At 71.3% G+C, this 56,692-nt stretch carries 48 protein-coding genes and 5 tRNA genes (2 of these 53 only partly in view); 25 read left to right on the forward strand and 28 right to left on the reverse strand.

Annotated features, from left to right (window positions below; translation table 11 throughout):
• Positions 1-626, forward strand: partial view of a universal stress protein gene (locus ACLQ2T_RS12495; RefSeq protein ID WP_425766168.1) — the 3' portion only. It extends 247 nt beyond the left edge of the window; the window shows 626 of its 873 coding nt (coding positions 248-873); its start codon lies off the left edge, out of view; it ends in the stop codon at positions 624-626.
• A 26-nt stretch (positions 627-652) separates the two neighbouring features.
• Here ACLQ2T_RS12495 and ACLQ2T_RS12500 read toward each other — a convergent pair whose 3' ends face one another.
• Complete coding sequence (locus ACLQ2T_RS12500; protein WP_425766169.1) at positions 653-2,581, reverse strand: heavy metal translocating P-type ATPase; 1,929 nt, start codon at positions 2,579-2,581, stop codon at positions 653-655.
• A gap of 261 nt (positions 2,582-2,842) precedes the next feature.
• Between ACLQ2T_RS12500 and ACLQ2T_RS12505 the strand changes: the two genes are divergently transcribed.
• Together ACLQ2T_RS12505 and ACLQ2T_RS12510 are read left to right on the forward strand one after the other, a co-directional pair.
• On the forward strand, positions 2,843-3,838 hold the full coding sequence (locus ACLQ2T_RS12505; protein ID WP_425766170.1) for an Acg family FMN-binding oxidoreductase: 996 nt from the start codon (positions 2,843-2,845) through the stop codon (positions 3,836-3,838).
• Between the two features lie 39 nt (positions 3,839-3,877).
• Positions 3,878-5,608 (forward strand): GAF domain-containing protein, encoded by a 1,731-nt coding sequence (locus ACLQ2T_RS12510; protein ID WP_425766171.1) that lies wholly within the window; start codon positions 3,878-3,880, stop codon positions 5,606-5,608.
• 103 nt (positions 5,609-5,711) lie between these two features.
• Here ACLQ2T_RS12510 and ACLQ2T_RS12515 read toward each other — a convergent pair whose 3' ends face one another.
• Positions 5,712-6,350, reverse strand: a complete 639-nt coding sequence (locus tag ACLQ2T_RS12515) for a response regulator (RefSeq protein WP_425766173.1) — start codon at positions 6,348-6,350, stop codon at positions 5,712-5,714.
• 318 nt (positions 6,351-6,668) lie between these two features.
• Between ACLQ2T_RS12515 and ACLQ2T_RS12520 the strand changes: the two genes are divergently transcribed.
• On the forward strand, positions 6,669-7,646 hold the full coding sequence (locus ACLQ2T_RS12520) for an Acg family FMN-binding oxidoreductase (RefSeq protein ID WP_425766175.1): 978 nt from the start codon (positions 6,669-6,671) through the stop codon (positions 7,644-7,646).
• Here the strand turns inward: ACLQ2T_RS12520 and ACLQ2T_RS12525 are convergent.
• The 4 genes from ACLQ2T_RS12525 to ACLQ2T_RS12540 form a co-directional block, all read right to left on the reverse strand.
• A complete protein-coding gene (locus ACLQ2T_RS12525) occupies positions 7,643-8,656 on the reverse strand; it encodes an NAD-dependent epimerase/dehydratase family protein (protein ID WP_425766177.1) in 1,014 nt (337 codons plus the stop codon). The genes ACLQ2T_RS12520 and ACLQ2T_RS12525 overlap by 4 nt on opposite strands.
• A 251-nt stretch (positions 8,657-8,907) precedes the next feature.
• Positions 8,908-9,924 carry a LacI family DNA-binding transcriptional regulator gene (locus tag ACLQ2T_RS12530; protein WP_425766178.1) on the reverse strand — a complete coding sequence of 339 codons (1,017 nt, stop codon included), beginning with the start codon at positions 9,922-9,924 and terminating at the stop codon, positions 8,908-8,910.
• Positions 9,925-10,107: 183 nt separating this feature from the next.
• A complete protein-coding gene (locus tag ACLQ2T_RS12535; protein ID WP_425766179.1) occupies positions 10,108-11,127 on the reverse strand; it encodes a LacI family DNA-binding transcriptional regulator in 1,020 nt (339 codons plus the stop codon).
• A 62-nt stretch (positions 11,128-11,189) separates the two neighbouring features.
• Entirely contained in the window at positions 11,190-12,482 is a 1,293-nt protein-coding gene (locus tag ACLQ2T_RS12540) for an extracellular solute-binding protein (protein WP_425766181.1), read from the reverse strand.
• A gap of 252 nt (positions 12,483-12,734) precedes the next feature.
• Between ACLQ2T_RS12540 and ACLQ2T_RS12545 the strand changes: the two genes are divergently transcribed.
• Both ACLQ2T_RS12545 and ACLQ2T_RS12550 read left to right on the forward strand, forming a co-directional pair.
• Positions 12,735-12,986 (forward strand): hypothetical protein, encoded by a 252-nt coding sequence (locus tag ACLQ2T_RS12545; protein ID WP_425766183.1) that lies wholly within the window; start codon positions 12,735-12,737, stop codon positions 12,984-12,986.
• A 79-nt stretch (positions 12,987-13,065) separates the two neighbouring features.
• Positions 13,066-13,662 (forward strand): polysaccharide deacetylase family protein, encoded by a 597-nt coding sequence (locus ACLQ2T_RS12550; RefSeq protein ID WP_425766184.1) that lies wholly within the window; start codon positions 13,066-13,068, stop codon positions 13,660-13,662.
• 96 nt (positions 13,663-13,758) lie between these two features.
• Here ACLQ2T_RS12550 and ACLQ2T_RS12555 read toward each other — a convergent pair.
• Positions 13,759-13,833 (reverse strand) — tRNA-Val (locus ACLQ2T_RS12555).
• A gap of 38 nt (positions 13,834-13,871) precedes the next feature.
• Positions 13,872-13,944 (reverse strand) — tRNA-Gly (locus ACLQ2T_RS12560).
• A 149-nt stretch (positions 13,945-14,093) separates the two neighbouring features.
• Between ACLQ2T_RS12560 and ACLQ2T_RS12565 the strand changes: the two genes are divergently transcribed.
• Positions 14,094-14,336, forward strand: a complete 243-nt coding sequence (locus ACLQ2T_RS12565) for a DUF6458 family protein (protein ID WP_425766186.1) — start codon at positions 14,094-14,096, stop codon at positions 14,334-14,336.
• A gap of 98 nt (positions 14,337-14,434) precedes the next feature.
• Here ACLQ2T_RS12565 and ACLQ2T_RS12570 read toward each other — a convergent pair whose 3' ends face one another.
• The 5 genes from ACLQ2T_RS12570 to ACLQ2T_RS12590 form a co-directional block, all read right to left on the reverse strand.
• Positions 14,435-15,649 carry an FAD-dependent monooxygenase gene (locus ACLQ2T_RS12570; protein ID WP_425766187.1) on the reverse strand — a complete coding sequence of 405 codons (1,215 nt, stop codon included), beginning with the start codon at positions 15,647-15,649 and terminating at the stop codon, positions 14,435-14,437.
• On the reverse strand, positions 15,646-16,242 hold the full coding sequence (locus ACLQ2T_RS12575; protein ID WP_425766188.1) for a PadR family transcriptional regulator: 597 nt from the start codon (positions 16,240-16,242) through the stop codon (positions 15,646-15,648). Before ACLQ2T_RS12575 ends, ACLQ2T_RS12570 begins: the two co-directional genes overlap by 4 nt.
• 149 nt (positions 16,243-16,391) lie before the next feature.
• Positions 16,392-16,466 (reverse strand) — tRNA-Val (locus ACLQ2T_RS12580).
• Positions 16,467-16,479: 13 nt separating this feature from the next.
• A tRNA-Cys gene (locus ACLQ2T_RS12585) sits at positions 16,480-16,550 on the reverse strand.
• Positions 16,551-16,584: 34 nt separating this feature from the next.
• A tRNA-Gly gene (locus tag ACLQ2T_RS12590) sits at positions 16,585-16,657 on the reverse strand.
• Between the two features lie 267 nt (positions 16,658-16,924).
• Between ACLQ2T_RS12590 and ACLQ2T_RS12595 the strand changes: the two genes are divergently transcribed.
• The gene (locus ACLQ2T_RS12595) at positions 16,925-17,527 is read left to right on the forward strand and encodes a TetR/AcrR family transcriptional regulator (protein WP_425766190.1); all 603 of its coding nucleotides are present in this window, start codon (positions 16,925-16,927) and stop codon (positions 17,525-17,527) included.
• Positions 17,528-17,581: 54 nt separating this feature from the next.
• The gene (locus ACLQ2T_RS12600) at positions 17,582-18,157 is read left to right on the forward strand and encodes a TIGR03086 family metal-binding protein (protein WP_425766192.1); all 576 of its coding nucleotides are present in this window, start codon (positions 17,582-17,584) and stop codon (positions 18,155-18,157) included.
• 16 nt (positions 18,158-18,173) lie between these two features.
• Here ACLQ2T_RS12600 and ACLQ2T_RS12605 read toward each other — a convergent pair whose 3' ends face one another.
• Positions 18,174-19,100, reverse strand: a complete 927-nt coding sequence (locus tag ACLQ2T_RS12605; RefSeq protein ID WP_425766193.1) for a hypothetical protein — start codon at positions 19,098-19,100, stop codon at positions 18,174-18,176.
• A 176-nt stretch (positions 19,101-19,276) separates the two neighbouring features.
• Here ACLQ2T_RS12605 and ACLQ2T_RS12610 point away from each other — a divergent pair, with 176 nt between their 5' ends.
• Positions 19,277-19,945, forward strand: a complete 669-nt coding sequence (locus ACLQ2T_RS12610; RefSeq protein WP_425766195.1) for a class I SAM-dependent methyltransferase — start codon at positions 19,277-19,279, stop codon at positions 19,943-19,945.
• A 1-nt stretch (position 19,946) separates the two neighbouring features.
• Positions 19,947-21,131, forward strand: a complete 1,185-nt coding sequence (locus ACLQ2T_RS12615; protein WP_425766196.1) for a cytochrome P450 — start codon at positions 19,947-19,949, stop codon at positions 21,129-21,131.
• A gap of 12 nt (positions 21,132-21,143) precedes the next feature.
• Here the strand turns inward: ACLQ2T_RS12615 and bioD are convergent, their stop codons facing one another.
• Together bioD and ACLQ2T_RS12625 are read right to left on the reverse strand one after the other, a co-directional pair.
• A complete protein-coding gene (gene bioD, locus ACLQ2T_RS12620; RefSeq protein WP_425766197.1) occupies positions 21,144-21,881 on the reverse strand; it encodes a dethiobiotin synthase in 738 nt (245 codons plus the stop codon).
• Positions 21,869-23,005 carry an 8-amino-7-oxononanoate synthase gene (locus ACLQ2T_RS12625; RefSeq protein WP_425766285.1) on the reverse strand — a complete coding sequence of 379 codons (1,137 nt, stop codon included), beginning with the start codon at positions 23,003-23,005 and terminating at the stop codon, positions 21,869-21,871. Before ACLQ2T_RS12625 ends, bioD begins: the two co-directional genes overlap by 13 nt.
• A gap of 158 nt (positions 23,006-23,163) precedes the next feature.
• On the opposite strand from ACLQ2T_RS12625, the gene bioB reads away from it, so the two are divergent.
• Genes bioB through ACLQ2T_RS12640 form a run of 3 tightly spaced genes read left to right on the forward strand, consistent with a single transcriptional unit; the run spans position 23,164 to position 24,871 of the window.
• On the forward strand, positions 23,164-24,159 hold the full coding sequence (gene bioB / locus ACLQ2T_RS12630) for a biotin synthase BioB (RefSeq protein WP_425766198.1): 996 nt from the start codon (positions 23,164-23,166) through the stop codon (positions 24,157-24,159).
• A 5-nt stretch (positions 24,160-24,164) separates the two neighbouring features.
• Complete coding sequence (locus ACLQ2T_RS12635; protein WP_425766199.1) at positions 24,165-24,359, forward strand: hypothetical protein; 195 nt, start codon at positions 24,165-24,167, stop codon at positions 24,357-24,359.
• 2 nt (positions 24,360-24,361) lie between these two features.
• Positions 24,362-24,871 (forward strand): GNAT family N-acetyltransferase, encoded by a 510-nt coding sequence (locus ACLQ2T_RS12640; RefSeq protein WP_425766201.1) that lies wholly within the window; start codon positions 24,362-24,364, stop codon positions 24,869-24,871.
• A gap of 259 nt (positions 24,872-25,130) precedes the next feature.
• On the opposite strand, the gene ACLQ2T_RS12645 is transcribed toward ACLQ2T_RS12640, so the two are convergent.
• The 3 genes from ACLQ2T_RS12645 to ACLQ2T_RS12655 all read right to left on the reverse strand — a co-directional run bounded on the left by ACLQ2T_RS12645 (position 25,131) and on the right by ACLQ2T_RS12655 (position 30,436).
• Entirely contained in the window at positions 25,131-28,049 is a 2,919-nt protein-coding gene (locus ACLQ2T_RS12645; protein WP_425766202.1) for a glycoside hydrolase family 9 protein, read from the reverse strand.
• 518 nt (positions 28,050-28,567) lie between these two features.
• Positions 28,568-29,623, reverse strand: a complete 1,056-nt coding sequence (locus ACLQ2T_RS12650) for a GNAT family N-acetyltransferase (protein WP_425766204.1) — start codon at positions 29,621-29,623, stop codon at positions 28,568-28,570.
• 111 nt (positions 29,624-29,734) lie between these two features.
• Positions 29,735-30,436 (reverse strand): amino acid-binding protein, encoded by a 702-nt coding sequence (locus ACLQ2T_RS12655; protein ID WP_425766206.1) that lies wholly within the window; start codon positions 30,434-30,436, stop codon positions 29,735-29,737.
• Positions 30,437-30,588: 152 nt separating this feature from the next.
• On the opposite strand from ACLQ2T_RS12655, the gene ACLQ2T_RS12660 reads away from it, so the two are divergent.
• Positions 30,589-31,659, forward strand: coding sequence for a phosphotransferase family protein (locus tag ACLQ2T_RS12660; protein ID WP_425766208.1), 1,071 nt, complete (start codon positions 30,589-30,591; stop codon positions 31,657-31,659).
• A complete protein-coding gene (locus tag ACLQ2T_RS12665) occupies positions 31,659-32,888 on the forward strand; it encodes an acyl-CoA dehydrogenase family protein (protein WP_425766209.1) in 1,230 nt (409 codons plus the stop codon). Before ACLQ2T_RS12660 ends, ACLQ2T_RS12665 begins: the two co-directional genes overlap by 1 nt.
• On the opposite strand, the gene ACLQ2T_RS12670 is transcribed toward ACLQ2T_RS12665, so the two are convergent.
• From ACLQ2T_RS12670 to ACLQ2T_RS12700, 7 genes are all read right to left on the reverse strand, one after another.
• Positions 32,853-35,324 (reverse strand): hypothetical protein, encoded by a 2,472-nt coding sequence (locus tag ACLQ2T_RS12670; protein ID WP_425766210.1) that lies wholly within the window; start codon positions 35,322-35,324, stop codon positions 32,853-32,855. The two genes, ACLQ2T_RS12665 and ACLQ2T_RS12670, sit on opposite strands and share 36 nt — an antisense overlap.
• A gap of 73 nt (positions 35,325-35,397) precedes the next feature.
• The gene (locus ACLQ2T_RS12675; protein WP_425766211.1) at positions 35,398-36,444 is read right to left on the reverse strand and encodes a LacI family DNA-binding transcriptional regulator; all 1,047 of its coding nucleotides are present in this window, start codon (positions 36,442-36,444) and stop codon (positions 35,398-35,400) included.
• Between the two features lie 82 nt (positions 36,445-36,526).
• Complete coding sequence (locus ACLQ2T_RS12680) at positions 36,527-37,960, reverse strand: GH1 family beta-glucosidase (RefSeq protein ID WP_425766212.1); 1,434 nt, start codon at positions 37,958-37,960, stop codon at positions 36,527-36,529.
• Positions 37,957-38,739, reverse strand: a complete 783-nt coding sequence (locus ACLQ2T_RS12685) for a carbohydrate ABC transporter permease (RefSeq protein WP_363741971.1) — start codon at positions 38,737-38,739, stop codon at positions 37,957-37,959. The genes ACLQ2T_RS12680 and ACLQ2T_RS12685 overlap by 4 nt, the downstream gene beginning before the upstream one ends.
• A gap of 67 nt (positions 38,740-38,806) precedes the next feature.
• Positions 38,807-39,775: a carbohydrate ABC transporter permease gene (locus tag ACLQ2T_RS12690; RefSeq protein ID WP_425766213.1), complete on the reverse strand. Its 969-nt coding sequence runs from the start codon at positions 39,773-39,775 to the stop codon at positions 38,807-38,809.
• Between the two features lie 114 nt (positions 39,776-39,889).
• Positions 39,890-41,182, reverse strand: a complete 1,293-nt coding sequence (locus ACLQ2T_RS12695) for an ABC transporter substrate-binding protein (RefSeq protein WP_425766214.1) — start codon at positions 41,180-41,182, stop codon at positions 39,890-39,892.
• A 270-nt stretch (positions 41,183-41,452) separates the two neighbouring features.
• The gene (locus tag ACLQ2T_RS12700; RefSeq protein WP_425766216.1) at positions 41,453-42,016 is read right to left on the reverse strand and encodes a plasmid pRiA4b ORF-3 family protein; all 564 of its coding nucleotides are present in this window, start codon (positions 42,014-42,016) and stop codon (positions 41,453-41,455) included.
• 150 nt (positions 42,017-42,166) lie between these two features.
• On the opposite strand from ACLQ2T_RS12700, the gene ACLQ2T_RS12705 reads away from it, so the two are divergent.
• The 9 genes from ACLQ2T_RS12705 (at position 42,167) to ACLQ2T_RS12745 (ending at position 52,818) form a co-directional block, all read left to right on the forward strand.
• Complete coding sequence (locus ACLQ2T_RS12705; RefSeq protein WP_425766217.1) at positions 42,167-42,910, forward strand: pyrimidine reductase family protein; 744 nt, start codon at positions 42,167-42,169, stop codon at positions 42,908-42,910.
• Positions 42,911-43,077: 167 nt separating this feature from the next.
• Positions 43,078-44,829 carry an ATP-binding protein gene (locus tag ACLQ2T_RS12710; protein ID WP_425766218.1) on the forward strand — a complete coding sequence of 584 codons (1,752 nt, stop codon included), beginning with the start codon at positions 43,078-43,080 and terminating at the stop codon, positions 44,827-44,829.
• Between the two features lie 129 nt (positions 44,830-44,958).
• Positions 44,959-46,107 (forward strand): exonuclease SbcCD subunit D, encoded by a 1,149-nt coding sequence (locus ACLQ2T_RS12715; protein WP_425766219.1) that lies wholly within the window; start codon positions 44,959-44,961, stop codon positions 46,105-46,107.
• Entirely contained in the window at positions 46,107-48,581 is a 2,475-nt protein-coding gene (locus ACLQ2T_RS12720) for an AAA family ATPase (RefSeq protein WP_425766220.1), read from the forward strand. Before ACLQ2T_RS12715 ends, ACLQ2T_RS12720 begins: the two co-directional genes overlap by 1 nt.
• A 7-nt stretch (positions 48,582-48,588) precedes the next feature.
• Positions 48,589-49,542, forward strand: a complete 954-nt coding sequence (locus ACLQ2T_RS12725; protein ID WP_425766221.1) for a hypothetical protein — start codon at positions 48,589-48,591, stop codon at positions 49,540-49,542.
• Positions 49,542-50,399 (forward strand): spermidine synthase, encoded by an 858-nt coding sequence (locus ACLQ2T_RS12730; protein ID WP_425766222.1) that lies wholly within the window; start codon positions 49,542-49,544, stop codon positions 50,397-50,399. The genes ACLQ2T_RS12725 and ACLQ2T_RS12730 overlap by 1 nt, the downstream gene beginning before the upstream one ends.
• An 83-nt stretch (positions 50,400-50,482) precedes the next feature.
• Positions 50,483-51,175 (forward strand): sigma-70 family RNA polymerase sigma factor, encoded by a 693-nt coding sequence (locus tag ACLQ2T_RS12735; RefSeq protein ID WP_425766223.1) that lies wholly within the window; start codon positions 50,483-50,485, stop codon positions 51,173-51,175.
• The gene (locus tag ACLQ2T_RS12740) at positions 51,172-51,948 is read left to right on the forward strand and encodes a zf-HC2 domain-containing protein (protein WP_425766224.1); all 777 of its coding nucleotides are present in this window, start codon (positions 51,172-51,174) and stop codon (positions 51,946-51,948) included. Before ACLQ2T_RS12735 ends, ACLQ2T_RS12740 begins: the two co-directional genes overlap by 4 nt.
• A gap of 183 nt (positions 51,949-52,131) precedes the next feature.
• Positions 52,132-52,818 (forward strand): COG4315 family predicted lipoprotein, encoded by a 687-nt coding sequence (locus ACLQ2T_RS12745; RefSeq protein ID WP_425766225.1) that lies wholly within the window; start codon positions 52,132-52,134, stop codon positions 52,816-52,818.
• A 54-nt stretch (positions 52,819-52,872) separates the two neighbouring features.
• Here the strand turns inward: ACLQ2T_RS12745 and ACLQ2T_RS12750 are convergent, their stop codons facing one another.
• Together ACLQ2T_RS12750 and ACLQ2T_RS12755 are read right to left on the reverse strand one after the other, a co-directional pair.
• Positions 52,873-54,639 (reverse strand): stealth family protein, encoded by a 1,767-nt coding sequence (locus ACLQ2T_RS12750; RefSeq protein ID WP_425766226.1) that lies wholly within the window; start codon positions 54,637-54,639, stop codon positions 52,873-52,875.
• 58 nt (positions 54,640-54,697) lie between these two features.
• Positions 54,698-56,692, reverse strand: partial view of a glycosyltransferase family 4 protein gene (locus ACLQ2T_RS12755; protein ID WP_425766227.1) — the 3' portion only. The gene runs 204 nt beyond the window's last position; 1,995 of the gene's 2,199 nt are visible here — the last part of the coding sequence; the start codon falls outside the window, past its right edge; it ends in the stop codon at positions 54,698-54,700.

Genomic DNA, 56,692 nt, shown 5'->3' on the forward strand with positions numbered 1-56,692 from the left:
CCGACCTGAACATCAGCGGTGAGGTGCTCGACGGGCCACCCGCCCTGGTGCTGGAGGAATGCTCCACCAGGGCCGGCCTGATCGTGCTGGGCAGCCGGGGGCACGGCGGCTTCGCCGGCCTGCTGGCCGGCTCCACCGCCGTCAGTGTCACCGCCCATGCCCACTGCCCGGTGGTGGTGCTCCGTCGGGAGACCGCCGGTGCCGGCCGGGAGGGACATGTGGCGGTAGGGGTGGACGGCTCGGAGCAGTCCCTGCTGGCCCTCGGGTTCGCCGTCGAACAGGCGGCCCTGCGCCAGGTGCCGCTGCATGTGGTGCGGGCCTGGCAGCCCGGACGGGAGCAGTGGCACCTGAGCGGCGAGGCCCGCGAGGCGGCGCTGGCCGCGCAGCGCACCGATCTGGACGAGCCCCTGGCCCGCTGGCAGGCGGCCTTCCCGAACGTCGAGGTGACCGTCGAGGCGGTGGCCGCCGCACCCGCCGGGCTGCTGATCGAGGCCAGCCGCAACGCGCAGCTCATGGTGGTCGGCAGCCGGGGCCGGGGTGGGCTACGCGGCATGTTGCTCGGCTCGGTCAGCCAGCAGCTCATCCAACACGCCCACTGCCCGGTCGCGGTGGTCCGGGAACGCTGAGGGTCCCTCCGCCTCCCCGCCGGTGCTCAGGCCGACGGGGAGGCGGTGGCGCGTAGGCCCCCGTGCAGGGCCCGCAGGGCGTTGAGGATCACCAGCACGTCGATGCCCTCCTGAAGGAAGGCACCGGCCACCGGGGGCAGGTAGCCGAGCGCCGCGACCGCCATCGCGCACACCGCCAGGCCCATGCCGACGGTGGCGCTCTGCACGGCGATCCGGCGGGCGTACCGGGCGATCTCCACCGCGTCGGCCAGGGGATCCAGCCGGTCGACCGTGAGCACGGCGTCGGCCACGTCCGCGGAGGCGGTGGCCCCGGTCGCCCCCATGGCCACCCCGACGTGCGCCTGCGCCAACGCCGGTGCGTCGTTGACCCCGTCGCCGACCATCACGGTCACCGCCCGTTCGGCCTCGGCCTGCACCCGGGCGACCTTCTCCTGGGGGGTGCAGTGGGCCACCACGTCGTCGACCCCCACCTCCTCGGCCACCCGCCGGGCGGCGTCCGGCCGGTCGCCGGTGACCATCACGATCCGGGTGAGGCCGGTCGCGCGCAGCCGGTCCACCACCCGGCGGGCGTCCGGGCGTACCGGGTCGGCCAGCAGGATCGCGCCGATCGGCCCGGTCTCGTCGGTGACCCAGACCACGGATTGGCCCGGTTCCGTAAGCCGGGTCCGGGCCCAGGGTGGCGGTTCCCCGGCCAGTTGCCCGACCCGGATGCGCCGCCCGTCCACCCGGCCGTGCACCCCCCTCCCCGCCTCCTCGGTCACCTCGGTCGGCATGGTCAGCCGCAGTCCCCCTTCGCGGGCCTGGTCCACCAGGGCCGCGGCCAGTACATGGGGGGACAACTGCTCCACCGAGGCGGCCAGTCGCAACACCTCGTCGGGGTCCCCGCCGGGGGCCACCAGGGTTTCGGCCACCCGGGGACGGCCGACCGTCAGGGTGCCGGTCTTGTCCACCAGCAGGGTCCGCGCCCGGCCCAGCAACTCCAGGGAACCGCCGTCGCGGACCAGCACACCCCGGCGGGCCACCCGCGACAGGCCGGAGACGATGGCGATCGGGGTGGCCAGCAGCAGCGGGCAGGGGGTCGCCACCACCAGCACGGCGACCGCGCGGACGACATCACCGGACACCACCCAGCCCAGACCGGCCAGCAGGAGGGTGAAGGGTACGAAGGCCGCGGCGTACCGGTCGGCCAGGCGTACGGTCGGTGCCTTGCGGGCGGTGGCCTCCTCGGCCAGCCGGACGATGCCGGCGTAGGTGCTGCGGGCGGCGCTCTCGGTGGCCCGCAGCCCGAACGCGGCGCCGGCGTTGACGACCCCACTGGCCACCGCCGCCCCTACCCCCTTCTCGACGAGCCGGGACTCCCCGGTGACGACGGACTCGTCGAGGGTCGCGGGTTCCTCCGTGACCCCGTCGACGGCGACCACGTCCCCGGGGCCGACCAGCAGCCGGTCCCCCACCGCCACCCGATCCACCGGCACCACCTCGACACCCCCCTCGGGGGTGCGCCGTCGGGCGGTGCGGGGGGCCCGTTCCAGCAGGGCCCGCAGGTCCCGGGTGGCCCGCCGTTGGGCGTACGCCTCCAGGGTCCGCCCGGTGGCCAGCATCACCGCGATCACCGCACCGGCCAGGTACTCCCCGACCCCCAGGGCACCGCCCAACGCCAGGACCGCGATCACGTCCACCCCGAACCGGCGCCGCCACAGGTCACGCAGTACGGACACGGCGGCGGGCAGCAGGGCGACCAGGGTGACTCCCGCCCACACCAGGTCGGCGGCCCCGGTACGCCCGGCCAACCGCAACCCCACCCCGACCAGCACCAGCGCGGTCAGTCCGGTCAGCGGTGCCCACAACCCCCACCGCAGGTTGTGCCGACCGGAGCGACCGGGTCCGGCCGGGTGCTCCGGCAGGCATTCCCCTGGACCGTGCTCCGGCTCGCTGGCCTGCGACTGCACTCCCACCAGCGGATCGTCCCAACCTGCGGCCCCCGATGTCGGCCACTTCCGCCCAGCGGGCCACCGAAGTCGGCTGCCGCCACCGCCGCTCTCCCCAGGTGGGCCGCCGAGGTCGGCCGTGGCCGGGCAGAATCGGGGCCGGAGGGCTCCTGCCGGTGGGCCGATCCGGCCGTGCGGACTACCGAGGTGTGGCCCAGGATGAACGAGACCCGCCCCACAGCCGTACCCGGGTGCGGCACGATGGGGGCATACGGAAAGGTCGTGACGATGAGCCAACAGACCCCGGCAACCCGCCCGTTGACCACCGCCCTGGTGGAGGCCGCCGCGATGGCCGGCCACGCGCCGTCGGTGCACAACACCCAGCCCTGGCGTTGGCGGGTACTGCCGGAGGCGTTGGAGCTGCGGGTGGTCCGCGAGCGCCAGCCGACCGCCACCGACCCCACCGGCCAGTTGGTCACCCTCAGCTGCGGTGCCGCGCTGCACCACGCGCGGCTGGCGTTGGCCGCCGAGGGCTGGACGGCCCAGGTGTACCGGCTGCCCGATCCGGAGGAGCCGGACCTGTTGGCCCGGCTGACCACGCCGCAGCCCTCCGGGGCCGACCCGGAGGCGATGCGCATGGTGCAGTGCATGCAGGTGCGGCACACCGACCGGCGGCCGGTCAGCGAGGAGCCGGTGAGCGAGCAGGCCCTGTCCGCGATCGCGTCGGCAGCCGCCGCCGAGGGGGTCCACCTGGAGATCCTCGACCGGGACCAGGTGCTGCAACTGGCCGCTGCGGCCTCGCACGCCGCCGCGGTCGAGTCGGAGGATTCCGCGCTGCGGGAGGAACTGGACTACTGGACCAGCCGGGCCGGTGGCAGCGGACTCCCGCCGGAGGTGCTGCTGGAACAGCCCGCCCAGACCACCGTGCCGGGTCGGGACTTCGGCCGCCCCGGCGCCCTGCCCGGCGGTCCGGGTCACGACCGGGCGGCCTCCTACGGGGTGCTGTACGGCGACGAGGACGACTCCCTCAGCTGGCTGCGCGCCGGGGAGGCGCTCTCCGCGGCCTGGCTGCACGCCACCCGGCTGGGGGTGTCCGTGGTGCCGTTGAGCGGGGTGGTGGAGGTCGGTGGCACCCGGCAGATCCTGCGGCAGGTGCTGGCCGGGTTCGGGCACCCGTACCTCGTACTGCGGCTGGGGGTGTCCGACCCGGAACACGCCGGCCCCCCGCACACCCCACGGCTGCCCCGGGAACAGGTGGTGGACACCTCGGCGCTGGAGGGATGATCAAAGCGGGCGTTCTGTCCCGGCGGTACTGCGGATAGCATGAGCCGGGTGACTCTAGGTGCCCCGAACCCCCGCCACGAGCCCCCCTCCCTGGGGCTAAGTCCGCTGTCCCGGGTCCACCTCGACGAGCTGCTCCAGGAGATGCTGGACCGGGTCGGCGAGGTCGTGACCAGCCGGGAGCGGCTGCGCGCCCTGCTGGACGCGGTGGTCGGCATCGGCACCGACCTGGATCTGCACAGCACCCTGCTACGGATCGCGCAGTCGGCCTGTGAACTGGCCGGCGCCCGGTACGGCGCCCTCGGTGTGATCGGTGCGGACCGGACCCTGCACGACTTCATCACCCACGGCATCTCCCCCGAACTGCACGCCAAGATCGGTGACCTACCGCACGGCCGGGGGGTGCTCGGCCTGCTGATCGACGATCCGAAGCCGCTGCGGATGCCGGACATCACCCAGCACCCCCACTCGTACGGCTTCCCGGCGCACCACCCGCCGATGCACACCTTCCTCGGTGTGCCGATCCGCATCCGGGACCAGGTCTTCGGCAACCTCTACCTGGCCGAGAAGCAGGGCGGCGCCCAGTTCACCGAGGACGACGAGGAGATCGTCGTGGCGCTGGCCGCGGCGGCCGGGGTGGCGATCGAGAACGCTCGGCTGTACGCCCTGGCCAACCGGCGGGAACGCTGGCTGTCCGCCACCGCCGAGATCACCTCCCTGCTGCTCGGTGAGGTACGCCGTACCGACGCCCTGACCCTGGTGGCCCGCCGGGCCCGGGAGGTCGCCGAGGCCGAGCTGGCCCTGGTGCTGCTCTACGACGACATGGCCGAGCACTTCACCGTGGAGGTCGTCGACGGTGCCGGTGACCAGGCCCGTGCGCTGGTCGGCACGGTGCTGCCGGCCGAGGACACCAGCTTCGCCGGCCCGGTCAGCGAGGGCCGGCACACCTCGGTGGAGGATCTGGCCCACGCCGCACCCTGGCCGGCGGTGCTGCACACCGGCCCGGCGGTGATCTCGCCGCTGGCCACCGCCGACACCCTGCACGGGGTCCTGGTGATCGCGCACAGCGTCGACCACGACGGGGCCACGGACGACGACGTGCTGCTGCTGGGCAGCTTCGCCGGGCAGGCCGCCCTGGCCATGGAACGGGCCCGGGGGCAGGAGGAACGGGAACAGTTGGTGGTCCTGGAGGACCGCGAACGCATCGCCCGGGACCTGCACGACGTGGTCATCCAGCGGTTGTTCGCCACCGGTCTGCAGTTGCAGAGCGCGGTGCCGTTGGCCGGCCGGCCGGAGCTGGCGAAGCGGATCAACGCGGCGGTCGACGACCTGGACGCCACAATCAAGGACATCCGGCGCACCATCTTCGAGCTGCGCAGCCCGGTGAGTGCGGCGTTGCGCACCGAGATCCGTGAGGCCGTCGAGGTGGCCGCCGAATCCCTGGGCTTCCGCCCTCGGCTGGAGCTGGTCGGGCCGATCGACAGCGCCGTGCCCGACCCGGTCCGTCCCGAGCTCACCGCCGTGCTGCGTGAGGCCCTCTCCAACGCCGTACGCCACGCGCAGGCCTCGGCCGTGTCGGTGACCGTGAGCGTGGACGCCACCCGGGTCAGTGTCAGCGTCGCCGACAACGGGGTCGGGTGCGACCCGGCCGCCGCCCGGGGTGGCCTGGTCAACCTGCGTGAACGCGCCGAACGCCACGGCGGGGCCTTCGAGGTACGCCCGGCCGAGCCCCAGGGCACCGAGCTGTACTGGTCGATCCCCCTGCGGGACTGACCAGCCCAGCTCACCCTCGGCGCCTGCCGGCACCCGACCCCGTGGCTGCGGCCGGGCAGGCGGGAACTGGCTCTGTGGCCGGGTTACTGGCTCTGTGGCCGGGTTACTGGCTCTTGCCGAGCAGGCGGGTGGCCAGCACGGCGGCCTGGGTGCGCCGCTCCAGTCCCAGCTTGGCCAGCACGCTGGAGACGTAGTTCTTGACCGTCTTCTCGGCCAGGAACATCTTGCCGGCGATCTCCCGGTTGGTCAGCCCTTCGGCCACGTACTCCAGGATCCGCCGCTCCTGCTCGGTGAGGGACTGCAATTCGCGGGGCTGCTCCACCCCGCTGCGGATGCGGTCCAGCACCCGGGTGGTGATCGCCGGGTCGAGCAGCGACTGACCGGCCGCCACCCGGCGTACCGCGTCGACCAGGTCGGTGCCACGGATCTGCTTGAGCACGTAGCCGGAGGCACCGGCCATGATCGCGGCGAACAGGGCCTCGTCGTCCTCGTACGAGGTCAGGATGAGGCCCTTGATCGAGGAGTCCACCGCCCGGATGTCCCGGCACACGTCGATGCCGTTGCCGTCGGGCAGCCGGGCGTCGAGGATCGCCACGTCCGGCCGCAGCGCGGGAATCCGGCGGGCCGCCTCCTGCGCGGAACCAGACTCACCGACCACCTCTATGTCGCCACTTGCTTGCAGCAGGTCGGCGAGGCCACGACGGACGACCTCATGGTCGTCGAGCAAGAACACCCGGATCATCCCCCGTTTCTACCCCGCCCACCCCACCCCCCGCACGGGCCAAAGGTCCCAACCCTCCCCCTCTCCCTCCCCCTCAGCCCCGTTGATCAAGAGGTTTGCGTCGCCGTACGCCCGGATCTAGACCAAAACCTCTTGATCAACCCGGGGCACCGGGGCTCCTGGGGGAGGCGGGGCAAGGGGTGGGCGGGGGTGGGCGGGGGTGGGCGGGGGTGGGCGGGGGTGGGCGGGGGTCCTGGGGGTTCGGGACGTGTGGCCCTGCTCTGGGGGGGTGGTGGGGGCGCACCGTGGAGGTACGGGTGAGTGTGAGGGGGTAGGACCATGGAAAACGGCTACACGGTCGAACAGTTGCGGACCGCGGCCATCGACGCGATCCGCGCGCCGTCCCTGCACAACGTACAGCCGTGGCGGTTCCGGCTGCGTGACGGTGCCATCGAGGTCCTGATCGACCCGGCCCGCCGGCTGCCCGCCACCGACCCCAGCGGCTGGGGTGCCCGCCTCGCCGCCGGAGCGGCCCTGTTCAACCTGCGGCTGGCCCTGGCGGTGGCCGGTACCCCGGCGACTGTGCGGCTGCGACCGTACCCCTCGGAGCCGGACGTGGTGGCCCGACTGGTGCCGGATGTGCCCCGCCGACCCACCCCCGCCGAGCAGAACCTGCACGCCGCCATCCCCCGCCGGTTCAGCAACCGGGCCCCGTTCTGGCCCGACCCCGTACCCGCCGACGCCCGTTGGCGACTCGCCGACGCGGCCCGTACCGAGCACTGCTGGCTGGAGTTGCTGATCGGGGTCAGTGCGGTCAACGCCTTCGCCGAGATCGCGCACAGCGCCAACCGGGTCCTCGAACGCGACCCGGCCTACCGGGCGGAACGACATGCCTGGATTCGCCGCGAGTACGCCCCCGACGGGGTACCGGTCACCGCCGGCGGCCCGCTGGCCGAGCCGCAGGACCTGCTGCCGGCCCGGGACTTCGGCGACCGGCACCGACCGCCCGGCCGCGACTTCGAACCCGAGCCCCTGGTCGCGGTGCTCGGCTCCCCCGGCAACACCGCGGTCGACCAGGTCATCGCCGGTCAGGCGATGCAGCGGGTACTGCTCACCGCCACCGACTCCGGCCTGTCGGTGTCCATGCTGTCCCAGCCGGTCGAGGTGCCCTCGGCCCGCGAGCAGCTGCGGGTGTCGCTGGGACGCTTCGGCGCCCCCCAGATGGTGATGCGGGTCGGGTACGGCCAGCCCGGCTGGCCCACCCCTCGTCGGGAGGTCGACGAGGTACTGGACCTGCCGGTACACCACCACGCCTAGCCGGGCCTGTCCGCCGCCAGGGTGGCGAGCAGTGCGGCTTCTCGGTGCGGGTCGAGACCGACCGGCGCCCGGGCCGGCCGACCGGCCCGGGACGGCACCTGCCCGACCCGGCGCAGCCACGACCAGGTGTCGGCCACCGTCTCGGCCAGGGGTCGGCAGCGCAGCCCGTCGGCGTACGCGCGGGTGACGTCCTTCTGCTGGAGCCACCGCCACTCGTGGTCAGGTGGAATCCAGATCGGCAGGTCGTTCCAGGGCACCACCCCGGCGGCGAGGATCCGCTCCGGGTCGACCCAACGCAGCCGGGCGTCCGCGCCGGTGGCGTCGAGGCAGGCGGCGAGCAGTTCGCCGAAGGTGGCCGACCCGGACCGGCCGACCACGTTGACGGCGCCACCACGCCGTGCCGTCCCGGAGTCCAGCAGGTAGGCCGCCAGGTCCCGGACGTCGATGTACTGCACCGGCAGGTCGGCGGGACCGGGTGCCAGCACCTCGTCGCCGCGGGCGATGCGGCTCAGCCACCACGGCAGCCGACCGATGTCCTCGCCGGGGCCCAGGATCAGCCCGGCCCGGGCCAGCAACACCCGGTCACCCAACACCTCTCGCAGGGCCCGCTCGGCACCGGCCTTCAGCTGCGGGTAGTCACCTTCGGTGGCCTCCGGGTCGGCCTCGACGACCGGATCCCGCTCGGTAACCCCGACCGGCACCGGCGGGGCGTAGACGGAGCCACTGGAGACGTAGACGTAGTGGCCGATCCGACCGGCCAGCAGCCGCGCCACCTGCCCCGCGGCCCTCGGCGCACCATCCCAGGTGTCGACGACCACGTCCCACTCGCCGTCGGCGAGCGCGTGCAGGCCGTCGGGGGTCAGGCGGTCACCCACGAGACGTCGTACGCCGACCGGAGGAGCCCCGTGCCGCCCCCGGTTGAACACGGTTACCGACCAGCCACGATCGAGGGCCTCGGAGACCGTCGCCCCACCCACGAATCCCGTTCCACCCAGCATCAGCAGTCGCATACGCCGCACCCTGCCCCTGGTCGAGGAGCCACGGGAGCCCGGTTCACCGTCAGCAGATCTGCCGACAGCAGAACGAAGGTGCCCGCGCCGGCCGGACGCAGTTGTCCGGTCGACGCGGGCCAGGTTCGGCGGTGCCGCGGGCACGGCGGGCGACCACCTGGTCACTTCGTTCGCAGAACGGGTGACCAGTTCCATCGTGGGCGGTGGCCGATACTTCGGTCAACAGCTTCCGGAAAATTATCGGTAAACTGCTATGCCACCGGGGCGGCACTGTCCCGGATGACGAGTTCGGTGGCCAACTCCACCCGAGGGCTCTCCACCCTCTCCCCCTTGGCCAACCGCAGCACCGTACGCGCGGCCAGCATCCCCATCTCGCTCAACGGCTGACGCACCGTGGTCAACGGAGGCGAGCACCACCGCACCTCCGGCAGGTCGTCGAAGCCGACCACACTGACATCGTCCGGAATCCGCAGCCCTCGCTGTCGTACGGCCTCGTAGACCCCCAGGGCCATCTGGTCACTGGAGGCGAAGATCGCCGTCGGCGGCTCCGCCGACCCCAGCAGTCGCCCGCCGCCGACGAACCCGGCCTCGTGGTAGAAGTCGCCCGGACAGACGAGGGTCTCGTCGAAGGTGAGTCCGGCGGCTTCCAGGGCGGCCCGGTAGCCGTCCATCCGGGCCCGACTGCACATCAACTGCGGCGGCCCGGCGATGAACCCGATCCGCCGATGCCCCAGACCGATCAGGTACTCCGTGGCCCGCAGGCCACCGGCCCAGTTGGCGGCCCCGATGGTCGGCGCCTCCTGGGCCGGCAGTCCGTCCGCGTCGACGATCACCACAGGTACGCCCAGCCGGCGCAACTCGGCCTGCAGCGGGGCTTCGACCATGGAGGTCACGAAGATGACGCCCTCGGTGCCGCGCCGCCGCATGCCGTCGAGCCACTGTTCGGCGGAGGTGTTCTGGCGGTGGATGGCGGAGACCACCGTGCCCACCCCGGCAGCGTGGGCCACATCCTCCACCCCACGAATGATCTCCACCGCCCACGGACTGTCCAGATCGTTGAACACCAGATCCACCAGACCCGAACTGGCCCGCATACTCGGCGGCCGACGCCGATACCCATGCCGCGACAGCAACTCCTCCACCCGCTGACGCGTCTGCGGAGCCACATCCGAACGACCATTGATCACCCGCGACACCGTCGGCACCGACACCCCGGCCAGGTCGGCGATGACGGAGATGGTCACCTTTCGGGTCTCTCTGGCGGCCACAGCACTCCCAACCGGTACGGCGACAGCCCGCGCGGCGACGAGGAGCGGCCGGGACGGGCGGCCGGCTGCCCCCCTTACCCTAGTGCTGAGAAATTCCAGCCGCCTACCGGTAATTGGTGCAATTCACATTCGCCCAGCGGCCATCGCCCGGCGGCTGTCGGGGCCGGGCGGGAGCTTCTCGGATCAGCCCTTCGGAGCTGCCGCGCTGTCCCGGACGACGAGCTCGGTGGCCAACTCCACCCGAGGGCTCTCCACCTTCTCCCCCTTGGCCAACCGCAGCACCGTACGGGCGGCCAGCATCCCCATCTGCGCCAGCGGCTGACGCACCGTGGTCAGCGGTGGTGAGCACCACCGCACCTCCGGCAGGTCGTCGAAGCCGACCACACTGACGTCGCCGGGCATCCGCAGCCCCCGCTGTCGTACGGCCTCGTAGACCCCCAGGGCCATCTGGTCACTGGAGGCGAAGATCGCCGTCGGCGGATCCGCCAGGGCCAGCAACCGCGCCCCGCCGGCGAACCCGGCCTCGTGATAGAAGTTGCCGGGCTGGATCAGCCGGTCGTCGATGGGCAGCCCGGCGGCCTCCAGGGCGGCCCGGTAGCCGTCCATCCGGGCCCGACTGCACATCAACTGCGGCAGTCCGGCGATGAACCCGATCCGCCGGTGCCCCAGACCGATCAGATACTCCGTGGCACGCAGACTGCCCGCCCAGTTCGTGGCACCGATGGTCGGTGCGTCCTGGGAGGGAACACCGGCCGGGTCGACGATCACCACGGGAATGTTGAGCCGGCGCAACTCGGCCTGCTGCGGTGGCTCAAGGGTGGAGGTCACGAAGATGACCCCCTCGGTGGAGCGGGTCCGGATGTTGTCCAGCCACTGCTTCGCCGAGGAGGTACGGCGGTGGATGGCGGAGACCACCGTGCCCACCCCGGCAGCGTGGGCCACATCCTCCACCCCACGAATGATCTCCACCGCCCACGGACTGTCCAGATCGTTGAACACCAGATCCACCAGACCCGAACTGGCCCGCATACTCGGCGGCCGACGCCGATACCCATGCCGCGACAGCAACTCCTCCACCCGCTGACGCGTCTGCGGAGCCACATCCGAACGACCATTGATCACCCGCGACACCGTCGGCACCGACACCCCGGCCAGGCGGGCGATCGCCGCGATGGTCACCGTGCGGTTGTCGTTGCCAGCCACGCGTACCCTCCCTCTGCTCGAACCTTCCTCGCCGCTGCCGACCCGACCGCCAGCGGACATCACTACTGCTTCTGCGCCACCCTGGTGATGTCCTTGACGATCTGGTCGGGCCGCTTCGAGCCGACGATCAGATCGGCGACACTCTTGTTGATCTGCTCGCCGACCGCCGGGGGAAAGGCCTGGTCGAGATAGAGCTGGAACCCGCTGGCGACAGCCAGATGCGCCGCCACCACCTGGTTGTTCGCGTCCTTGATCCGGCCGACGGCGGCCAGGTTGGTGGGCAGCACGGCACCGGTCTCCGCCGCCCAACGCTGGTTCTCCGGCCGCAGCAACGACCGCAGGAAGTCCACTGTGGCGGGCGGTGCGTTGCGACCGACCGCGAACCCGTTGCCGCCGCCGAAGGCGTCCGTGGCCTCGCCCTTGCCACCCTCCACCATCGGGAAGGTGAAGAAGCCGAGTTGCCCGCCGATGCCCAGCTTGCTGGTGGACGAGGAGGCCTGGATGGAGGGGGCCCACTGGCCCATCAACTCCATGGCGGCCTCACCGTTGCCCATCGCCGCGGCCTGGCCTTCGGAGGAGCCGTACTCGGCGCGCCGCCAACCGGGCTGGAAGGGCTCCAGGTCGGCCAGTTGGCGGACGTGTTCGCCGGCGGCCACGAAGTCCGGGGTGTTGAAGTCGCCGTCCTCGGCCGCCCGCCGCAACGCGCCCAGGCCACCGATCCGCATCGCCAGGTACGCCCAGTAGTAGTGCCCGGGCCACTTGTCCTTACCGGCCAGGGCGATGGGCACGATGCCGGCGGACTTGAGCTTCTTGATCGTGGTCAGCAGTTGGGACCAGGTGTTCGGCGGCGAGGTGATGCCGGCCTCGGCGAAGAGGTCACGGTTGTACCAGAAGCCGATCATGCCGATGTCGAACGGGATGCCGTAGATCCGACCGTTGATGGTGTACGGCTGGAGCGCGGCCGGCAACAGCTGGCCGATCCACGGCGAAACCTCCGAGGTGATGTCCTTGACCAGCCCCGCCTCGGCCTGTTCGCGCAGCAGCCCGCCGCCCCAGGACTGGAACAGATCCGGTGGCGAGCCGGCCTTGGTGACCTTGGCCAACTCGGCCTTGAACACCTCGTTCTCCTGAGGGTTCACCTCGATGGTGATGTTCTGGTGGCGGGTCTCGTACAGCCGCGCCATCTCGGCCCACACCGGCAGCATGGGATCGGTGTTCTGGATGTGCCACCAGTTGATCCGCTGTGGACCGGTTGTGCCGTTGGGTTCGTCGTCCGCACAGCCGCCCAGCAGAACCGCACCGGCACCGGCACCGACCAGACCGAGCAGCGACCTGCGGGAGACGTGCAGTGTCATGCCTTATCCCTTCAACCCTGGGACGTGCGCGCGCACCACCACACACGGCGAGAGGCCCAGTCGGCACGCCGAAAAGTTTCAGCTCAATGCCGGTATTTTCGAGGTGATGGCCGGCACGTTACGACGCGTTGACACACGCGGTCAAGAGGGGTGTCGCAAGCAGACTCAAGCCGCTAGCGTGTGGGAAATCCAGGCGTGTCCCACGGCGAAGTTCCGGAAGTGCTCCGGGATCGGAGCCTGAAGGAGTCGAACATGTCGACCGAGAGCGCAGACGCGACGGCCACCCGGTCGCTCCGCAGAGCCGTATCCCCCGGCGTCCATTCGGACCCGCCCGTTCCACCCCTGGGCGACATCCTCCCATCGGCCCTGGTTGTCCAGGATGGCCTGTCGTCCCAGAACTGGCACTATCTGTATCTCACCCGGGCCGGGGACGGGCGACAGGTGCAGGACCTCGGCGGAGACAGCGCCGACTTCGACCACGCCACCTACCGCCAAAAGGTCTGAGCGCATGTCACCTCGCACCTCTCCCTCGCTGACCGTCCCCCACTCCAGGTCCGCGCCGGGCGTCGCGGCATGTCCCGAAGTGACGATCGGTACCGACCGGGTCCTCTGCCTCACCTTCGACGACGGCCCCCATCCGGTGCACACCCCCCGCCTGCTCGAGGTGCTCGCCGGCCACGACGTGCCGGCGGTCTTCTTCCTCCAGGGCGATCAGGCCGCGAAGTACCCCGAACTGGTCCGCCGGATCATCGCCGCCGGACATGCGCTGGGCAACCACAGCATGCACCACGACGACATGAGCGACTGGACTCTCGGTCGGATCGCCTCGGACCTGCTGGAGACCAACGCGGTCATCCGTCGGGCCGTACCGCAGGCCCCACTGCCCTACTTCCGGGCCCCGTACGGCGCCTGGGGGCAGACCCCGACGGTGGCGACCGCCCTGGGGATGCGGCCGATGGGCTGGCAGTTGGCCGTCACCGACTGGGTGCCACCCGGCACCGACGAACTGGCCCGCCGCCTCACCGAGGGTGTCACCCCGGGCGCGGTGGTGCTGCTGCACGACGGCGGCGGCGATCGCAGCCAGACCGTGGACGCCGTCGACGCCGTCATCCCACCCCTGCGGGCCGACGGCTGGCAGTTCGCCCTACCTCCGCTGTCGGTGGTCTCCGCCGACGGGTGATCCACGAACTGCGCAGTCCGGACTCAGCGGCCAGCGGAACGCGGGTTCATCGGGGGCGATCTGGGGTCCACAGGTGGGGTCGGACCGAGGGCTTGCTGGTGGGCGATACTGGGTTTGAACCAGTGACCTCTTCCGTGTCAAGGAAGCGCGCTCCCACTGCGCCAATCGCCCGTGGAGACCGCCACACCCCAACGGGTGGGCGAATCGCGAGCGGACGACGGGATTCGAACCCGCGACCCTCACCTTGGCAAGGTGATGCGCTACCAGCTGCGCTACGTCCGCCTGCCCCGGCACCGCCGGGGACGGGCCAACTGTACCCGACGACAAGATCGCTCGGGCGGCCACCCCACACCGCCGGTGATTGCATCGGTGGCCGTCGGGGTACAGACCTCCTCGACAGCGCACCGCATCCCCAGGAAAAGGAGGCTGTCATGGGTATCGGCACCAGTATTTTTCTGCTCGCGGTGGGTGCCATCCTCACCTTCGCACTCAACGCCAGCATCGGCGGTCTCGACCTGGACATCGTCGGCTGGATCCTGATGGCCGCCGGGGTGGTCGGCCTGATCATGACCACGCTCGTCTGGGGGCGCCGTCGTGAGGTGGTGGCCACGACGGAGGAGCCGGTGGAGTACCGCCGGGTCGAGGAGCGTCGGGACGTCGCGCCGCCGCTGTGACCGGCGTCCGAGGGAGCTGATCGGTCGTCGGGCGGTGGCGGCCACCGAAGTCGGTGGCCGCCACCGTCGTGTCCGGGCGCGGACCGCAGCGCCGCCGGTCAGCGTTGCGCCAACTCGGTGCTGACCGGGGCGTCCCAGTCGATGCGGTAACGCTGTTCGGCGCCGAGGGACCGTTCCGGGTTGAGGAAGGTACGCAGCGCCAGCGGCATCATGATCCGCATCATCCGCTTCGCGACCGGTCCGGCCGTCTTGGTGGAGGTGGTCTGCCGACCGCGGCGGACGACCTTCTCCACTCGCGGGCGACGCAACCGTTCGTAGGCGGTCAACGCCGCCGGCAGGTCGGGGTGGTCGCGCAGGCAGCGCGCCAACTGCACGGCGCTCTCCACGGCCAGTGAGGCGCCCTGGCCGGAACTGGGTGACGGGGCGTGCACCGCGTCGCCGACCAGGACCATCCGGTCGCGGTACCAGTGCGGCACCGACGGCATGGTCTCGATCGACCCGATCGCCACCACGTCGGCGGGCTCGGTGTGCGCGAGCACCTGGTGGGCCGGCACGTCGTCGGCGTACACCTCGCGCAGCCGGTGCAGCCACTGGTCCGGCGGGGTCTGGTTGGCCTCGGCCCAGGTGGTCGGTCGCGGGTCGGGCACGTTGGCGAACCAGGCCGTCCGGCGGTCCGGCTCGACCCAGTAGCCGAAGAAGCCCCGGGATCCGAAGACCAGGTACATCGCCCCCGGGTCCGCGTCGGGGACCGCGTATCGGGCGGCACCGCCGAGGTTGAGCAGCGGCAGCACCTGCGGGTCGGGGGCGGCCGGATCGATCAGGGTACGCACCCGGGAGCGGATGCCGTCGGCACCGATCAGCAGGTCGGCGGTGGCGGTCGAGCCGTCGCCGAACCGGGCCAGCACCCCGCCCGCGGTCGACTCGGCGTCGACGAGGCGCTTGCCGTACACGATGGGCACGCCCTGCGCCTCGGCCCGCTCGCGCAAGGCCCGCGCCAGGTCGTCGCGCCACAGACCGACGGTGACCGGCTCCACCGCGACGTGCGGAAGGGTGCCGATCAACCCGCCGCGGCCGTCGGTGATCACCGTCCGGCGCATCGGCAGGCCGACCTCACGGACGGCTTGTTCGGCGTCGACGGTGCGCAGCGCGGCGAGCCCGTTGGGGGCCAGGGTCAGGGTGACGCCGAGGCCGTCGGCGGCCGACGGGTGGCCCTCGTACACCGTCGCCTCGATCCCGGCGCGGCGCAGGGCCATCGCGGTCACCGGCCCGGCGATGCCGCCGCCGACGACCAGGGCGGTACGGACAGCTGTCATGTGCGATCCCCCATGGTCTCCTGCCAGGACTTGGCGTAGTCCGGCTGCTTGAGCGACTCGATGAGGTCGGCGACGAACCGCCGCTCCGCCTCCAGCAGGGCGATGCTGTACTCCTCCTCGACCAGGTAGATCCAGGCGAGACCGTCGGCGCGGGCCTCGGCCACGGTGGTCCGGGTCTCCTCGATCTGTCCGGCCAGCGCAGCCGTTCGGCGGCGCAGCACCTCGACGGCCTCGTCGGGTGGCAACAGGCTCAACAGGGACAGCGCGACGGCGAAGTGCGGGTACTCCTGGCGTGGCTGGGCGAGCAGCGTACGCAGCCAGTCGTGCACCTCGTGCCGGCCCTCGTCGGTGATCGCGTACACGGTCCGCTCGGGTCGGGCGCTGTCTCGGACGGTTTCCTGTGGTGCGACGAAGCCCGCCCGGGTGAGCTGCTCCATCACCATGTACAGCGAGCTGCGGGTGTAGCGGATCTGCCGGTCCTGGCCGGACTGCTTGAGCCGCCGCCCCAACTCGTACGGATGCATCGGCTCCCAGAGCAGCCAGGCGAGCACGGCCAGGGCCAGCGGGTTGGGAACCTTGCGTCGGCGCTCCACGCCACCTCCTTAGTCAGAACTGACTATGCAGGACTGACTAAACGAACGTCAATGACAAGCGGAGGAAGGAGATGGAGGTGGCGGCTGCGCGCGAAAACGACGAAGCCCGTCACCGTTCTCCGGTGACGGGCTTCGTCAGTCGTTCAATCTGGTGGGCGATACTGGGTTTGAACCAGTGACCTCTTCCGTGTCAAGGAAGCGCGCTCCCACTGCGCCAATCGCCCTTGCTGTTGTCCGAGGTGGGGACGGGATTTGAACCCGCGTACACGGCTTTGCAGGCCGTTGCCTCGCCTCTCGGCCACCCCACCGAGGTTGCCCCCGTCAAGCGTGGCGGCAGCTCCGAGCGGACGACGGGATTCGAACCCGCGACCCTCACCTTGGCAAGGTGATGCGCTACCAGCTGCGCTACGTCCGCGTGCCCCCGGCGCGTTCCCGGTGACGGATGAGAACTTTAGCCGAGTCATGGAACGGTTGCCAAATCGGGTGGTCCATGCGGCGCGTCAGCAATCCCCACCCCTGAGCTTCCTAGGAGGATGGGTAGGAAATCGGGCGGGCGGGCAGGAAGGCGGAGAGGGTGCCGGAAAGGCCCGGTGAACAACTGTCTGGTGTCCGACTGTCGCAAGTCGGATCGACCGGCTTCGGTGACACGCCGTATCCGTTTCGATGGGTTACGGTGACGGGCGTGACGAGACGTGCGGCCGAAATCCGCCTGGATGCCCTGCTCCGCACCGCGTGTGACGTCATCGCGCAACGCGGGTTGGCGAACACCCGCACGGCGGACGTGGCGCAGGCCGCCGGGGTCAGCCAGGCCCTGGTCTTCTACCACTTCGCCACCAAGGAACGCCTTCTCGCCCAGGCCTTCGCCTACGCCGCCGAACAGGATCTGGCCCGGCTGGACGCGGTCACCCAGTCCAATGCCTCACCGCTGACCAAACTGCGGCGCATCCTGCGGCTCTACACCCCGACGGGACGATCCACCTCCTGGTCCATGTGGATCGACGGCTGGTCGGAGTCCCTGCGTACCCCGGAGTTGGAGAAGGTGTCCCGCCGCCTGGACCTGCGTTGGCGGCAGGATCTCGCCGAGGTCATCTCCGACGGGGTGCGTGAGGGGGTCTTCGAATGCGCGGACCCGGCCGGTGCGGCGTGGCGGATCAGCGCGGTGATGGACGGCCTGGCGGTGCAACTGGCGGTGCACGATCGGGTCATCTCCCGCCGACAGTTCGCCGAATGGGTACGCCTGGTGGCCGCCCGGGAACTCGGGCTGGACCCGGCACAACTGGACTGAGCCCGTCCCCGGGAACCGGCCACCGGCTGTCCCTCGGCCGGTCAGAATGACGCCATGGACCTGCTGGAGACCTACCGGCGCAGCGTGGCCGAGTTCATCGAACGGGTGCCACTGGTCGCCCCCGGGCAATGGTCGGCGCCCACCCCGTGCGCCGACTGGGACGTTCGTACCCTGGTCAACCACGTGGTCGGCGAGGAACGGTGGAGCGTGCCCCTGCTCGCCGGGCGGACCATAGCCGAGGTCGGCGACCGGTACGACGGTGATCAACTCGGCGCGGACCCGGTCGTGGCCGCCCGCGACGCGGCAGCGCAGGCCGAGATGGCCGCCACCCGCCCCGGGGCCCGGGAGGCCACCGTGCACCTGTCGGCCGGTGACACCCCCGCCGAGGAGTACCTGCGGCAACTGATCGCCGAACACCTCGTCCACGGTTGGGATCTCGCCGTGGCGATCGGCGCCGATCCGGTGCTGGACGCCGACGCGGTCGCCGAGTGCGCCCAGTGGTTCGCCGGGCAGATCGACGACTACCAGCGCAGCGGGCTGGTCCGTACCGAGGTGGGTGTCTCCCCCACCGCCGACCGACAGGACCAACTGATCGCCGCCTTCGGCCGCGACCCCGACTGGGCGCCCTGAGCCCGACCGAGCGCCCTCAGCGGGGCACGGTCCGCCATCGCCGACGGTCGGGCTGGCGCTGCCACTCGCCGGGCAGCCCTTCCCACTCGCCGACCCGCCCCGGGCCGACCGTGACGGTCGTACCCTCGGTCACCTCCGGCTCGCGGGTCAGCTGCCGCAACCGCATCAGCAGCCCGACACCGAGGAACAGCAGCAGCGCACCGAGCAGGAAGGCGGCCTCGGTCAGACCGATCCCGGTGCCGGACTGCGACACCTGATTGCCGGCGGCCCCGCCGGCCGGTGGATCGGCTGCCGGTGGTTCGACGCCGCCCGCCTGGTCGTCGACCTCGGTCTCCTCGTCGGTCGGATCGACCGTCGGCACCTCGATCGGCTCCTCGGTGGGGTCCACCGTCGGCACCGAACTCGGCGTCGGGGCGGCCGTGGTGGGTGGCGCCACCGCGCCCCGGCCGATCACCTCCCGGGTCGCCGCCTGCCGCGACAGCAGCCGCAGGTTCCGGTCGTACGCCTCGGCGGCCAGGCTGACCCGGCCCTGCCCGACGTCCGCGGCGAACCCGATCCGGTACTGGGCGGTCACCGTACGCCCCGGGCAGAGGGTGCCCGGGTCCAGTTGCCGGTCGGTCAGCCGGGCCACGTCACCGTCGATGCGCACCTGCACCGGGAACGAACCGGTCTCCTCGATCCGGTCCACCCGTACCTGATCCAGTCGCATCCCCTGCACCGCCAGCAGCAACGACCAGCGGACCTTCAGGCAACCGCCGGGGTCGTCGCGGGACACCACGGCGGACACCGTCGCCGCCTGCCCGCCCGCGGTGAACTGCTGCGGCAGACCGCTGAGTTCTGTGGCGAACGCCGCGTGCGCGGGCGCGGCCATGGCGACGTCCACCCCGGTGAGACAGGCCAGCACCACCCCGATCCGTAGCGTGCTGCGCCACAGCCTCTTCACGATCCGCCCTCCCGTTGGTCGTCTCCATCGGCAACGCTAGGAGGACCGGCGGCCACCCGGTAGACGGGTGTGTTCGCGCGGGTGGTGAAGCAAGATGCCCCTTTTCACGTACGGTATTGAACCGCTCACCGGACACCCGCGACACGCCGGGAAGGACCCCGGTGGACAATCACCGGATGTCCGCGCTCTCCACCGCCTTCGTCCGGCTGCACGCCCGACTCGCCCCCGTCGCCTTCGTACCGGAGGTGCGGTTGCATCAGGCCGACGAACCGATCGGGTTGTGGGAGTTGACCGAGGGCGAGTTCCGCAGCGACCAGCCACCACCCTTCTGGGCCTTCGCCTGGGCCGGTGGGCAGGGCCTGGCCCGGTACGTCACCGACCATCCCCAGCTGTCCGCCGGGCGTCGGGTGCTCGACCTGGCCTCCGGCTCCGGTCTGGTGGCCATCGCGGCCGCCCGGGCCGGTGCCGCCGCCGTGCGGGCGGTGGAGGTGGACCCCCTGGCGGTCGCGGCGATCACCCTCAACGCCGAAGCCAACGGGGTACGGGTCGACGCCGAACTCGGCGACATCCTCGACGGGGACGCCGGCGACGCCGAGGTGATCTTCGCCGGGGACGTCTTCTACAGCGCCGCCATGACGAACCGGGTGCTGCGTTTCCTGCTGCGCGCCGCGCGTAACGGGGCCCAGGTGCTCGTCGGTGACCCCGGCCGGGCCTTCCTGCCCCGGGACCGTTTCGACGAACTCGCCAGCTACGAGGTGCCGGTCAGCGAGGCGTTGGAGAGCGTACGGGTGAAGCGCACCACCGTGTGGCAGCTGCGCGCGGGACGGCCGGCGGCGGGCGACTAGGGTGTCGCCCGTGCTGTTCCGCAGCTGGGAGTCGGCCCCGGCGGCGCACGACGAGGCCCGGGCCGGCGACGGGGTGACCCGGGTCGCCGATCACCTGGGGGTCGAACACCTGCTGGTGACCCGGCACGCACTGGTCCGGCAGGTGCTGACCGATCCGCGGACCTATCGCCCCGACAACGCCCTGGACGCGGTGACCCCGATCCCGGTGGCCGCGCTGCGGATCCTGGCCCGGCACCGGTTCCGGCTGCCACCGACCCTGGCCAACAACGGCGAGGCCAGCCACCCCGGTATCCGGGCCCTGGTCGCCGAGGCCCTGCATCCCTCCCGGGTGGCCGCGCAGCGGGACTGGCTGACCGCGCTGGTGCGGCGGCGGGTGGCCAGGCTGACCGCCGACCTGGACGCGGGCACACCGGTGGACCTGTACGCCGGGCTCGCCGCCGACCTGCCGCTGCTGGTGCTGGCCCGGCTGATCGAGTTGCCGGACGCCCCGGTGACGGCGGTGAAGGACTTCGCCCGCGCGGCCCTGGAACTGTTCTGGGCCCCGCTGGAGGCCGACCGGCAGCAGCAGTTGGCCACCGAGGTGGGTCGCTTCCACCTGGTGCTGCGGGAGTTCGCGGCCACCGGCGGCGGGCTGGCCGCCTCCCTGCGGGCCGCCGGGCACCCGCCCGACGTGGTGGTCGGCGCGCTGTTCTTCCTGCTGGTCGCCGGTCAGGAGACCACCTCCCAGTTCCTCACCCTGCTGATGCACCGACTCACCGGCGAGCCCGCGATCCTCGCCGGGCTGCGGGACGGCTCGGTCGCGGTCGCCGAGGTGGTCGAGGAAGGGCTGCGGCTGGAGCCGCCGATCGTCACCTGGCGACGGCGGGCCGCCGTGGACACCACGCTGGGCGGGACGGCGGTTTCGGCGGGCACCAGTGTGGTGCTGTGGCTGGCCGGGGCCGGCCGGGATCCGGAGATCGTGGCGGCGCCGGACGAGTTCCGGCCGGGGCAACGCGGCTCACGCCGGCACCTGACCTTCGGGGCGGGCGCACACCGCTGCGTCGGCGACCAACTCGCCCGGATGGAGGCCGCTACCGTGGTGACGGAGGTGGCCCCGCTGCTGGCCGAGGTGCGGGTGCTGCGGGCACCCTGGTACCCGGACAACCTGACCTTCCGGATGCCGGACACCCTGCTGGTCGGCCGCTGAGCGGCGAGGCGCTCAGCTGATCTCGTCGGCCCAGGCCCGCCAGTCGTCGAGCACCCCGTACAGCGCCGGGGTCAGCCAGCCCGGGGCGGACCGGCGGAAGACCCCCGGGTCCATCGCCCCGGCCCCGGCGGGCAGGGCACCGAGCAGGTTCGGCAGCAGGTCGCTGAGGTTGGCCCAGTGCACCAGTTCCGGTTCGGCCGGCCAGGCGCCGACCACCACCCCGGCCGGCACGGCCCGCCGGTCCAGGGCCTCCAGGGTGAGGGCGGTGTGGTTCAGGGTGCCGAGCCCGGCGCGGGCCACCACCACCGCCGGGGCGCCCAGCGACACCGCCAGGTCGGCCACCGTCCATGGTTCCCCCGAGGGCCGCACCCCCATCGGTACGAGCAGCCCACCGGCCCCCTCGACGAGCACCAGGTCGTGTTTCTCGGCCTCCTCGCGGATCGCGTCCACCGCGTTGTACAGCTCCAGGGGCGGCAACTCGGCCACCCGGGCGGCGGCCAGCGGGGCCAGGGGGTCGGGGAAGGCGGCCAGGGTGCGGCCGGTCATCGGGGCGGCCAGTCGGGTGATCGCCTCGATGTCGCCCGGCTCACCGGTGGCCGTACCGGTCTGGCCGGGTTTGACCACCGCCACCCGCAGCCCGGCCGCCTGCGCGGCGGCCGTGATGGCCGCAGTCACCACGGTCTTGCCGACCTCGGTGTCGGTCCCGGTGACCAGCACCGGTCCCCGCCACTGATCCGTCATGGGGCGCATTCCACGATGACCTCCAGGGCATGCTCGAAGTCCGCCCGGGACACCCCCGCGCCGATGGTCAGTCGCAGCCGGGAACGGCTGTCCGGGGTGGAGGGTGGACGGAAACAGCCGACCGCCACACCCCGCTCGCGGCAGGCGGCGGCCCAGGCCGTCGCCGCCTCCGGCCCGGGGGCGGTGACCGAGACGACGGCCGCGTCGGGGGTGGAGACCTCCAGGCCGGCGGCGCGCAGCCGACCCACCGCCAGGGTGGCCCGCTCGGCCAGGAGGGCCCGCATGTCCTCCCCGGTGCGCGCCAGTTCGACCGCGGCGTGCACCCCGGCGGCCACGGCCGGGGGCAGGGCGGTGTCGTAGATGAAGGTCCGGGCGGTCTCCACCAGGTGTCGGACGAACTCGGCCGGACCGGCCACCACCCCGCCCGCCCCGCCCAGGGCCTTGGACAGGGTCGCGGTGACCACCACATCCGGTTCACCGGCCAGCCCGGCGGCAGCCACCGCACCGGCACCGGCGGGCCCGGTCACCCCGAGGGCGTGCGCGTCATCGACCAGCAGCAGGGCGCCGTGTTCACGGGCGACCCGGTGCAGGTCGACCAGGGGGGCCAGGTCACCGTCGACGGAGAAGATCGACTCGGTGATCACCACCGCCGGTCGACCGGGCGCCGCCACCAGGGCGGCCGCGACGGCGGCCACGTCGGCGTGCGGGGTGACCACGGTCTCCGCACCGGAGATCCGACACCCGTCGATCAGGCTGGCGTGGTTGTGGGCGTCGGAGACCAGCAGGGTACGGGGACGCACCAGGGCCCGGACGGCACCCAGGTTGGCCAGATATCCCGAGGAGAAGACGAGAGCCCGATCCTTGCCGAGCCAACCGGCGAGGCTCTCCTCCAGGGCATGGTGTGCCTCGGTGGAGCCACGGACCAACCGGGAACCGGTAGCCCCCAGGCCGTACCGGGACAGCGCCCGGGTGGCCGCGGCGATCACCTCGGGGTGCCCGGACAGCCCCAGGTAGTCGTTGCCGGCCAGGTCGACCACGGTGTCGGCGGCCGGGCGCGGGTGCAGCCGGCGGGTCAACCCCGCCCGCGCCCGCAGCTCGGCGCGGCGGTTCAGCGCCGCCAGCCAGTCCGCCACCGCCACGCCCCTCCCCGTGTCCCCGCCGGCGAAATTACCACCCGTACGGACCGCCCCGGCGTGGCGCAGGACGGCTCGCCGCACGACGCCGGCCGCCGCGGGCCCGTCGGCTCGCCGCGCCCGTTTCCGCCGCTCCGGCGGCCTTGTAGGGTACGTGCATGTCAGAGATCCTCGATCAGGCCCGCACCCAGGTGTTGGAGGGCGGCGTCGGCCTCGATGAAGCCGGCGTCCTCGCCGTGCTGAACCTGCCCGACGAGCACCTGACCGCCACCCTGCAACTCGCCCACGAGGTGCGGATGCGCTGGTGCGGCCCGGAGGTGGAGGTCGAGGGCATCGTCTCGCTGAAGACCGGCGGATGCCCGGAGGACTGCCACTTCTGCTCCCAGTCCGGCCTGTTCACCTCCCCGGTGCGCTCGGTGTGGCTGGACATTCCCTCCCTGGTCAAGGCCGCCAAGCAGACCGCCGCCACCGGGGCCACCGAGTTCTGCATCGTGGCCGCCGTGCGCGGCCCGGACGCCCGGCTGATGAAGCAGATGCGCGAGGGCGTGGCAGCGATCAAGGCCGAGGTCGACATCCAGGTCGCCGCCTCGCTGGGCATGCTCACCCAGGAGCAGGTCGACGAACTCGTCGAGATGGGCGTGCACCGCTACAACCACAACCTGGAGACCTGCCGCTCCTACTTCCCGAACGTGGTCACCACCCACTCCTGGGAGGAGCGCTGGGAGACCCTGCGGATGGTCCGCGAATCCGGCATGGAGGTCTGCTCCGGCGGCATCCTGGGCCTCGGCGAGACCGTGGAGCAGCGGGCCGAGTTCGCCGCCCAACTGGCCGAACTGGACCCGCACGAGGTGCCGCTGAACTTCCTCAACCCCCGCCCCGGCACGCCGCTCGGCGACCGGCCGGTGGTCGAGGGCAAGGACGCGCTGCGGGCCATCGCCGCCTTCCGGCTGGCCATGCCGCGCACCATCCTGCGGTACGCCGGCGGCCGGGAGATCACCCTGGGTGACCTGGGTACCCGCGACGGGCTGCTGGGTGGCATCAACGCGGTGATCGTCGGCAACTACCTGACCACCCTCGGTCGATCCGCCACGGACGACCTCAAGCTGCTCGAAGACCTCAAGATGCCGGTCAAGGCGCTGTCGGCGACGCTGTGACCCCGATGGGCGAGGTGCTCGGAGCCTGGTGCGACCGGTGTGGGGAGGCCGTGGCCACCGGCACCCACCCGGGTTGCGCGGCGGCTCGCGCCCTGGAGCCGCCGCGCTACTGTGCGCACTGCCGACGGCGGATGAAGGTGCAGGTGCTGCCGGTCGGCTGGTCGGCGGTCTGTGTCGAGCACGGCGAGTTGCGAGGCTGAGCATGGTGCTGCGGGGACGTTCGGTGGTGCTACGACCGGTGACGGCCGCGGACGTACCGGCCCTCACGGCGATCCGCGCCGAGCCGGAGGTGCACCGCTGGTGGCGCGGCGACGACGACCTGACCGCCGCCGTCACCGCCGATCTCGCCGACGAGGACCTGACGGTGTACGCCGTCGAGCACGACGGCCGGGTGATCGGCGCCATCCAGTGGTACGCCGACAACGACCGCGACTACCGGCACGCCAGCCTGGACATCTTCCTGGATCCGGCGGTACGCGGTGCCGGGCTCGGCGGCGACGCCATCCGCACCCTGATCCGGCACCTGATCGACGCACACGGTCACCACCGGTTCACCATCGACCCGGCGGCGGCGAACACCCCCGCGATCCGGGCGTACGCCAAGGTCGGTTTCCGCCCGGTGGGGGTGCTGCGCCGCTACGAGCGCGGTGCCGACGGCCGCTGGCACGACGGCCTGCTGATGGACCTGCTCGCCGAGGAACTGGTCGACTGACCCAGGTCGTCGGGGTGCCGACCACACTGGCCCCAACAGACCCCGCGCCCACGCCAAGAGCCTGACTGCACCCTGCCTTCGAGATCACGCTCGATGTGGGATCGAGTGGTTAGCCCGGCGCTCGAAGCCACTCGATCCCAGATCGAGCGTGATCTCGACATGCAGGCACCATAGATGCCGCCGAACAGGGTGGGCAGGACGTGCACGAGGGCGGGGCGCCTCGCCGGTCGGCGAGGCGCCCCGCCCTCACTAGGGGCCGTCAGCCGATGGTGCAGGGGTTGCCGTTGAGGGTGAAGCTGGTCGGCTTGGGGTTGCTGCCGGTGTGGGTGCCGTTGAAACCGATGCTGGTCGAGGCGCCCGGGGCGATGGTGCCGTTGTAGGACAGGTTGGTCGCGGTCACCGAGGTGCCGGTCTGTTGGAAGGTGGCCGACCAGCTCTGGCCGACCCGCTGGCCGCTGTGCGGGAAGGTGAAGGCCAGGGTCCAGGCGTTGATCGCCGTGGTGCCGGTGTTGGCGATGGTGATGTTGGCGGTGAAGCCGGTGCCCCAGTCGTTGGTGCCCCAGGTGATCCGGCAGGGCGAGGTCGGCAACGGCGCCGAGGTGGTCACCGTCACCGTCTCCGACGGCGGGGAGGCGTTGCCGGCCGCGTCGATCGCCACCACGTGGAAGTAGTACGCCGTCTGCGGGTTGAGCCCGGTCACCTGGTACGTGGTGCCGGTGACCGTGGCGACCAGTTCCGCGCCGAGCGACGTCCGGTAGATCCGGTAACCGGTGACCCCCACGTTGTCGGTCGACGGGGTCCAGGTCAGGGTCGCTCCGGGGGTGGTGATCCCGGAGACCGTCAGGCTGCCCGGCGCGGTCGGCGGGGTGGTGTCGCCCTCGTCGACCGCGGGGATCGTCACGGTCAGGCTCGGCGAGGTGGCGGACCAGTTCCCGGCCCCGTCCCGGGCCCGCACGCTGAACACGTAGCTTCGGGCGGGAATCAGGCTGTCGATCGTCATCGAGTTCGTGGCGCTGGTACGCAGCATGATCGCGTCGCTGCCGGCCTCCCGGCTGCTGACGCTGTACTCCGCGACTCCACTCTCGGTGTCGGTGGACGCCGGCCAGGTCAGAGTCACCGAGCGGGAGGTGATCGCGGTGGCCACCGGGGTGCCCGGGGTGGTGGGCGGGGTGGTGTCCGCTGCGGTCGTCGGTTCCTCTCCCCACACCCGTACGCCACCGGCGTAGAGCGGCACGTTGCGGTTCGGCCCCGCGGTGGCCTGGAACGACGGGTCGTTGGCGGTGTTCCAGGTGCCACCCTCGGGCACCCCGACCTTGAACTGCACCTCCATCCGGTGCTGCGACTGCCCGGCCGGGGCGATGGTGTGCCCGGTGCAGTCGACCTCGACGTACCAGAGGTCACCGGCGGCCTGCCGGGCGGTCGACGGTGCCGGGCAGCCCTGGGTGTATCCGGGGGTGACCGTCACCGGGCCGGTGCCGTCGGGGCGGAAGTAGTAGCGGAACTTGGCGTCCGTCAGGGCCCGCGCCGGGAAGGCCGACTTGTTGTAGATCATCACCTTGAGGCCGGTGGCCCGGGTCTCGTTCTGCATGACCGTGGTCTCCACGGTCAACTCGTCGATGTCCGGCTGCTCGGGGACCGGGAAGTTGGCCAGCGGGGTGCCGCCGTACTCCTGGGTCAGCCGGGCCAGGGCGGAGGTGAAACCGGCGTTGTAGTCGGTGGCGACCTCGTTCATCACGTAGTCCGACCGGTTGTCGGTGTACGCGTCGTTCGGCGACGACGGCCCGCCGACCAGGGCGCCGTAGAGGGTGTGCCGGGTCTCGGTGGGTACGGTCATGCTGTCCCACCAGGAGCCGTGCGCGGTGCGGTGGTGCGGGTTGCGCGGGGAGTTGGCGCCGAAGCCGATCACGTAGCTGGAGTTGCGCGGGTTGTCGCCGAGCGCGTAGTTGATCTGCCGGACGGCGAAGTCCTTGTAGCGGGCCTTGCGGGTCGCGTCCGTGGTCTTGTCGCTGTAGACCAGCGCGGCGAAGGCCGTGTTGGCCGCGTAGCGCAGGGCCCCCCAGGAGTCGAGCACGGCCATCCCGCCGGGCGAATACCGCACCCGCTCCCCGTTGACCCCGACGGTCCAGAAGTCCAGCCACCGGTTGGCGTCATCGACATACTTCTGCTTGCCGGTCAGGTTGGCCAGCAGCACGTACGCCCCGAACTGCTTGTTGTCCCAGGCCACGGTCCACTTGTAGGAGCGGGTGGTGGTCTGCGGCTCGGTGCCGAGCCTGTCGTACTCGCTCTCGGCCTTGGCCAGGTAGGCGGCGTCGCCGGTGGCCCGGTACAGCCAGATCGCCCCCCACACCAGCTCGTCGGTGTAGCCGCTCCAGGAGCGGTAGAAGCTGGTCGCGTCCGTGATGCACTCGTGGTAGTTCTTCCGCACGGTGTCGGCGAAGGTGTAGAGCTGCCGGGCGTGGGTGAGCAGCTTGTCGGCGTACGCGGCGTCGGTGGGTCGGAACACCATCGACGAGGCGGCCATCGCCGCCGCCGTCTCCCCGGCCAGGTCCGCACCACCACAGCTGGCATCGATCTTGTACGCGGGCCGCGCCATCGGCATCACCTCGGCCGGACCCCACCACTTGTGGTCGTCGTCGCCCTTGCCCACCTGGCCGTAGAGCACGTTCGGCGCCGGGTTGGCCTTGACGAAGTAGTCGTTGACGAACCGCAGGTTGTTCAGCAGGTGAGTGAGCTGGCCGGAGGCGGCGTAGCCGGACCGGTACTCCACCGCACCCCAGGCGAGCATGGTGGTGGTGAAGGCCATCGGGAAGCCGAACTTCACGTGGTCACCGGCGTCGTACCAGCCGCCGGTCAGGTCGATCCCGACGTCGGAGCCGTCCCGCAGGGCGGAGTCACCCCGCCAGGAGACCCGGTTCCAGTCCGGCAGCTTGCCGGACTGCTGCGCCTCGTAGAACAACAGGGACTTCTGCAGCGCCTCGGCGTAGTTGAAGGCGGGGGCGGCGGCGCTGGTCGAGCCGTCGCCGGAGGTCGGGGCGGCGACAGCCGTTCCGGGTACGCCGAGCACTAGCGCCAGCCCGGTGACCAGGGCGGTACCCGCCGTGCGGAGGCGACGGGACCAGGGTTCGCGGTGGCCGGAGCAGTCGCGGCGCGCGCGACCCGGCCCGGTGGTGTGGTGCATCGACTGCTCCTGTCGGTGCGGCGCAGGCAGCGCCGACGCGCGACCGCGCGTCGGGGATGGACGGCTGCCCGCTAGGTGGCGAGGTGGGATCCAGCAGGACCGGGAGCGCTCCCATGGATAGCTAGCAATGTAATGTGGCAGCGGGTGGTTTGGGAAGCCACCAGGAAGCGGTACGCAGCGTCCGTCCGGTCTGGCGCGTTACGGCGACACGCCGCCTGAGGACCCGGATTCGTCTCCGCCGTCCCGGCAGGAGATCCTCCCGTCCGCTCGATTCAGACCGTTCACCTGAGATCAACATCGGCGGCGGGCAGGCAGACTTGTGTCATCCCCCGACCAGGTCGGGAAGCTCGCTGCGTACCAACCACCAGAAAACGGCCGTCGGTGTCCCTCCGGCGGCCGTTTTCTCCCCGCCCCCGGTAGCCGGGCTGCCGCCGCAGGGCAAAGGGCAGGCCCTCCGCACCGGAAGTCCTGCCCTTCTCACCGTCCTCCGCACCGGAGGACGGCCGTCTGTTTCCCGGTCAGCCCGTGCGCTGCGCCGGAACCTCGGCGGCCAGGGGCACGGTCAGGGTCAACAATCCGCCGTCCGGCTCGACCGTGGCCGGTCGGCCCAGCCGACGCAGAGTCCGCAGCATCGGAGTGTTGTCGGCCTGGGTGTGCAGCACCACGGCCGCGTACCCACTCGACTCGGCCTGCCGGGTCAACCGCCGCAGCAGGGTCGACCCCAGCCCGCGCCGCTGCCAGTCGTCACGCACCAGCAACGCCACCTCCGCCTCGTCGCCCTCGGCCAGCAGGTTCGCCATCGCCACCACCGACTCCCGCCCCGATTCCGGGCCGGTGGTGACCGCGACGAGGGTCAGCCCTCGGGTCGGCTCCAGCAGCCGCCGCAACCGCGCCGGGGCCGGCGACCCCGCCCCGCCCAGATAGCGCCGCTGACGGGTATTCGGCGAGCAGGCCCGGTGCAACTCGACCACCGCGGCCAGGTCCTCGGCGACGGCCGGCCGAACCGTCAACTCGGCCCCGTCGGGCAGGACCACTGTGATCTGCTCGGCGTACCGGCCGGCTGCGGTGGCCCCCAACTCCAGCAGGGCCTGCGCCCGGGCGTACTCCGCCGGGGTGAAGCTCGGCGCTGCCCGACGCAGGTGATACGAACCCCCGCTGGGGTCGGCCAACTGCATCGTCGTCCCGTCGATGCCGGACCGGGCTCCCGCGACGGCGGGCCGCCAGCTCACCTCGTCCGCGCCGAGCAGGGCCCGCAGCACCTCCCCGGTCGCGTCCGGGTCGCGGACCAACCGGGTGGCCAGCCCGAGCACCCGGGTCGGCTGATCGACCAGGCCACGCGCCTCGCTGCGCGCCACCCAGCAGTCTCGTCCCCGGCCTCGCTCCACCGCGGCGATGAGGTCGGTCTCGTCGAGGGTGTCCGGTGCGTCGACCAGGAAGTCGTCGACGGCACCCTGCTCGGTGGTGTGTACCTGCACGGTGAGGATGTTGACTCCGCGCAACGCGAGGCTGGCCGTCAGCACCGACAGGTAGCCCGGTCGGTCGTCGACGGTGGCCCGGATCCGCCACAGGGTCATTGTTGCCTCCCTTCCCGCACCACCCTCGCGCCCGGCTGTTGCCGGCGGATTGCCTGGCCGTGTCGTGCCGCGACCGGCCCTGCGGTCTGCGTCACAGCAGGCCGAGGGCCGTCACTGCTTGGCTACGACCGGCGGGGTGTCGACCAGGTCCAGCCGATCGCCGAGGATCACCGCGCTGGCCCGGACCAGCTGGGCCAGCCGGTCCACCTCGGTGGAGTGGAAGGTGGCCGGGGTCAGCGCCTCGCTGCGTTCCCGGCACACGACCATGACCAGCCCGGCCCGGCCGAAGGGGGCGATCGCGAAGTGCCCGCCGTCCGGAACGGTCACCGACCGGGCCCGCAGCGGGGTCACCTCCGGCAGTTTCGGCGGCACCGGGGTACGCCAACTGGCGTGCCCGACCGTGGCCCCACCGCCGTCGGTCCGGCTGGCCCAGTCCACCGGTACCACGGCCGCGACCGCCCAGTCGGCGGCGAGCAGCCCGGGTACCGCGTCGACCAGGGTGGCCAACCCGTCGGTCGGGTTGGCGGCTACCTGTGCCAACAACTCGGCGTCCTGGCCGGTGGTGGTGGGCGCGCCGATCGCCCGCCACACCCCGTCCACCTGGACCCCCGGGATCGCCGCCAGCCCGGCCAGCAGCCGCTCCACCCGGGCGGCGCCCGGCCACACCACGGTGAAGTCGTCGACCGCCCGCCCGCCGAGACGCTCCAGCACGACCACCTGGACGATGTCCGCGCCCGACACCCCCAGGGTCCGGGCCACCTGGCCGAGGGTGCCCGGACGGTCCGGCAGGGTGACCCGTACGCGCAACAACATCTCGAACCCTCCGCTCGGCAGGCCGGCCCCAGAGGTGGCCGGCAGGCTGATCTCCAGCGTGGCAGTTGACCATTTCGCCCCCGTTGCGGCGGCATGTCTCCAGAGTCAAACCTGACCTTGACAAGCCGGCGGAGCTGCCCTGGACTGTCCGGATGACCGATCCGGACACTCAGTGGAATCAGGGCGACGACCCGCCCGCCGGTCTGGATCTCGGCCGGCTTCGCCGCTACCTGGGCGAACACCGGCCCGAGTTGGCCGCCGACCCCCTGCGGGCCCAGCTGATCGCCGGCGGCCGGTCCAACCTGACCTACCTGCTCTGGGCCGGGGACCAGGAGTTGGTGCTGCGCCGTCCGCCCCTGGGGCATGTGTTGGCCACCGCCCATGACATGGCCCGGGAGTTCCGGGTCATCTCCGCACTCGCCGACACCGAGGTTCCGGTGCCGCACGCGGTGCTGCTGTGCCCCGATCCGGAGGTGCTCGGGGCGCCCTTCTACCTGATGCGACGCATGCCCGGCGAGGTGTTCCGCGGCCGGCGGCAGACCGACCGGCTCAGCGCCGAGCAGCGCCACGGGCTGGCCATGGCGATGATGGACACCCTGGCGGCACTGCACACGGTCGCCCCCGAGGCGGTGGGCCTGGCCGACTTCGGTCGTCCCGAGGGCTACCTCGCCCGGCAGGTACGCCGCTGGGCCGGGCAGTTGGACCGTTCCCGCAGCCGGGTGCTGCCCGGCATCGACGAGCTGCGTGATCTGCTGGCCGCCACCGTCCCGGAGAGTCACCCGGTCGGCCGTATCGTGCACGGCGACTACCGGCTGGACAACCTGCTCGCCACGGTCGAGCCGGTGGCCGTCTCGGCCGTACTGGACTGGGAGATGGCCACCCTCGGCGATCCCCTGGCCGACCTGGGGCTGCTGCTGACCTACTGGGAGGTGCTCGGCGGCGTCGATCCCCCCGAGGGCACCCGCGGCGCCGAGCACCCGGGCCCGGGGGCCGGTTTCCCGACTGGCGCCGAACTGATCGACAGGTACGCCGCGCGCAGCGGCGTCGACGTCGGCCCGCTGCACTGGCACCTGGCCCTGGGCTGCTTCAAACTGGCCGTGATCTGCGAGGGCATCCACTATCGGCACACCCTCGGGCAGACCCTCGGCGAGGGCTTCGACACCATCGGTGACCTGGTGGCGCCGCTGGTCGCCCACGGTCTGCGCGCGGTACGGGAGAGCTGATGGACTTCGGGTACGACACCCGCACCGAACAGCTGCGCACGGAGCTGACCGACTTCCTGGAGCAGCACGTCCACCCGGCCGAGGCGGTGTACGCCGAGCAGGTGGCCGCCGCCGGTGACCCCTGGGCCCGCCCGCCCGTGCTGGCGCAGTTGCAGGCCGAGGCCCGACGGCGGGGCCTGTGGAACCTCTTCCTGCCCGACCCCCGCTACGGTGCCGGGCTGACCAACCTCCAGTACGCCCCGCTGGCCGAGCTGACCGGCCGCAGCCCGTACCTGGCCCCGGAGGCGCTCAACTGCGCCGCGCCGGACACCGGCAACATGGAACTGCTGGCCGAGTTCGGCTCTCCCACCCAGCGGGAGCGCTGGCTGATGCCGCTGCTGGCCGGGCAGATCCGGTCCGCCTTCTGCATGACCGAGCCCCAGGTGGCCTCCTCCGACGCCACGAACATCGCCACCTCCATCCGCCGCGACGGCGACCACTACGTCATCGACGGCCGCAAGTGGTGGTCCTCCGGGGCGATGGATCCGACCTGCGCGATCTTCATCGTGATGGGCCGGACCGATCCGAACGCCGAACGGCACCGGCAGCAGAGCATGATCCTGATCCCCCGGGACACCCCGGGGGTCACCGTCCGCCGGGGCATGACGGTGTACGGCTACCGCGACGGCCCGCACGGCGGGCACGCCGAGATCGACTTCACCGGGGTACGGGTGCCGGTGGAGAACCTGATCGGCACCGAGGGGGCGGGTTTCGCCATCGCGCAGGCCCGGCTCGGCCCAGGCCGCATCCATCACTGCATGCGGCTGATCGGCATGGCCGAACGGGCCCTGGAACTGCTCTGCCGGCGGGTCACCGAGCGGATCGCCTTCGGTCGACCCCTGGCCGAACAGGGGGTGGTACGCGAGTGGATCGCCGAGTCCCGGGTCCGCATCGAACAGGCCCGGTTGCTGGTGCTCAAGACCGCCTGGCTGATGGACACCGTCGGCAACAAGGGCGCCCACACCGAGATCCAGGCAATCAAGATCGCCACCCCGGCGATGGCCGAATGGGTGATCGACAAGGCCATCCAGGCCCACGGGGCCGCCGGGGTCAGCCAGGACACTCCCCTGGCCGCCCTCTGGGCCCAGGCCCGCACCCTCCGACTGGCCGACGGCCCGGACGAGGTCCACCGAGCCAGCCTCGCCCGCCGCGAACTACGCCGCTGGACGGCGGAGCAGCCTCCGGCGTGACCCGCGTTGCCTCGTTGTCCGCCGGACCCGTGAACGCCCGAAGCGCAGCACGACTCCTGCCATGACCAGGACCAGCGCGCCTATCGAGGTGACCTCGAGCGCGAGTACCCACGGTTGTGGTGCGAGAAGGTCGTTGAGCAGACCGTACATTTCCGCTACCGAACCGATGGCGAGAATCGTCGCGGCGGTGGTGAGGATGGTGTTCAAGCGTCGGCCCCGTTGGGAGTCGAGAGCCGCCATCCGGTCGTCGAAGGCCCGGAACACCCCGGAGGCGGTCTGGTACAGCTCCTCGGCCTGCTGAATCTGGTCCATCAGGGAGCGCTCGTACACCTTCAGGCCGGCCGCGTCATACAGCCGGTCGAAGTACGCACGCCTGATCAGGTCACGCAACAGAGTGGGCGAGCCCAACCGGTTGATCTTGGCGCGAACGTCGCTCGTCACCAGCCTGAGCTCGATGTAATGCTGCTCAAGGGATCTGATGGCGCCCCGTAGCGCAGCCTTCTCCTGCACCGTCGGCACCGAGGTGCTCTCCAACAACTGTCGCGCTGCGTCAAGCTGCGTGCGGGCGCGACGGATGTGCTCAGCCATGTCGGCGGCCCAGCCGAGCAGGGCGCCGGGCAGAGCGGCGATGAACTCGGCCAGATTGCTGTAGGAAACGGCCATCCAGTCCGGGGTCTCCGGCGCCGACACCACTGTCGTGTTCGCCGTACGCAGCACGATGTCGCCGGAGTATCCGTACTCGCCGAGCAGGTCGGTGACATCGGGTGAGGGACGGTAGCGCACCCACTCCTCAAGCGTCACCGCGTCCCGGCCGACCGGGCAGATGAGCAGACTGCTGCCGACCAGCGACGGATCACTGATCTCCGAGCCTCGTGCCGGGCGGACCGTACCGTCCGCAGCGACGACCTGAAGGGACCGGATTCGCAGCAAGGAGTGACTCAAGGCTGTCGCCGAAGCAGCGGTCTGCCAGATGGTCCTGCTCGGCGCGACCTGCCCGGCTACCTTCACCATCAATCCGTCAAGGAACTCGGCGATGACGTCCTGGGCGTAGTCGGACAACCGGGTCCATGACTCCGTCCGGTCGGGGTCTGCCAGTCGGACCTGCTCACCGGCCCCCATCACCACTGTGGGACGGCGGAGTGCCTGGTTGACGACGTGCACGTCCGCGTCGATCAAGCTGCCTTCGAGGCGGAGACTGTGATTGCCGACACTGCTGATTCTGAGCGTCGCGGCGAAGGTCTCCTGCGTTCGCAGGGCATTGGTCATCGTGATCTGCACCGGGGGCAGCGATACGGTCAGGACCCGGTAGTCGGACTCCATGCCCCAGTCATCGCCGACGGCGTCATCGAGGATCGCACTCACGGGTCGCCCGTGCACCCGCAGACGTTGCTCGTCGTACAACCTTCTGATCACGCTGATCGGACCGGCGTCGCCCTTCGGCCCGTCGACGGACAGGCGACCCGGGGCGGGCACCTCGCCGTGTCGTCCCGACAAGCCGTCCAGCGCGGAATGCGCAATCGTGAACGGATAGATGTAGACGACCGTTGCATCCGCCACATGGAGGAAGTCCCGCTTCACCCACTCGTGCATCACCCGCAGGGTCGCCGCACCGGCCGCGAGGTCGGAGGACAGCCAGGCTGTCGGGGGGTGCCGACGCTGGATCTGCGTGAGGTGCTCGATCTGCTCGGCAATTTCCCCGGCCAGAAATCCGCGGCCTACCCCGCTGTCGGCCGGCTGCCGATTCTCCGGTTTCCGCCCGGCGGCGAGAAACCGGTGTGTCGCTTTCGCGCACCGACTGAGGGCCTCGTAGTAGTCCCGAATCTCGTGCGCGTAGCCGACCAGCCATTCGGTCAACTCGTCGCCGTCGCGGATCGCCTGCATCCGACTGATCTGGTCCTCGGAGGCTGTCACGATGTGGTTGGCAAGTTCCGCCGCCGCCTCCGGGCAGGAACAGTTGACGGCGCTGCTGACCGATATGCCCACCGGCACCAACCTGATCTGCTCCACCAGGATGGTGATCCGTTCGGCGAGGGCCTGAGTGTGAGCGTCGGAGTCCGTGCCACGCAGGGCGGCCAGGTGCTCGGACAGCTCCGCGTCGACGACCTCGATGACCGCGTGAGGCAGCCCTCGCTGATCGGCGTACAGGTCCCATATCCCGTTGATGCGGGAGTGGAGATAGGCGATAAGCACGACAAGGAGGTCGGCCCGGCGGGCGGTGTCTCGCAACTGTGCGCAGAGAACAGCCCGGACGACCTGCTGATCAGAGATCAGATTCGTGAACAGGTCGTCAAGGTCCGCGAAGGCGTCCGCCTGCCCCGCTCGCGCCAGAAGGTCATGGAATGGTCGTGGGCTGCGCTCGTCAGCGGCTTCATCAAGAGCCGCAACGATCGCCGCAGAGGTGAAGATGTCGGGCTGCGTCGGATGAAGTGTCTCCACGCTGAGCCTCCAGCACTACGTGCCACCGGGGACCTCACAGTAGTTGACGTTGTCCTGTGGGTCCGTCCGCTGTTCAGGCGGAGGCGCGCTCGATCAGTTGGGTCTGGAGCACGATGTGCGGGGCGGGGATCTCGTCGCCGCGGATGCGGGCGACCAGCAGCCGGGCCATCTGTCGACCCATCTCCTCGACCGGCTGGAAGACCGAGGTCAACGGGGGTACGGCCTGCCGGGCGATCGGCGCGTCGTCGAAGCCGATCACGGCCACGTCCTGCGGTATCCGGCGACCCGCCTCACGCAACATGCGCATCGCGCCGAAGGCCATCAGGTCGGCCGCGACGAACACCGCGTCCAGATCCGGGCAGCGGTCCAGCAGTTGCCGCATGGCGGTCGCACCGCTCTCCTCACTGAAGTCGCCGTACGCGATCAGGTCGGGGTTCAGGCCGAACCCGGCGGTGCGTACCGCGTCCCGGTAGCCGGAGAGGCGGGCCAGGCCGGCGCCCATGTCCTGAGGGCCGGCGATGGTGGCGATGCGCCGTCGGCCCCGACCGGCCAGGTATTCCACGGCCTGACGTGCCCCGCCGACGTTGTCCACGTCCACGAACGAGGCGGGCTGGGCCTCCGGGTGCAGCATCCGCGCCGGCCGACCACCGAGCACCATCGGCAGGTCGCGCTCCTCCAGCAGGGTGGGCAGCGGGTCGTCGTCGTGCAGCGACAGCAGCAGTACCCCGTCGACATGCTGGTTGGTCAGGTGGTGCTCGACCCGCTCCCGCTCCAGCGGAGACTGCGCCATGGCCAGCCAGAGCTGCAAGGGGGTCTCCAGCAGCGCCGAGCTGATGCCTCGCACGATTGCGGCGAAGAACGGCTCGGCGAAGATCCGCTCGCCGGACTCGCTGACCACCAGGGCCACCGAGTCGGTCCGCTGGGTGACCAGCGCCCGGGCGGCCCGGTTCGGCACGTACCCCAGTTCGGCGATGGCCTGTTGCACGGCGGCACGGGCCTCCGGGCTCACCTGGGGAGAACCGTTGACCACGCGGGAGACAGTCCCACGGCCAACCCCCGCACGGGCCGCGACCGCGTCCAGGGTCGGGCGCCCGAGCGACCGGGTGCGCTGCGTTGTCATCGTCTGCTCCTCCGACATCAGGCGGCACCGGCACCTGGTAGAGCGTCGGTGCCGGGCCGCCTGTTACTGGCTGGCCGTCGCCTTATTGTGCGGCCAGACCGTTGCGTCGGATCACCTCTGCGTACCACCTGGCGCTGGACTTGGGGATGCGGGTCTGACTGTCGTAATCGACGTAGATCATGCCGAACCGCTTGGTGTAACCCCAGGCCCACTCGAAATTATCCAACAGCGACCAGGCGAAGTATCCCCGCAGGGGGACACCGGCCGTGATCGCCTCGTGGGCGGCCCGCAGATGCCCGTCGAAGTACGCCAGGCGCTCGGCGTCGTCGACCTGGCCGTCGACCACGGTGTCGACGAAGGCGGAACCATTCTCCGTCACGTACAGCGGAAGGTCGGTGTACTCCTCGTGCACCCGGCGCAGCGTCTCCACCAGGCCGGGGGCGTCGATCTCCCAGTCCATGTCGGTGACCGGCACGCCCCGGGTGACGAACCGGACCTCCTCGCTGCCCGGCCAGTTGGTCGGCGCCCGCCAGTACCGCTCGGGCTCCTCGCCGGGCAGCGGTGCGGCGACCACGTGCCGGCTGTAGTAGTTCACCCCGACCAGGTCCATCGGAGCGGAGATGGTGGCCAGGTCCCCGTCGCGGACGTGCCCGAAGTCGGTCACCTTGGCCAGGTCGGCGACCAGGTCGTCGGGGTACTGACCACGCAGCATCGGGTCGAGGAAGAACCGGTTGGCCAGCCCGTCGATGCGTCGCGCGGCGTCGACGTCGCCGGGTGCGTCGCTGGCCGGGGTGACCGGGTAGAGGTTCACCGTCACCCCTAGCTGCGCCGTGGGCAGTGCCGCCCGCAACGCCTGCACGGCCAGCCCGTGCCCGAGCATCAGGTGATGCCCGGCGTGGACGGCCGCCGCCCCGTCGGTACGGCCCGGGGCGTGCACCCCGGAGCCGTAGCCGAGGAAGGCCGAGCACCAGGGCTCGTTCAGAGTGGTCCAGTACTTCACCCGGTCGCCCAGGGCGTCCGCCATCAACTGCGCGTACTCGGCGAACCGGCCGGCGGTGTCGCGGGCCGGCCAGCCTCCGGCGTCCTCCAACTCCTGGGGCAGGTCCCAGTGGTAGAGGGTGAGCCAGGGCTCGATCCCGTTGGCCAGCAGGTCGTCGACCAGCCGCTGGTAGAAGTCCAGCCCCTCGGCGTTGACCGGACCGGACCCGCCGGGCTGCACCCGGGGCCAGGAGACCGAGAACCGGTACGACTTGAGCCCCAACTCGGCCATCAGCCGGACGTCGTCACGGACCCGGTGGTAGTGGTCGCAGGCCACGTCACCGGTGTGCCCGGCGACCGTGCGTCCCTCGGTGTGGCTGAAGGTGTCCCAGATCGACGGGGTACGCCCACCCTCGGCCGCGGCCCCCTCGATCTGGTACGCGGCGGTGGCCGCTCCCCAGAGGAAGCCCGGCGGGAAGGTCAGCGGCGCACGTTCGTCGAGGACGCCGACTGCGGGTGGGGTGGCGGGGTTGCTCACGACTTGACTGCACCTTCCATGATCCCGCCGATGATCTGGCGGCCGAACACGATGAAGACCAGGACCAGTGGCAGGGTGCCGACCGCCGTGGCGGCGAAGACCTGGGAGTAGTCCGTGTAGTAGGCGTACGAGAGGAAGGAGAGCGACACCTGGAGGGTCGGGTTCTCCGGGCTGAGGATCGCGTACGGCCAGAGGAACGAGTTCCAGGTTTCCATGAAGGTCAGCAGACCCAGCACGGCCGCGGCCGGACGCAGTGCCGGCAGCACGATGTTCCAGTAGATCCGGAAGGTGCTCGCCCCGTCGACCCGGCCAGCCTCGATCAGCTCGTCCGAGATCGCCTGGCTGGCGTACTGCCGCATCATGAACACGCCGAAGGCGCTGACCAGGAACGGCACGGTGACCGCGAGCAGGCTGTCGTACCACCCGAACGACTGCATCATGCCCCAGAGCGGGATGATGCCCATCTGGGTGGGGATCATCATGGTGACGATGATCGACAGCAGCAGGATGTTGCGGCCCCGGAACCGCAGCTTCGCGAAGGCGAAGCCGGCCAGCGATCCGGTGAGCACCACCGACACGGTGACCACCGAGGAGACGATGATCGAGTTGATCAGACCGGTGACGAAGTTGGCCGCGTCGTTGTCGAGCACCCGGCCGAAGTTGTCGCCGAAGGAACCGGCAGGGGTGAACGGTGGCGGCACGTCGTTGATCGCGTCCAGGCTGCGGGTGCCGATCACGATCATGTAGTAGAACGGGTAGATCGAGAGCAGGGCCGCCATGACGAGCGCCAGGTAGGTCAGCGGACTGGTACGCCACAGGCGGGAAGCCGATTTCACTGGTCTCTCCTCACTTCGCCGTACGGCGGACGAGTACGAAGTTGATCAGCGACACCAGCACGATGATCATGAAGATCGCCCAGGCGACCGCGGCTCCGTAGCCGGCGGTGTTCAGGTTGACGATGCCCATCTCGTACATGTACATGGCCAGGGTCTGGAACTGCCGCTGGTCACCACCGATGATGTTGCCGTTGGCGAAGAGCAGCGGCTCGGTGAACAGCTGCATGCCACCGATCGTGGAGAGGATCACCACGAAGATGAAGGTGGGCTTGAGCATGGGCAGGGTGATCTGCCAGAACTGCCGCCACTGACCGGCCCCGTCGATCGCGGCCGCCTCGTAGAGGTCCTTCGGGATGGCCTGCATGCCGGCGAGCAGGATCAGGGTGTTGTACCCGGTCCACCGCCAGTTGACCATGGTGGCGAGCGCCGTCCAGGAGCTCCACTTCTCACCGTTCCAGTCGATGGCCTCGACCCCGAAGAAGCTGAGCAGCCAGTTGAACAGACCGAAGTCGCGCTGGTACAGCATGCCGAAGACGATGGCGACCGCGGCCACCGAAACCACGTTCGGGATGAAGATGGCCATCCGGAAGAAGGTCTTGGCCCGCAGCAGGGTGCGGTTGAGCAGGTTGGCCAGGAAGAGCGCCAGCAGCAGCTGCGGGATGGTCGACAGCGCGAAGATGCCGAACGTGTTGACCAGCGCGTTCCAGAAGTACTCGTCGGAGACCAGCCGGGTGTAGTTGTCGAGCCCGATGAACGAGTTGTCACCGATCATGTCCCAGTCGTGCAGGGACATCCAGGCGGTACGCAGCATCGGGTACAACCCGAAAATGCCGAAGAGCAGGAAGAACGGTGCGATGTAGAGGTACGGGGAGTACTTGAGATCCAGGCGGTTGAGCAGATGCCCACGCCGGCGCCGCTGCTCGGCGTTGGGGGGTGGTGGTGCTGAGGACGGCGGGGCCGTCGTGGCCGACAGACTCATGGGGTTTCCTTTCCGGGCGACGCCCCGGGGCCCGCACGCGGTGCGACGCGCAAGGGGTGACCGACCGGTGGCGTTCGGGAAGTCCCCCCGAACGCCACCGGATGGGAATCACACTCAGAAGGCGCCCTGAGTTTCCGCGTCCTTGACGAACTGCGCCCAGGCCTGATCCTTGCTGGCCCGCCCGTTCTCGAAGGCCCGCATGGCCGGCTCGAACGCGTTCTCCTTGACCGCCTGGTGCTTCGGGCCCAGGTGGACCGGCTCGATCTTGGACACGCTCTCGCCGAAGATCTTGCCCGTCGGCGCGCCGCTGAAGTACTCGTTGGTGTAGCTGAGGAACTCCTCGTTCTTCAGCGCCTCGAGGTTGGTCGGCAGCGGGCCGGCAGCCTTGAAGGCCGCGACCTGGCCACTGGCGTTGGTCAGGAACTCGGCGAGCTTGGCCGCCTCCTTCTGGTGCTGGCTCTGCTCCGGCACGGCCAGCCAGGAGCCGCCCCAGTTACCGCCGCCACCCGGCACGGAAGCCACGTCCCACTTGCCCTTGTTGCCCTCGCCGGAGTTCTCCTCGACGATGCCGAGCATCCAGGACGGGCAGAAGGTCGCCGCGAAGGTGCCCTGCTTGAAGCCGGCGTTCCACGCCGGCGACCAGGTCTCCGCCTTGGCGGAGATGTCCACCATCGAGGTCGCCGTGTCCCAGGCAGCCTTCACCGCGGGGCTGTCCTTGGCGATGACGTTGTTCTCCTTGTCGTAGAACAGGTCACTGCCCTGCTGGAACAGCACGCCGTTGGAGACCGCGGTGATCGAGTCGATGAAGCCCTTGCCGGTGGCCTGCTTGTACGTCTGGCCGGCCTTGTGGAAGCCGCTCCAGTCCGGCCAGAGGGCCGAGACCTGGTCCCGCTCGGTGGGCAGACCGGCCGCCTGGAACAGGTCCTTGCGGTAGCAGACCGCGAGGCTGCCGACGTCGGTGGGCAGGCCGATCAGCCGCCCGTCCGCCGCCTTGCCCAGCTCCCACTTCCACGGCAGGTATTCCTTGGAGTGGTCGTCGATCAGCGAGGTGAGGTCGACCCAGTTGCGCGAGTTGGCCTTGAACTCGTTGAGGATGCCCTCTTCCAGGGCGGTCACGTCGGCCGCGCCCTTGCCGGTGGCGAGGTAACGGACCAGCTTGGGCCGGTAGTCCCGCAGCTGCGCGGTCTTGCGCAGCTCGATCTTGATGCCGGACTGCTGCTCGTACTGCTTGACGAGCTCGTCGTAGCCCATCTCGCCGAAGGTGTCGACGATCAGCTTGGCGGGCTTGCCGCCCTCTTCCGAAGCGTTGTTGTCGTCGTCGTTACCGCAGGCCGCGAGGCCACCGACGGCGATGACCGCCGCGAAGGTGGCCGCCGCCAGGCGGGTACGCCGTTTGGTGAGGTTCATCCTGACCCCTCTTTCGATGGTGAGGCTGGTTATGTGGTGGGGGGGTGCCGCAGCGTCTGCCGGCCGCCGGCTGGTGAGCCGAGCGTCGACGCCCCGGGCGGTGAAAATGTGATCTACGCCCCTTGGGAACGCTCCCATGAGATTGCCGGGAGGTATCAGGAGTGTCAATAGGCCGTTGGGAGCGTTCCCAGATCGTTACCACAGAACCGGTTTGATCCCGCTTCGCACCCGTCGGGAAATCCTGCGATCAGCCCCGCTGAATATCGATGATCAGCAGAATCGCCGCAACAGGGTGGTCACCCGGTCGGGGTCGAAGGCCGCCGGATCGTAGCCGTCGCCGACCCACTCACGCATTCCCGGGTGCTCCGGGTGCCCCGGGTCGGCGAGCGCGGCGAGCAGCAGCAGGTAACCCTGCGGGCCACCGATGTTCTCCGGCGGAGCAGCCCGCTCGCCGTCGACACACCTCGGGTAGCGCTCGTCGGCCTCGGCGGTGAACACGTCCTCCACCAGCAGGTCGTGCTCCCACCAGTCGCCGAAGTCGTACGTGTAGTGCAACCGGCTGCCCTTGCTCGCCACCGCGTCCAGGCGCACGTCCAACTCGTCGTGCGGGGTCATCTCGTCCTCCAGGAGCAGATCCCCCTCGGGATCGGGCTCCGCGTACTGCACGCCGTCGATGTCGAAGGAATGCAGATGGCAGTCGCGCCAACCCATCGCGTGCTGCACCACCCGGTGCAGTCGATCCAGGGTGTAGCCACCCGGCACGAGCACCCGACGCCAGATGGTGGGGCGGACCCCGGACAGGGAGATCCTCAGCTGGAAGATCTGACGCGGCATGATGTCCCGTCCTTCCACGGCATAGGCTGCGAGCATGATCTGCCGAGCGTGCCGGTCGCGGCGGCACGACGACTGCCCGGGCCGGAACTGGTGCGACTGCCAGCACCGTACCCCTCGACCCACCCCTGTCGTCACCGGTCCGGTCGGCGAATGACCGCCGACCCATCGATTTGCGCGCTCTGGCCGGACCCCTCCCCCGGATCCCTGGACGACGACGCACTGATCGCGCGCTATCCCCGGGCCGACTCCCCGCGGCTGCGGATGAACTTCGTGACAAGTGTCGATGGTGCGGTCAGCCTCGACGGTTACTCCGCCGGGTTGTCCGGCGCGCCGGACAAGCGGGTCTTCGGACTGCTGCGGATGCTGTGCGACGGGCTGCTGGTCGCCGCCGGCACCCTGCGCCACGAGGGTTACCGGGCGATCCGGCTCGACGAACGGCGCCGGGCCTGGCGGCTTCGGCACGGACTGGCCGAATATCCCACCCTGGTGGTGGTCTCCGGCAGCCTCGACCTGGACCCGGCCCAGGCGGCCTTCGCCGACGCCCCGGTACGCCCGGTGGTGCTCACCCGCGACGGCGCACCGGCGGCGCCGGAGCTGGCCGCCGTCGCCGATCTGGTGCACTGCGGCACCGACCGGGTCGACCTGCCCCTCGGCCTGGCCGAACTGCGGCGACGCGGCCTGCACCAGGTGCTCTGCGAGGGCGGCCCGCAGTTGTTCGGCGCGCTGACCGCCGCCGACCTGGTCGACGAGGTCTGCCTGTCGGTGGCTCCGCTGCTCGCCGGTGCCGGAGCAGGTCGGATCACCGCCGGTCTGCCCAGTCCGGCTCGGCAGCTGCCGCTACGCCATGTGCTGCTCGCCGGTGACGGCACCCTGCTGCTGCGCCACGCCCGCTGACCGGGCACACCCCGCGCAACCCCTGGTAAGGGTGCGGTAGCGCTGTGCGATCACCCCTGGGGTCCCGGCGTGGCCTCCGCCGCGTCGCGTGGCGACCTGTCGTACTCCTCCGGCAGGATGCAGGGCGTGTACGCCGACCGCGATGACCGCCGAGGAGGGACCGCCCGATGACTGACCAGGGGTTCGAGGTCATGGGCGAGGGTGTCGGGCGGGTGCTGGGCACCGCTGACGCCACTCCCCTTCAGTTCTGGACGGCCGTCGCCCCCGGCAGCTACCTGCAACTGGACGACGTGGTGGTGACCCGCCGGGAGTTGCCCGACCGGGAGCCGGTGACCATCGCCGGGGTGGTCACCCAGGTCCGGGCGCGGCACGAGGGCGCCCAGTTCGACTCCGACGTGTTCGCCATCGCCGAGGGCACCCTCCCTGCCCAGGTGCAGGAGGCCGCCGAGATCACCACCACCCGGGTCGATCCGGAGTTCTACGTGCCGCCGCAGCCCGGGGCGGTGGTGCACCGGGCCGAGGGGGACGCCCGGGCGCGGGCGCTGCACTTCGACCGGATGGAACGCCGCATCCCGATGGGCACCGGCCGGGACGGGGTGCCGGTCTACCTCAACGCCGACTTCCTGGACGGCACCCGGGGCGCCCACGTGTCGATCTCCGGCATCTCCGGGGTGGCCACCAAGACCAGCTTCGCGACCTTCCTGCTCTACTCGGTGTTCCGCTCCGGGCAGCTCGGTGGTGACGCGGTCAACGCCAAGGCGCTGATCTTCAATGTCAAGGGCGAGGATCTGCTCTTCCTGGATCACCCGAACACCCGGCTGGACGACGCCACCCGGGCCGCGTACGCCCGACTGGGCCTGGTCGCCGACGCCTTCGGCGACGTACGGGTGTACGCCCCACCCCGGGTCGGTGACTCCTCCGGCACCCCGGATGTGAGCAGTCGGCTGACCGGGGTTGACAGCTTCTACTGGACCCTGTCGGAGTTCTGCGCCGACCGGCTCCTGCCGTACGTCTTCGCCGACGCCGACGACGAGCGCCAGCAGTACACCATGGTGGTCCACTCGGTCGCCGCCCACCTGGCCCGGTACGCCCAGCCGGCCGACGGCGGGGTCAGCATCGACGGGGTGCGCCTGGGCAGCTACGGCGACCTGGTGGACCACATCGTCGAGCAGCTCAGTGACGACGAGACCCGCGGTGACTGGGCCGGTAGCGCGGTCGGCCTGGGCACGGTCAACGCCTTCGCCCGACGACTGATCGGCAGCAAGAAGGACCTGTCCCGGCTGATCCGGGGCGACCTGGCCACCCGCCGTCCCCACTCGATCAACACCGCGGAGAGCGCCCAGGTCACCGTGGTCGACCTGCACAACCTGCCGGACCGCGCGCAGCGGTTCGTGGTGGGGGTGACCCTCAAGAGCGAGTTCGAGCGCAAGGAGAAGGCCGGCACGGCCAAGCCCCTGTTGTTCGTGGTGCTGGACGAGTTGAACAAGTACGCCCCCCGGGAGGGTTCCTCCCCGATCAAGGAGGTGCTGCTCGACATCGCCGAGCGGGGCCGGTCCCTCGGGGTGATCCTCATCGGGGCCCAGCAGACCGCCAGCGAGGTGGAACGACGCATCGTCACCAACTCGGCGATCCGGGTGGTGGGTCGACTGGACCCGGCCGAGGCCTCCCGTCCCGAGTACGGCTTCCTTCCGCCGGCCCAGCGGCAGCGGGCATTGCTGGCCAAGCCGGGCACGATGTTCGTCAACCAGCCCGACATCCCGGTCCCACTCTGCCTGGAGTTCCCCTTCCCGGCCTGGGCGACCCGGGTCTCCGAGGCCGGCACCGCGCCCTCGCACACCCTGCGCTCGCTGACCCAGTCCGCCGACCCCTTCGCGGTCGTGGGCTCCGGCGGCGGCGCCGACGACGACATCCCCTTCTGAGAGGGCAGCCAGTGAGCGCGAGGAGTGCAGCGAAGCGGAGCCCCGCAGTCGCGAGCGAAAGGCCGACCCCGTGAGCGCGAGGAGTGCAGCGAAGCGGAGCCCCGCAGTCGCGAGCGAAAGGCCGACCCCGTGAAGATCCTGCACACCTCGGACTGGCACGTGGGCAAGGTCCTCAAGGGGCAGTCCCGGGCCGAGGAACACAAACAGGTGCTGGCCGGGGTCATCGACATCGCCCGACAGGAACGACCGGATCTGGTCGTCATCGCCGGTGACCTCTACGACACGGCCGCGCCGACGGCGGAGGCCACCCGGCTGGTCACCCGGGCCTTGACCGCCTTGCGGCGCACCGGGGCGGACGTGGTGGCCATCGGCGGCAACCACGACAACGGCGCCGCCCTGGACGCCCTGCGTCCGTGGGCCGAGGCCGCCGGCATCACCCTGCGCGGCGGGGTGCGCGAGGACCCGGCCGAGCACGTCATCGACGGCACCACCCCCGGTGGGGAACGCTGGCGGCTGGCCGCCCTGCCGTTCCTGTCCCAGCGGTACGCGATCCGGGCGGTGGAGATGTACGAGTTGACCGCCGCGGAGACCATCCAGACCTACGCCGACCACCTGGGTCGCATCCTGGCCCGGCTGACCGAGGGGTTCACCGAGCCGGACCGGGTCCACCTGGTCACCGCCCACCTGACCGTGGTCGGGGCGGCCACCGGCGGCGGTGAACGGGACGCGCACACCGTCATGGGTTACGCCGTACCGGCCACGGTCTTCCCGGGCACCGCACACTATGTGGCGCTGGGGCACCTGCACCGCGCCCAGCGGGTGTCCGGGCCCTGCCCGATCCGCTACAGCGGCGCCCCGCTGGCGGTGGACTTCGGCGAGCAGGAGAACGTCCCGTCGGTGACCCTGGTCGAGGTCAGCGCGACCACGGCGGCGCAGGTGCGGGAGGTGCCGGTGACGGCGGCGACGGCCCTGCACACCGTGCGCGGCACGCTGGAGCAACTGGCCGGGATCACCCCACCGGAGGGTTGGCTGCGGGTGTACGTACGCGAGCAGCCCCGCGCCGGGCTGCGCGAGGAGGTGCAGGAGTTGTTCCCCCGCGCCCTGGAGATCCGCATCGACCCGGAGCTGCTGGCGGCGCCCGGCAGCGGCACCCGGGTCGCCCAGCGCTCCGGGCGTACCCCCCGCCAACTGTTCGCCGACTACCTGGACAGTCGGGGGCACGCCGACGAGGGGGTCCGGGACCTCTTCGACGAACTCCTTGAACAGGTGGAGCACTGATGCGGCCGATGCGGCTGGACCTGGCCGGCTTCACGGTGTTCCGGGACGAGACCACTATCGATTTCACCGACGCGGACTTCTTCGCCCTGGTCGGGCCCACCGGCTCCGGCAAGTCGACAGTGCTCGACGCGATCTGCTTCGCCCTCTACGGCACGGTGCCCCGCTGGGGCGGCACCCGAGGGCTGGGTAACGCGCTGGCCCCGTCGGCGACGGAGGCCCGGGTGCGGCTGGTCTTCGAGTCGGCCGGGGCCCGGTACGTGGCGACCCGGGTGGTGCGCCGCGACGGTAGGGGCAATGTCAAGACCGCCAATGCCGGGTTGCAGTTGATGCCGGACGGCTTCGACGTCACCAAGCTGGACACCGGGTTGAGCCCGGAGGATCTCGGCGAGGTGGTCGCCGGCACTCCGGCCGAGATGGAGGCCGCCGTGCTGGCGGCGGTCGGCCTGCCGTACGAGCAGTTCACCAGCTGCGTGGTGCTGCCGCAGGGGCAGTTCGCCGACTTCCTGCACGCCCGGCCGGCCACCCGGCAGCAGATCCTGGTCAACCTGCTGGGCCTCGGGGTGTACGAGGAGGTGCAGAAGCTGGCCACCGGTCGGGCCGGGCAGGCCGAGGCGAAGCTGGAGGCCCTGGACCAGCTGCTCGCCGGGCTGGCCGACACCGACGAGGCCACCCTGGAACAGGCCACCGCGCAGGTCGAGCGGATGACCGAGCTGGCCGGGGCGGTGACTGCCGCCGTACCGGAGCTGGAGACGGCGCGGGCCACGGCGCGGGAGGTGGCGCAGGCCCTGGCCGCCCTCGACGCCGAGCTGGCTCTGCTGGAGGCGGTCCGGGCCCCGAAGGCGACCGCCGAGCTGACCCGGGCGGTGACCGCCGCCCGGGCGGCGGCGGATGCCGCGGTGGACGAGGTCTCGCTGGCCGAGGAGCGCGAGGAGAAGCTGCGCGGCGAGCTGACCGCCCTGGGCGACGAGAGCACCCTGCGGCTGCTGCTGGGGGCCTACGCCGACCGGGAGCAGCTGGCCGGTCAGGCCGAGCAGCTGCGGGTGGCGGTGGAGCGGGCCGCTACGCAACACGAGGCGGCCGTGACGGCGCTGGCGCAGGCCGGTGCGCAGGCCGAACGGGCCGAGGCGGAGCTGGCGGCGGCCTTCCAGGCCCACGAGGAGGCGAAGACCGCCGACCAGGCGGCGGCGTTGCGGGCGCACCTGAGCGAGGGGGACCCCTGCCCGGTGTGCGAACAGGTGGTGGCCCGGGTGCCGGCGACTCCGGCCGGGTCGGCGGTGGCCCGGGCGGTGGCCGCCGGCAAGGCCGCCCGGACGGCCAGTGAGGCCGCCAAGCGGCTGGTGACCGAACGCGACACGGCGGCCCGGGAACTGGACCGGGTCCTGGTGCGGGTCCGCGCCGAACACGACGGGGTGCGGGCCCGACTGTCCACGCTAGACGAACGCCTGGCCGACGCGGCCAGCCCGCAGACCCTGCGTGAGCGGCTCGCCGAACACACCCGGCTGCGGGCGGCGCTGGACGAGGCGGCCACGGCGGTACGGGCCGGTCGGGACGCCGCGCGCCGGGCCCGGGGCACCGTGGAGGCGGCCCAGGAGCGGCTGCGTACGGCGTGGCGGCACTTCGACGGCACCCGCGACGGGTTGGCACGCTTCGGCCCACCGGCCGTCGACCGGGAGGACCTGGCCGCCGCCTGGACCGCCCTGTCGGAGTGGGCGCGGCAGCAGTCCCTGCACCGCCGCTCGCAGCGGGAGGGCCTGGCCGGATCGGTCGCCGACGCCGAGGCGGCCACCCGGGCGGCGACGGAGCGCATCGAGGGCATCTTCGCCGAGGCGGGGCTGCCCGCTCCGGACGACCCCGTCCGTGCCGCGACCGTGGCGGTGGAGCGGGCCGAGGCCGAGCTGCGCCGGCTGGTCGAGCGCCGCGAGCAGGCGACGCAGCTACGCGAGCAGCGGGCCGAGCACGAGCGCGAGGCCCAGGTGGCCCGGGCGCTGGCCGGGCACCTGCGGGCCAACAACTTCGAGCGGTGGCTGCTGGCCGAGGCCCTGGACCTGCTTGTCGACGGCGCCTCGCGGATCCTTCGGGAACTCTCCGGCGGCCAGTACGACCTGGTCCACGACAAGGGTGAGTTCTTCGTCGTCGATCATCACGACGCCGGCCTGCGGCGCGGGGTGCGGACCCTGTCCGGCGGGGAGACCTTCCAGGCCTCCCTGGCCCTGGCGCTGGCCCTGTCCGAGCAGTTGGCCGGGATGTCCACCACCGCGGCCAGCCTGGAGTCGATCGTGTTGGACGAGGGTTTCGGCACCCTGGACGCAGCCACCCTGGACACGGTCGCCGCCACCCTGGAGAACCTGGCCGCCCGGGGGGACCGGATGGTCGGGGTGGTCACCCACGTGCCGGCGCTGGCCGAGCGGATCCCGGTGCGTTTCGAGGTACGCAAGGACGCCCGCTCGGCCCGGGTGGAACGGACCGGCCGGTGAGACGACCATGACCCGGTTCTTCGTCGACGCCTGGGATCCGGCCTACGGGGCCTCCTTCGAGGCCGCCGCAGGTGGCCCGGCCGCGCCGAGCAGCGCGCAGGTCGACGCCGACGCCGAACTGCCCGCGGTGGACTGGCGGGCCATCGGCCCCCGCCCGGGGGTGCGGGCCCCCCATGTGGTGCTGCTGGTCGACGGGGTACGCCGGATCGACGCCAGTGTCTGGACGGCAGAGGAGGACGGCACCTCGTACCCCGGCCTGGCCGCCTCGTACGCCGCCGGGGTGGTGCGGTGCGACCTGGAGCGCGGGGCGGCGCAGCTGGCCGGTGCGAAGGTCGGCCGGGGGTTGTTCACGGCCAGCCCCTCGGCGGCTGAGGTGGTGGCCGGCAACGTCCGCTACCCGGTGCACCGGGTCAGCGGTACGGGCGAGTTGGCCAAGCTGCCGGCGGCCGTGCAGGGGCCGCTGACCGCCCTGGAGGTGGAGGTCTCCGACGCCGCCCGTACGGATGAGGATCTGCTGGTGGTGGACGGGCCGCTGCGCAACCGGCGGCAGTTGCCGCGCACCCTGGGATACATCAAGACCCAGCACAGCCAGTATCTCGACGCCCGGCTCACCGCCGTGGTCACCGGGCTGGCACCGGGCCACCGGTCGCCGGTGTTCCGCCTCGGCACCGCCTGGGGTGGCTGGTCGTGGTATCTGCGGCTGCCGGTGGCCCCCGGGGCACCCTGGGCCGGCATCGTCCGGATGGAGTGCTCCGCCGAACTGGAGATCAGCGAGGCGGTACGGCTGGCGGACCTGTCGCTGGTGACTCTGCCCCGGTTCGCCTCCACCCCCTACAAGGATCCCCGGGCCCCGCAGAACCTCGTGCCGATCGCCGGCCTGGAGCGTCTGCTGCGGTCCCGGTTGGGTGACGCCCGGCTGCTGCACCGCGCGCTGAACGCCGCCGCGCGGACCAACCGCTGATGGGCCGCCGCCGCGACACCGACCGGCGCACCGAACAGGTCGACACCGGGCTGGCCGAGCTGACCCCGGATCCGGACCGGCCCGGCTCGTGGACCCTGTCGCTGGACGGGGCCCCACAGTCGCATGTGGACCTCACCGATCCCACCCATCTGGAGTTCGAGTACGTCCGGCGGCTGGCCGCCGCGCTGGATCTGATCGCGCCGCCCGGCACCCCCCTGCGGGTGTTGCACCTGGGCGGCGGGGCGTTGACCCTGCCCCGCTATGTCGCCGCCACCCGACCCGGCTCCACCCAGCGGGTGGTCGAGGTGGACGGTGCCCTGGTCGACCTGGTCCGCCGGGTCCTGCCCTGGCGGTCGGACGCACGCCTGAAGGTGCGGGTCGAGGATGCCCGAGCGGCATTGACCAGCACCCGGGAGAGCAGCTACGACGTGGTGGTCGCCGACGTGTTCGCCGGTGCCCGCACCCCGGCCCGACTGACCTCTGTGGAGTACGCCGCCGAGGTGGCCCGGGTGCTCCGACCGGGCGGCTGGTACCTGGCCAATCTCGCCGACGGCCCACCCCTGCGCTACGCCCGGGGGCAGGTCGCCACCGTGCGTACCGTGTTGCCCCGGGGGTGTCTGGTCGCCGACGCCGGGGTGCTGCGGGGCCGCCGCTACGGCAACCTGGTGCTGGTCGCCGGAGCTCAGGAGCCCCCGGTGCCGGAGTTGACCCGCCGGGCCGCCGGTGACTGGTTTCCCGGCCGGGTCCTGGCCGGGGCCGACCTCGACCGCTTCGTGGGGGGCGCCCCGGCGGTCCACGACGAGCAGGCCACGGACTCCACCCCACCCCCGGCGGGAATTTTTTCCGTCCGCCGTTGATCTGTACGGCCCGGCGGTGCGTATCACTCGGCAGCCATGCCCGTGGGGGGACGGCTTCTGTCCAGGGACAACCGGAGGTCTGCATGCACGCACTGGCGGCCGGTTGGCACGGCGAGCGGGTGCGGGTGGACTGGATGTCCGCCCGGTCCCAGTCCCGGCCGACCACGACCACCAACGGGGTCGACTCGCGTGCGGAGTCTCGCCAGAATAGCCCGGTGACGCCGCGCCCCGCCCCTGGCCGCCATCAGGCGACGACCACCGAGGCCGCCCACTCCGACCAGTTGATCCGCGCCCTGTACGCCGAACACGCCGGTCCGTTGCTGATGTTCGTGATGCGACTGACCGGTGGTGACCGGCAGCGGGCCGAGGACATCGTCCAGGAGACACTGCTGCGGGCCTGGCGTAACGCCCACCGGCTGGGCACCCAGGGGCAGGGTTCCCTGCGTCCCTGGTTGGTCACGGTGGCCCGCCGCATCGCCATCGACGAACACCGCAGTGAACAGGCCCGGCCGGCCGAGACGTACGACCGGGACCTGACCGCGTTCGCCGAGTCGGACAGCACCGACCGGGTGCTGCGTTCGATGACGGTGGCCGACGCGCTACGCACGTTGAGTCAATCGCACCGGGAGATCCTGGTGGCGACCTACTTCCGGGGGCGTACGGTGCCAGAGGCGGCCGAGGAACTCGGGCTGCCGCTGGGCACCGCCAAGTCCCGGGTCTACTACGCGCTGCGCGCCCTGCGCACAGCCTTGCAGGAGAGGGGGGTGACGGAATGAGCCGAGTTGACCACATGGACGTCGCCGCGTACGCGCTCGGCGTGCTGGACGAACAGGACATGGAACGGTTCGAGGAACACCTCGCAACCTGCTGGGCGTGCGCCGCCGAGTTGGAGTCGATGGTGCCGGTGGTCGGGCTGCTCTCCGACATCGACGCGGAGTCGGTGACGGCGATGGAGCAGACCCACACCAATCCGGTCCTGCTGGACCGGACCCTGGTGGCGATGCGGGCGCACCGGCGCAAGGCACGGTTCCGGCAGATTCTCGCGACCGCCGCGGCCGTGGTGGTCCTCGGTGGGATCACCGGGGTGGTGTTCAGCAATCTGGCCGACAGTGGCGCCGCACCCCTGATCGCCGGTCCGACCTCCGGGCCGGTGGAGGTGCCGAACAACCGCCCGGGCAACCCGGGCGACCCGGGATTCGGGGGTAACGCGCAGGAGGGCAAGCAGGTCAACGTCACCGACCCGACCACCGGGGTCACGGCCACCTTCTTCCTGGCCTCGAAGGATTTCGGCACCAACATCGACTTCACCCTGGGTCGGCTGCCCGGTCCCCGGGAGTGCCGTCTGGTGGTGGTACGCCGGGACGCCAGCACCGAGGTCGTCTCCAGTTGGTCGGTCCCGCAGGGCGGCTACGGCACCAACAGCAATCCCGAACCGCTGACCCTGTCCGCCGCCACATCCTCCACGTTGGATGAGGTGAAGCACTTCCAGGTGCAGGAGGTCGACGGCAAGGGGGTGGGTAAGCCCCTGGTCACGGTGCCCGCCGGCTGAGCACCCGGAGACCACGCAAAGGCCCGCCTCGATCGAGGCGGGCCTTTGCCCGTCCACCCCTGCACGGACGACGGTCGATTCCGGTTCAATCGATCGACTGTGAAATGAGCCACCGTTCTGCTTTCAACCTTGACAGCACTGATTCCGTACTTCCCGGTGACTTGTCAAGTATGAGGAGGGCACGTGGCGAAGATGAAGCGGACCGTCGTTGTCGCGAGCGCCATGGTCGCACTTACGGCCTGCGCGCCCGCGGGCTACAACGGAGCGGACCCCGGCGCGGCGGAACCGGTCGCCGTCGCTGCGGCCGACTCCTCGGCGACCCCGGAGCCGGAGATCAGCGCGGACTCCGGGGCCAGTCCTGAACCGGGCACCTCGGCCTCGCCGGGAGCGGAGACCGAGAACGATGCCCCGCTGCCCGAGGGTGTCGAACTGACCGAGAGTCTGACCGGCAAGAAGTTCCCCCGGATGGGCAGCGCGGTCGTCAACCAGGACGGCTTCCTGCTGTACCGCTTCGACCGGGACAGCAACGACCCGCCGACGACCAACTGCGAGGACCAGTGCGCCGAGGTGTGGCCTCCGGCGCTGACCGACGGCAACCCGAAGCTCAAGGGCGTCTCCGACGACGCGGTCGGCACCATCACCCGCCCCGACGGCACCCGCCAGATCACCCTGGACGGTTGGCCCCTCTACACCTACATCGGTGACAAGAAGCCGGGCCAGTGGAAGGGCCAGGGGGTAGGCGGCACCTGGTTCGTGGTCAACCCCGACGGCAGCAAGAACCTGGAGTGCCTGCCCAAGGGCACCCCGAAGGCGGTCGAGCCGCCGTCGAAGACCAAGTCGGGCGGCTCCGACTCGGATTACGACTACTGACCCTGAGGTCCCCCGATGGCCGGCCGCAGCAACTGCGGTCGGCCATCGTCGTCGTCAGGCCCGCTCCCACGGGCTGGGCACCGGGAAGTAGGTGTCCAGGAAGGGCGTGACGACCGCCAACTGGGCGGCCAGATCCTCCTCGGTGGAGAAGGCGTCGTTCAGGCAGAAGACGTGCCGGTCCCGCCGGGCCAGCAGGTGCGCCAGCCGTCCCGGGGTGCCCGGATCGGACAGCTCCGCGATGGTGTACCGCAGATTCCCCGGCACGGCCCGCCCGGTGTGAAAGGCGTAGTAGTGATGCAGTGACGAGGCGATCGAGATGTCCGTCATGCTGCGGAAGCGGCTCCCGGCCGTCTGCCGGTGGGCAGCGGAGAAGGTCTCCTCGATCTCGTACAGCACACTGCGCCGCAGGGCGTGGGGCATGTGCTTCATCTTCTGGGTCAGCACGGTTCCGAACCGCTCGGCGATCAGGGCCCGGTTGTTCTTTCCGGCCGCCGACGAGGGGATGTCCTCGGCGCTCGCCGTACCCGGCGGCACCAGGGCCGGCGAGGGGAAGTACCGGGAGATGCCGTTGGCCAGGAAGAAGTCCGAGGGCAGCACCTCACTGCCGAGGAACACGTCGTCGTTGAAGTAGAGGAAGTGCTCGGCCAGCCCCTCGATGTGGTGCAACTGGCTCTCGATGGCGTGCGAGTTGTAGGTGGGCAGCACCCCCGGGTCGGCGAAGATCTCCCGATGACTGACCACCCGCAGGCCGGGCGCGGACCGGTCCAACCAGGGCGGCACCTGGTCGTCGGTCACCAGGTGGACCTGGCGCACCCAGGGCGCGTACAGGTGCAGGGAACGCAGCGAGTAGCGCAGCTCGTCCCGGCTGAGGAACCGGGCCGGGTTGGCCGCCTCACTGTGGTACGGCACACCGGTCACCGCCGCCCGCCGCCGCAGCCAGTCGGGGTCGGTGCCGTCGACCCAGGTGTAGACCACGTCGATCGGGAAGGTGACATCGTCCGGGCGTCGTCCGGCGAACGGCGACCTGGTCCGGGCGGTCGCCGTGGTGGTCGGGGGCAGCAACCTGGTGAACAGCGCCTCGGAGGCGACGACCGGCGGCTGCGCCGGGTCGACCTGCTCGGCCACCGGATTGGGGCGGGGGGCCACCAGGGTGCTCCCCTGGCGGGTCCAGAACTCCACCTCGCATCCGTACTCCTGCCCCAGCACCAACCGGTGTCGGGGGTCCGTCCGGTACCAGGTCAGCCGGAGCACCTCAGCCGCGGCCAGACGTTTCCACACCTTGGGCTCGAATCCCGGGGCCGGCGGATGCTCGCCGCCGGAGCCCACCTGGGTGACATAGCCGGGAGTGCGCGTGCAGGCCGCCGCCAGGGCGGCGTACACCCGGTCCCGGTCGGCGACGTCGACCCCGACCACTGAGGACCTCTCGGAGCCGCCCCGGACCCGGAAGAACTCGACACCGGCGTCGGCCAGAGCGGCGGTCACCGCCGCCAGGTTCTCGGTCCGGGCCAGCAGGGGGGTCAGGTCGGCGGCCACCAGGGCGATCCGGGGTGCCCGGTCGGCGGTGACCGCCGCCCGGTGACCGCCGGACAGCAGTTCCGGCTGTTGGCGGGCCAGCCGTTCGGCTCGACGACCCGCCGACCGGGTGTCGTCGGCGGCCCGGGCCACCCACTGCTTCAGTTGGTGCCGGGCGCGCGGACTCACCTTCTTGGCGATGGCCCGCCGGGTCTGCGGGCTGAGCACCCGCCGATAGACCTCCACGAACCCGGAGGGTTCGGCGACAGCTCTGGGGATCTCCGACGGGACTCGCCCCGGCTCGGTCACGGCTACCTTGCTCCTCTGTGCGGGCGCTCCGGGCTCCCGGGGGCGCGATCTGGGGGCGCTAGGGGCGATCGATGATCGCGAAGGAGAGTTCGCTGTCGATGGTGTAGTAGGGGCGGACCCGCAACCTCGGCGCCGGGTCCTCCTCGACCAGGTCCAGTGGGACCGGCCGGGTCAGGTCGATCTCCGGATAGCTGTACGCGCGCTTCTTGTCGACCACGTCGTCGGCGAACCGGCCCATCCGCACCTCGTCCGAGCCGCACCGCAGATAGACGTCCCAGTCCTCGTACCGGCCCAACCGCAGGTCGGTCAGGGGGGTCAACGGCACCACCATGCTCAGCTGTCCCTGCGGGGCCGGCCCGACCGGCAGGCTCAGCGACTCCGGGGCATCCCCCCGTCGGCGCAGCACCGCCTGCTCCGGTTCCCCCGGTCCGTGCCAGGTGAAGGTGACCGTGACGGCCGTGCCGTCGACCGCGATCCGGCGTACCTCGGCGTGGCGGGCCCGCACCCAACTGCGGATCGCCAGGAAACCGTCCGCCGTCTGGTACGGCACCTGCGCCGACAGCCCCGCCCGGTCCCCCGGCGGACCGGCGACGCCGGACAGCACCCGGCAGTCCACCCGCTGGGGACGCAACCGACGCCGCCCCTTGTTCCCCTCGGTCAGGAAGATGTTCCAGCGGCCCTCGGACAGGGCCCCGGCATCGAGGGAGACCTCCGCCCGCGTGCCGTCCGGGGAGGGCACGAGGGGGGTACGGAGCACCTCCCGGGTGTCCCGGTTGCTCAGCACCACGCACGCCTCGCCGGCACCGGTGCTCCCGTCCACCGACACCCGCAGACCCAGGTCCGGCAACACCAGGCAGTCCGCCACCGGCGCCTCCTGGGTCTCCGAGATCCGCCGCCTGATCGCGGACTGCAGTCGGGTGCTGGTGCTACGGGCCCGGGGTATCCGGGTCAGCCGCACCAGAGCGCCCATGCTCGCCCGTCGAGCCAGTTCGTTGCCGGCGATCCCCCGCAGCACCGGATCGGCCAGGGCGCGGGCCAGCCCGGCCTCCCGGCGGGTCGGCTCCGCCGTAACGCCCCGGCGTCCCACCCGCCGGGGGCGGGGCACCTGGCTGCGGCGGTACGCGAGCACCTGAGCGCAGTCCCGGGCGAACTGGGCGGCCAGGTGCACCGGATCGAAGCGGGCCGAGTTGGTCACCGCCATCCGACCCATCCGGATCCGCAGTTCGTCGTTGTGCATCAACACCCGCAGCGCATCGGCGTACGCCCCGAAGTCATCGGTGGGCACCAGCAGACCGTCCTCGCCGTGGGTGATGATCTCGCGGGGGCCGACCGGGCAGTCACTGCTGACCACCGGGAGGCCCAGTCGCATCGCCTCGACGATCGTCATGCCGAACGACTCCCGCTGCGAGGAGACCGCGGCGACGGCACCCTTTACCCACTCCGCGGCCATGTCCTCGCGCCGACCCATCAGCAGGACCTGGCCGGACAGGCCCAGTTCACGGATGAGCCGGGCCAGCCCCGGCCGCTGGTCGCCGTCCCCGTAGATCCGCAGGGTCCAACCCGGGCAGTCCCGGACCGCCTGGGCGAAGGCCAGGATCAGTTGGTCGTACCGCTTGAGCGGTTCCAGGCGGCCTGCCGCCACGATGATCCGGCTCCGTCCGTCCGCCGGCGCGATCGCACTGGCCGGGACGCTGTTGGCCAACGCCTTGACCTGGGTGGCCGGGACCGGGTTGCCGGTCCGGAAGGCCTCGGCGTCCGCTTGGGACACCGTGTACGCCAGGTCGATGCGCGAGTAGTACCGGCTGATGTCGGCCTTGACCGCCTGGTGGATCAGGTCCTGGGTCATGTGTTCCTGGGCCACCCGCACCACATGCTCCGGGGCGTGCCGGGCGATGACGAGGTTGAGCCCCGGCCGGGTGCCCACGACCACGTCGGCGTCGGTGTGCCTGAGGTAGCGGATCATCCGCTCGTCGGTCAGCCGGCTGTACTGCTGGTGGAACTCCTCATGGGTCGGGATCACCGTCGAGGGTTCCCGCAGTTGGGGGTCGGAGCG

Source organism: Micromonospora sp. DT229 (genome assembly GCF_049844505.1).
Taxonomy (GTDB): Bacteria; Actinomycetota; Actinomycetes; order Mycobacteriales; family Micromonosporaceae; genus Micromonospora.

Coding starts and splice junctions, on each gene's coding strand:
- ACLQ2T_RS12600 (WP_425766192.1), top strand. CDS start 17,582: ATGGACCTGCTGGAGACCTACCGGCGCAGCGTGGCCGAGTTCATCGAA.
- ACLQ2T_RS12735 (WP_425766223.1), top strand. CDS start 50,483: ATGCACGCACTGGCGGCCGGTTGGCACGGCGAGCGGGTGCGGGTGGAC.
- ACLQ2T_RS12520 (WP_425766175.1), top strand. CDS start 6,669: ATGGAAAACGGCTACACGGTCGAACAGTTGCGGACCGCGGCCATCGAC.
- ACLQ2T_RS12540 (WP_425766181.1), bottom strand. CDS start 12,482: ATGACACTGCACGTCTCCCGCAGGTCGCTGCTCGGTCTGGTCGGTGCC.
- ACLQ2T_RS12685 (WP_363741971.1), bottom strand. CDS start 38,739: ATGGCGGCCCTGCTCTCGATCTACCCGTTCTACTACATGATCGTGATC.
- ACLQ2T_RS12700 (WP_425766216.1), bottom strand. CDS start 42,016: ATGCCGCGTCAGATCTTCCAGCTGAGGATCTCCCTGTCCGGGGTCCGC.
- ACLQ2T_RS12665 (WP_425766209.1), top strand. CDS start 31,659: ATGGACTTCGGGTACGACACCCGCACCGAACAGCTGCGCACGGAGCTG.
- ACLQ2T_RS12710 (WP_425766218.1), top strand. CDS start 43,078: ATGACTGACCAGGGGTTCGAGGTCATGGGCGAGGGTGTCGGGCGGGTG.
- ACLQ2T_RS12660 (WP_425766208.1), top strand. CDS start 30,589: ATGACCGATCCGGACACTCAGTGGAATCAGGGCGACGACCCGCCCGCC.
- ACLQ2T_RS12545 (WP_425766183.1), top strand. CDS start 12,735: ATGTCGACCGAGAGCGCAGACGCGACGGCCACCCGGTCGCTCCGCAGA.
- ACLQ2T_RS12740 (WP_425766224.1), top strand. CDS start 51,172: ATGAGCCGAGTTGACCACATGGACGTCGCCGCGTACGCGCTCGGCGTG.
- ACLQ2T_RS12515 (WP_425766173.1), bottom strand. CDS start 6,350: ATGATCCGGGTGTTCTTGCTCGACGACCATGAGGTCGTCCGTCGTGGC.
- ACLQ2T_RS12510 (WP_425766171.1), top strand. CDS start 3,878: ATGAGCCGGGTGACTCTAGGTGCCCCGAACCCCCGCCACGAGCCCCCC.
- ACLQ2T_RS12610 (WP_425766195.1), top strand. CDS start 19,277: ATGTCCGCGCTCTCCACCGCCTTCGTCCGGCTGCACGCCCGACTCGCC.
- ACLQ2T_RS12695 (WP_425766214.1), bottom strand. CDS start 41,182: ATGAACCTCACCAAACGGCGTACCCGCCTGGCGGCGGCCACCTTCGCG.
- ACLQ2T_RS12730 (WP_425766222.1), top strand. CDS start 49,542: ATGGGCCGCCGCCGCGACACCGACCGGCGCACCGAACAGGTCGACACC.
- ACLQ2T_RS12525 (WP_425766177.1), bottom strand. CDS start 8,656: ATGCGACTGCTGATGCTGGGTGGAACGGGATTCGTGGGTGGGGCGACG.
- ACLQ2T_RS12645 (WP_425766202.1), bottom strand. CDS start 28,049: ATGCACCACACCACCGGGCCGGGTCGCGCGCGCCGCGACTGCTCCGGC.
- ACLQ2T_RS12720 (WP_425766220.1), top strand. CDS start 46,107: ATGCGGCCGATGCGGCTGGACCTGGCCGGCTTCACGGTGTTCCGGGAC.
- bioD (WP_425766197.1), bottom strand. CDS start 21,881: ATGCGCCCCATGACGGATCAGTGGCGGGGACCGGTGCTGGTCACCGGG.
- ACLQ2T_RS12570 (WP_425766187.1), bottom strand. CDS start 15,649: ATGACAGCTGTCCGTACCGCCCTGGTCGTCGGCGGCGGCATCGCCGGG.
- ACLQ2T_RS12690 (WP_425766213.1), bottom strand. CDS start 39,775: ATGAGTCTGTCGGCCACGACGGCCCCGCCGTCCTCAGCACCACCACCC.
- ACLQ2T_RS12650 (WP_425766204.1), bottom strand. CDS start 29,623: ATGACCCTGTGGCGGATCCGGGCCACCGTCGACGACCGACCGGGCTAC.
- ACLQ2T_RS12565 (WP_425766186.1), top strand. CDS start 14,094: ATGGGTATCGGCACCAGTATTTTTCTGCTCGCGGTGGGTGCCATCCTC.
- bioB (WP_425766198.1), top strand. CDS start 23,164: ATGTCAGAGATCCTCGATCAGGCCCGCACCCAGGTGTTGGAGGGCGGC.
- ACLQ2T_RS12705 (WP_425766217.1), top strand. CDS start 42,167: ATGACCGCCGACCCATCGATTTGCGCGCTCTGGCCGGACCCCTCCCCC.
- ACLQ2T_RS12505 (WP_425766170.1), top strand. CDS start 2,843: ATGAGCCAACAGACCCCGGCAACCCGCCCGTTGACCACCGCCCTGGTG.
- ACLQ2T_RS12635 (WP_425766199.1), top strand. CDS start 24,165: ATGGGCGAGGTGCTCGGAGCCTGGTGCGACCGGTGTGGGGAGGCCGTG.
- ACLQ2T_RS12640 (WP_425766201.1), top strand. CDS start 24,362: ATGGTGCTGCGGGGACGTTCGGTGGTGCTACGACCGGTGACGGCCGCG.
- ACLQ2T_RS12655 (WP_425766206.1), bottom strand. CDS start 30,436: ATGTTGTTGCGCGTACGGGTCACCCTGCCGGACCGTCCGGGCACCCTC.
- ACLQ2T_RS12725 (WP_425766221.1), top strand. CDS start 48,589: ATGACCCGGTTCTTCGTCGACGCCTGGGATCCGGCCTACGGGGCCTCC.
- ACLQ2T_RS12675 (WP_425766211.1), bottom strand. CDS start 36,444: ATGACAACGCAGCGCACCCGGTCGCTCGGGCGCCCGACCCTGGACGCG.